This is a genomic window from Aerococcus sp. UMB7834, from assembly GCF_030215145.1.
In the GTDB taxonomy this organism is placed as follows: Bacteria; Bacillota; Bacilli; order Lactobacillales; family Aerococcaceae; genus Aerococcus.
The window spans coordinates 57672-115342 of record NZ_JASOLI010000005.1 but is presented as its reverse complement, the minus strand read 5'-3'; the positions used below and the strand labels follow the sequence as shown (position 1 = coordinate 115342).

The window sequence follows — 57671 nt, the reverse complement described above, 5'->3', positions numbered from 1 at the left end:
GCTGGCATTGAGCACTCAGACTGAGTCATCGGCTCATCCTAAAAGTCGAGTTCACCAGCTTATCAGGTCCCCTTCCAGCAAACAGGGACTCTCTAGGCAGACGAGGACTGGCTACTACTACTTCGTCATCGTTTCTTTATGAAATCATCCTTATAATAACACAGTCTAAGAGATAGTCAAGCTGATTTTAATCTTTTTTTAATTTTACTAGCCTTCGCCACCGGTTACACCGAGTGCTTCCCCAGTAATGGCAGCTGCCGCATCGGAAGCCAGGAAGTAGACAGCAGAAGCAATTTCATCGGCTTCCAAGAGACGTCCTAACCACTGGCCACCGATAATATGGGTCTTGAGCGCTTCGTCTTTACTCGTGCCATCTTCCTCAGCTAACTTAGCTAATTGGTTGTCGATCAACTTGGTATGGGTAGGGCCAGGCAAGACACAGTTAGCGGTAATCCCATCCTGGGCATATTCCTTGGCCACCACATTGCTGAAGCCGATTTGGGCTGATTTAGCCGCGCAATAGGCTGACTTATACTTGTCGGGACGGCGGCCATGGCCAGATGAAATCGTAATAATCCGGCCCTTGGACTGGGCCTTCATGGAAGGCAGGGCATACTTGGTGCAGAGGAAGGTCCCTCCCATAATAACATTGAAGACCTGTTGGAACTTCTCATAAGGGAAATCTTCAACGGAAGAAATGTATTGCATGCCCGCATTGTTCACGAGCACATCAATGGCTCCACGCTCGTCGACAATCTCTTCCATAACAGCTTTGACCCGGTCTTCATTCGATACATCTACCCCATAGCCCTGGGCCTGGCCGAGTTCTTGGGCAGCTGCTTGGGCGGCTTCTTGGTTGAGATCCAGGATAGCCACCCAGTCTCCAGCCTTAACAAAGTGCTCAGCAATGGCATAGCCAATCCCCTGGGCTGCTCCTGTTACAACAACTGTACGTTCACTCATCTAAATAGCCTCCTTTAAGCTTGACTGTTATCTTCTGCCCGTTTCCAAACTAACTGGTCTTCAGGCTTCAAGCCATTATAAATCTTCAATTTTCCATCCTTAATTTTGGCCACGCGAGGTTGGGACTGACCGAGCCAGGTTGGGTTCATGGAGACATCCATATGGTGGGTCAATTTCCCCTTGTCTTCATCGATTTCATAGCGCCCGGAATAGGCCAGATAGCCCTCAGCAGCTTGGGCCATTTCGTCCGGAGTCCCCTTGTGGAGATCCCCTGACTCATAGGCTGGCCGTCCTTGGGCCATGATTTGGGCGGACATATAGCCATCCGGTGTATAGAGGATGAAGCCCTTAGCATCCTCACCTAAAGGATAGACCACTTGACCGGACGCATCAGTCGTTTGATAGGATATCAATTTCCAAGCCCCAATCACTTGGTCACGCATCGATTCTGTCATGAAAATTCCCCCTTGTTTTTTTCAATATCACTTTCATTATAGCACGCTTTATTCAAGAGGGGCGGGTTTTATTATTTTATAAATGCAATTACCCTAGTCCATAAAGTTTTTCCGCATTGGCATAGGCGATAGCTTTGAGGTCCTCTTGAGCCAATCCAAAATTAGCCAGATAGTCCCAAGCATTGTCTCGGATCACATAAGGATAGTCTACCGACCAGACAATCCGTTCCGCGCCAAAGTAATCCAAGCAGAGCTTAAAGGGGCCGTCATAGAACATCCCACTGGGCGTATAGTAGAAATTGTGCTTGAGATAATAGGCAATATTGTGGTCTAAGTGGGTCAGGTCCACGGGCAAATTCTCATCCAAGCGCTCGAGGAAGTAAGGCAGGCCCTCCCCCCAGTGGCCGGCCACCAATTGGAGTTTCGGATAGCGGTCGAAAATCCCCGACAAAATCAGACGGAGCATATGGACCCCCGCTTCATAGTGCCAGCCCATGCCATGACCAGACAAGACATTCATCACCTGGTTCGACCAAGCCCCCTTATAGTAAGCCCTAAGCACATCCTGCTTGATCTCACCCGGATGGATCTGGAGGGGCACGCCCAGTTCTTCCGCCTTGGCAAAGATAGGATCATAGCGCTTGGCATCGAGAAATTCTTCCTGGAAAGTTCCCTGGAGCAAGGCACCCTTGAAGCCCAGCTCCTTAACCGTGCGCTCCAATTCCGCTGCTGCCGCTTGAGGTCGGTCCACCGGTAAGCAAGCCAGCCCATAGAAGCGATCGGGGTGCTTCTGACAGGCCTCAAACAAGTCATCATTGGCTTGCCGGGCCAGGTCGACAGCCGCCTCTCCTCTTAGATCCATGGGGCTGTTATTGCCATAGCTCAGAATTTGAACCGAAACCCCGGCCTGGTCCATATAAGCTAGACGTTTTTGGTCTAAGTCGACAATCGGTCCCCCAGTCTCAATCATCTGATTCAGATATTCAGAAACAAAGGAAGCCTTGGCCTCCTGCTCAGGCGATAAGTCGGCCTGGTTCAAACCCTGGTACTGGTCGTTGATAGCTTTTGACATATAGTGTTCTTCTACCGTAATTAATTTCATTTCTCCCACCCTTTCTACTTACTATTATAGGTAAAATAGCCTCAAAGGCGAAAGAGAAAGCTAAGTCTGCTATAATTAAAAGAAAAAAGAAGGTGCCTTATGACTCAAATTCTTAAAGACTGGCTCAACTATCTCAGTGCCCACGGGATCGGCTACTGGATTGCCGGCCTGCTCAGTTTTCTCCTACTCCTTGCCCTCTACTTCCTCTGCCGTAAGCTTCTCCAGCGCTTCAACCGAGACCATTCCCTCTCCCTCCTGCTCCAGTCCATCCTCAACTGGCTGGCATCTTTTGTTTTTATTATTTTCTTTATTTCCTATTTTTCTCACTCTCGCTGGTTCTTCAACCCCCTCTTCAAGCTTGGACAAACGGATGTCTCTGCATTCCTCCTCTTCTCAGTTGGCTTTGCTATTCTTTTAGCCATCCGCTTCGTCAATGGGGTCAAACGCTTCCTCTTGCCTTCCATCTTCCGCCGCTATGACATTGATCCGGGAGCCCAAGCGACCATCACCACCCTCTTCACCTATATTGTCCTGATAGCAGTGGTCCTAGTCACCCTCAAGCAGCTCAACTTCGACCTGACTAGCCTGAGCGTCTTCGCTGGCGTGATCGGGGTGGGCGTTGGCTTCGGCATCCGCAATATTATGAACAACTTCATCTCCGGTTTGATCATCCTCTTCAGCCGGCCCATCCGCGTCGGCGACCTGGTCGAAGTGGACGAAACCGTCGCAACGGTTGAAGAAATCCGCATCCGCGAGACTATTGTCCGGACCCGCCGCAATGAGCGGATGCTGATCCCTAACAGCTACTTTCTCGAGAACTCCTTCGTTAACCGGTCCTATGGCGATCCAGAAATCCGTGTCACCGTGTCTGTCGGCATCGATTATGATTCAGACCTCCAACTGGCCCGCCAACTCCTCCTCCAGGCCCTGAAGAACGTCCAAGCCCAGTATCCAGAAATCCTCGATGAACCCAAGGCCTGGGTCTTCCTCACCGAATTCGCGGACTCTTCCATTAACTTTGAGCTCTGGTTCTGGCTCAGCCAGCAAAACAACGAGCGCGAACAAATCATCACCACCGAAATCCACTATGAAATCTTCAAACTCTTTGAAGCAGGAGGCATCGAATTCCCCTACCCCCGCCAAGACGTCCGCATCCTCAACCCTATGGATAACAAAGCAGGCAAAGAGCATACATCCGATGACAGCCAGTAAAAATGACATAGAAATAGCCTTGCCTCTCACTTCATAAGAAGGAGGGACAAGGCTATTTTTATATCAAGAGCAAACTATTCAACTGGCCTCTTGCGGAAAATCTTTTCAATCAGCTGGTAGATTAAGAGCAAGCACAAGGCCCCGAAAGTATCCAGGAAGACATCTTCCACCAGACCTGACCGGTTAACCGTAATCGTTTGGCGGAGCTCATCAAAGGAAGCAAAACCAAAAGTCAGAGCCAGGCTGAGCAAGAAAGTCAGGCCCCGCCCCTGGCAATAGGGGCGGAGGGCCAGATAGAGGAGGACCCCCAAACTGCCGAAGAGCACAAAGTGTACCCCCTTGCGGATAAAAAATTCCACAAATCCTGCATAGGATAAAGCATCGACGCTAATTTTTTCTCCCGCATAAGTAAAGCGAATCGGCGCTAAGAGCCCAGCAAAAGGTTCACCCGCTAGCAGGCGGCGCAGGATAGGTTGGAGGCTCTGGGCTTCGTAAGGCATAGACGAAGAAAACCAGGTCCCTATAAAAACTAAAACAATCAAAGCTAGCGCTATCCAAGACAAACGCTTATCAGACATCACATCCCCTCCTCTCCTAAAGTTCCCTAAGTATAGCACAAGGGCCCTAGATAAAGTAAAACTTTTACTCAAAAAAAGCCGAACTCGGATGAACGAGCTCGGCTGCTTTTGTAACTAAAGGAAGTTAATAAAGCCATAAATCATAAAGATATTCACAAAATCAATGAAGAGTGCGCCGACGATAGAAACAGCCAGGAAGGCCAAGGGACTCGGTCCGTATTCCTTAGTAAGCTGCTGCATGCAGGCCATGGCGTTGGAGGAAGACCCCATCCCAAAACCAATAAAACCGGCTGTCATCACTGCTGCGTCGTAGTTGTTCCCCATCAGTTTATAGACCACATAGCGAGCAAAAGCGATGGTGATAATGGCTTCTAGGGCAATGATAATCAGCATTGGAATAGCCATATCAAGAATGGTCCAGAGCTCCAGGCCCACCATGGTCAGGGACAGGAAGATATTGAGGGAAATATCAGAGGTAAAGCCCAGCGCCTCATCATCTAGGATTGGCTTATCCCGAGCATCTGAGATATTCCGCACGGTAGCAGCCACAATCATGGGGCCGATATAGAGGGGGAAGCTGATTCCGCCTACCAAATAACCGACGAAGAAATTCAAGATCTTGGTCAGGAAGATCCCCAAAAAGATAACGACCAGGGTGCCATAAAGCATGACTGCAATCCGTTCCCCCGTCATCTTCTGCCGCTGGCTATGTGACTTGTAGCGGTCACCCGTATTGGCTGAAGCATCCGGATCCTTAGCTGAAAGATTGTGCTTCTTGATAGCCGTGGAAGCTACCGGCCCACCCGAAACCGAACCGAGGACAATGCCCAGGGTAGCGGCAATCACACCGACCGAAGTTGCCGTATCAAAGCCCAGAGCCTCAATGGAAGGCGAAACCGCTGCAGCTGTTCCTGGACCACCGACTAAGGCTGGCGATCCCAGTAAGAGGGCGAGAGGACCTGGAATGCCGAAAGCCTTACCCAGACCTAAAGCCAGAAAATTCTGGACAAAGATGGCTAAAATCGAAACAAAGAGGAATTTACTGACAATCCCCTTAGCGCGAACCAGGGCCTGCAAACTCGCCTCAAAGCCGATGGTGGTAAAGTAGATCACCATAAAGAGCATGGCATATTCCGTATCGATCTTAATTACCATCAAATTAGCCAGCCTCAAAATCGTATTTACAATGGCGAAAATCAATCCCCCTACAATGGCTGGAGGCAAGGAGTATTCTTCTAGCTTGGGGAATTTATTGATAATCCATTTCCCAAATAAGAGGGTTAAAACAGCAAAACCCATGGACTGGATGCTATCAAATTCAATAGTTAGCATAAGCGCACCTCGCATTAATCAGTTTTATTTACTTACTATTTTATCATAATCTAAAAGAATTATGTTATAAAATATATCGTAAACAAAATAATTTTTTACTGATAAGGCGAATTGACGCATAATATTGAAATGAATTGCTTATTTTTGCTATAGAAGTGGCTGAACCATAACATAATACGTTAGATTATTTTACGTTTCGCAATAAAAAGAAAAGAGGCTAGCCCTCATAAGCAGTCTCTTTTCTCAACTTTGAACTAGCCCAAGCTAAATACGCTTGGCCTCACCCTATGCACTTTGCTCCAGAGGTCCCTTTCTAAACGCATCCTCTCTCACCCTTTAGGACTGACTGGCTTCTTTGCCGGCGATCCGTCCGAAGGTGAAGATATCGGCTAGGGAGTTGCCGCCTAAGCGGTTGCCTGCGTGGATACCGCCTGCTACTTCACCTGCCGCATAGAGACCTGGGATAGCTTGGCCATCTGCATCGAGGACTTGGGCTTGGGTATCAATCCGCAGGCCGCCCATGGTATGGTGGATGGCCGGCTTGCGCGGCGTTGCATAGAAGGGGGCTTCCTCTACTTTGAGATCAAAAGCTCCCTTGTTGAAATCAGGGTCTTCTCCAGCTTCCACATAAGAGTTATATTTTTTCACTGTCTCTTCCAATTGCTCAGGATCCATATCAATCTGCCGAGCTAAATCTGCGACCGTTTCAGCCTTGTAGAGAGTCCCTTCAGCGACTTGCTGGTCAATCTTCTCCTGGCTGGTGTTATAGGCCGTGGCCTTGATGGGTTCATCCGCAATCAGGTAGAAGAGGCCGCCATTAGCGATCGCTGCGGCCGAAATTTCGTCCCGCGTGCCGAATTCATTGACGAAGCGTTTGCCTTCCTGGTTAACCATGAGGAAGTTAGCTGGCGGAACTTGGAGACCTGTGAAAAGGGCCCCTGTCTCTGGGTCACAAGTTGGGAGCATTTGGATCATCCCCATGTCCACTAGGTCAGCGCCGACTGCTTGACCAAGGCGGATGCCGTCACCCGTAATGGCAGGTGAGTTGGAGGTCTTGACGTCATCATCAATCCGTTCCCAGTAAGTATTATACTCTTGGAGCATAGGGGTATTGGCCCCAAAGCCACCCGTAGCTAAAACGACAGCCTGGGCTTCAATCCGCATGGGCGCGCCTTGGTAGGTCCCCTTTGCGCCGACGACTTGGCCTTGGTCGTCTTGGATCAGCTCAGTCACATCAGCCTCCGTATAAATGCTGCCTCCCTGGTCTTCAATAAAGGTCTCCAAAGTATGGACATAGGCATAGCCTTCATCGGAACGTGGCTTGTGGCCGCGCCGCCACATAGCCCCCACTGGCATGTCAACATGGTCGCGGTCGAAGTCGACACCAAGTTCAGTTAACCAGTTCACACTGTCCAAAACATTGTCTGTCAAGGTCTTAACCAAGTCATAGTTACCGTAAACTCGGTTGCCAGATAAGTCTGCACGTTTGCCACCCAAATAGGTTTGGATGCGGTGAAGGAGGACGGAGTCAAAGAGATAGGCCTCGCCCTCTTCACTGCTTTCGAGGTAAGTTTGAATTTGTTGGCGGAATTCGCGGAAGTCTTCTAAGTATTCGTCATCAATCTCTGATTCTGGCGTGGCTGCGATCTCTTCTAGCGTGTGCCCTTCACCTGGCAAAGCAGCAAACTGATTTTGCCAATCTGGATCAGCTGCATTCATAGGGCCACCTGTCCGCACAGTATTGCCCCCGATGGCTGGGAACTTATCCAAGACCACAACTTGCTTGCCCGCTTGGAGGGATGAGGCCGCTGCGGCTAGCCCGGCACCACCGCCCCCGATAACGAGGACATCAGTGCTTTCTTCCAGGGCTTCAGCTGCCTGGCGGTGGACCTTGGGCCGGGCTCTCAGAATATCAGGATTGGCCCCCGCCTGGCGTACAGCCTCCGCTACCCCGTCAATAATCCCCTGGCTAGAGACTGTCGCTCCAGAGACCGCATCCACATTCAAGGTCTGGCCTTCGATAATGTCAGCCGGCACCTTGACGAACACCGGATTGGCAATCCCCTTACTCTCCGAACTGGAATCAACTTCGATCCGTTCAATCCGATCTTCCGAGAGCTCAACCTCCATAGGCAAGGCGCTGTTATGTCCAGCTGCTTCCACCTGGTAGGTCCCCGGCTGGTAACGCAATTCTTGATCAGTCATTTTGCTTCCCCTCTTTCGTGATTATTCTCACAATAAGAGTAACACATTCCAGGCAATTATTCAGTGTCCAAGCCTCCTAAAACAAAAAAGTAGCCGCACTGGTTCCCGGCTACTTCTCTTTGAATTAAAAAATTGATGATTAAGCTTTATCAGATGGCCCTTCCACGGCGCGGATAACATTGACCATTTCGATAGCTGCTTGAGCACACTCAGAACCCTTGTTGCCTGCCTTAGACCCGGCCCGCTCGATGGCTTGTTCGATGGTATCGGTCGTGATAACACCGAAGAGGACAGGGAGGCCCGTCGCCATGGAGACCTGGGAGATGCCCTTGGAGACCTCAGCACAGACATAGTCATAGTGGGAAGTCGCCCCGCGGATCACAGCACCCAGGCAAATAATGGCGTCATAGCGGCCCGTCTCAGCCATTTTCTTAGCCAGCAAGGGAATTTCAAAAGCGCCGGGTACCCAGGCCACATCGATGGCCTCTTCCGCCACCCCTTCGCGCTTGAGGCTGTCCACCGCACCTCCTAAGAGTTTCGAAGTGATGAAATCATTGAAGCGGGAAACAACAATTCCTACTTTCATGTCTTCTGTGTATAAGTTGCCTTCAAATCTTGTCATTTAATTGTCCTCCTTTAAGTCTAATAAGTGTCCCATCTTAATCTTCTTGGTCAATAGGTAGTTGGCATCATGGGCATTGGCTGGAATTTCCAGAGGCAAGCGCTCACTGACTGGCATGCCATTGGCTTCGAGTTCTTGGACCTTGTCAGGATTGTTGGTCAGCAGGCGAACCGATTGAACGCCCAAGGCCCGAAGCATCTGGGCCCCAAGATAGTATTCCCGGGCATCAGCAGGCTGGCCCAGGGCGAGGTTGGCTTCCAGAGTATCCAGACCTTCCTCTTGCAGGTGGTAGGCCTTGAGTTTGTTGACTAAGCCAATCCCCCGGCCTTCCTGGCGCATATAGAGAAGAACGCCCCGCCCCGTCTGACTAATCTGAGCCAGAGCCTGGTCGAGCTGGGCCCCGCAGTCACAGCGCTCGGACCCGAAGACATCCCCAGTCAGGCATTCCGAATGCAGGCGGCAGATGACGTCTTCAGCCTGGTCCAAGTCGCCCATGGTCAGGGCCAAGTGCTCTTGGCCGGTCAGGCGGTCAACGAAGCAGACCAGGCGGAAGTCTCCATAGCGGGTCGGCAGGGCCACATCCGCCTCCCGGTCCAAGAGCTGGTCATAGCGCTTGCGGTAGGCCTGGAGATCCTTAATCGTTAGGAAGCTGAGCTCATGGTCCGCCGCAAAAGCTTTGAGTTCTGGGCCACGCATCATCTGGCCATTGTCCGCCATGATTTCACAGCAGAGCCCACAAGCCTCTAAGCCAGCCAGGCGCATCAGGTCAACCGTCGCTTCCGTATGGCCATTGCGTTCCAGGACCCCACCCGCTTTGGCCACCAAGGGAAACATATGACCCGGCCGGCGGAAGTCCTCGGGGCGGGCATCCTCAGCTACAACCTTACGAGCCGTCAAGCCCCGCTCTTCGGCTGAAATCCCCGTTGTCGTAGCCACATGGTCGATAGAAACCGTGAAGGCTGTCTGGTGGTTGTCGGTATTGTGGGCCACCATGGGCTGAAAGTCGAGTTTTTGGGCGATATCCTCGCTCATCGGCATGCAGATCAAGCCCTTTGCCTGGCTAGCCATGAGGTTGACATTGTCTGTGGTCGCAAATTTGGCGGCACAGATCAGGTCCCCCTCGTTTTCTCGGTCTTCATCATCCATTACCAACACTAGCTTGCCTGCTTGCAGGTCAGCTAGCGCTTTTTCCACACGTTCTTTAAACATCCTTATCCTCCTCCTAGAATCCTTGTTCACGCAAGTAGGCCTCGGTCAGGTCAGAAGATTCTGCCTTGGCCATAAAACGTTTCACATATTTGCCAATCATATCAGTCTCAATATTGACCCAGTCGCCGACCTTCTTCTGTGGCAGGTTGGTCTGGTCCAGGGTGTGGGGAATGACCGACACCCGGAAGCCCCCTTGGTCGACTTGGACCAGGGTCAGGCTGATCCCATCAATGGCCACACTGCCCTGGTTGACCATATCGTCCAAGAGGGCTTTGCCTGCCCTAAAATCATAGACCACCGCATTGCCCTGGGGACGGATGGCTTGAACCTGGGCCTTACCATCAATATGGCCCGAAACAAAGTGGCCACCAAAACGGTCCGAAGCTGCCATGGCCTGTTCCAGGTTGACGCTAGACCCGCGCTCGAGCTGGGCCAGGGCGGTCATCTGCCAGGTCTGGGGCATCACGTCAACCGTGAAAGAAGAGCGGTCGAAATCGGTCACGGTCAGGCAGATGCCATTGACCGCCACACTATCCCCTACTTGAATTTCCTCCAAAACCTTGGCGGCCCCAATTTGGACCACGCAGGCCCGGGAAGACTTCTTGATGGCCTTGATCTTCCCCACTTCTTCAATTAATCCGGTAAACATCCACTCACCACCTTACTTTCTATCAAATAATCTTTACCGACTTGGGACCAGGCAAAAGGTTCCAGCTGGATGGCCTGGTCCGGTTTTGCAACGCCCTGGCCAGCGACCGGCGACATGGCCTGGCCACCGAATAGCTTAGGAGCGATATAAGAATGGACTTCATCCACTAAGCCCAGCGCCAAGGCTGACCAGGTCAGTGTGCCCCCTGCTTCTAAGAGGACGCTATCCAGGTCCATCTTCCCGAGCTGGGTCATCAATTCGGCCAGGTCTAAGTGACCCTGGCGACGCCCCAATTCGATGATGCCACAGCCCGCTTCCCGGTAAGTGGCTTGTCGGTCGGCATCCCGGCAGGTCGTTGCCAGGTAGGTAGGTACTTGGTCAGCGGTCTGGACGACTTGACTGTCTAAGGGCGTTCTGAGCTCTGAATCGCAGATAATCCGGACCGGGTCCTCGCCCCCATCCAGCCGGCAAGTCAGGAGGGAATCATCAGCCTGGATGGTATTGACCCCCACCATAATCGCTGAGAGCGCATGGCGGGTCTGGTGGACACGTTGGCGGGCTTCTGGACCCGTCACCCAGCGCGAAGCCCCCGTCCGTGTGGCAATCTTGCCGTCCAGGGTCATGGCGTACTTGGCCACCACATAGGGCTTATGACTGACGATAAATTTCTCAAAAACCCGGTTTAAGTGCTGGCATTCTTTTTCTAGGACGCCAACTTTAACTTCCAGGCCCGCTTCCTTGAGGGCTTGGACCCCCTTACCTGCTACCTTGTCATGGGGGTCTAGGGCTCCGACAACTACCCGCTGGATCCCACTTTCAATCACAGCTTCCGTACAAGGCGGGGTCTTCCCATAGTAGCAACAAGGTTCCAAATTCACATAAAACGTTGCCCCCTCTGGATCTTCTGTGCAGGCAGCCAAGGCTTCCCTCTCCGCATGGGGCTTGCCGTAAGCTGTGTGGTAGCCCTGACCTAAGACCCGGCCCTCCTTAACGACCACGGCCCCCACTAAGGGATTCGGATTCACCCAGCCCCGCCCCTTTTTAGCCAGGTCTAGAGCTTGCTGCATCCATTCTTCATCTCGCATCGAAACACCTCCAAAAAAATAATGCCTTGAATAGAGCTATCCAAGACATTACAAAGAAAAGATTTAATTTGGCTAATAAAAAAATACTCTGAAACGATCATCGTCATTCCAGAGCATTCAAAAGCGCTAATTTCTTCTTTCGATCTTCTTTCATCCAGACTATACTGTCGGCTTTGGAATCTCACCAAATCAACCTTGCGGCTCGTGGGCTTTACCACCGGTAGGGACTTGCACCCTGCCCTGAAGATAGATATTCAACTGCCTATATTATAGCCAGCCCCCCTAACAAAGTCAAGCAATATGCTGAAAAGGTTTACATCAAGCTTGACAGGTAGAATCGAATTTTCTTGAAACAAGCGAATGCTTCGCTCTTATTCTGACTTGCTCCAGTCATCCAAGTCTAAGCGCTCTTGCTCACACCCTGTCTAGTCGGGTTCGAGGATGCAGAAAGGGCTCCTCTTCACAAAGATCCGCCGAAGACTTGCAGTCTTCTCTGGCTCTTTGCTCCAGAGGTCCCTTTCTCCCGCATTCTCTCACGCCCTCTATAGTCGGGTTCGCAAGAGCAGCTTTGGAGTGCTTTCGCAAGTTGGAAACGTGCAAGTATAGCTTGCCCTTATTCCAACTTACTCCAAGCATCCAAAGCCTAAGCGCTCTTGCTCACACCCTATTTTCAAAGCGTCTTCGAATTTGCTCTTGTTGGTCGAGGATATCCCAGCTTTCGTCGGACAGGTGGTTGATGGTCTGCCAGTCGCGGAGGTCGGAAGCCTGGCCTTGATCAGGAAGGATGGGGCGCTGGTAGAGGCTTTGGGCTAGGCTAGCTTGGACCGTGTCTGAGAGCAGGTAGTCGACAAATTCCTGGGCCAAGTCCAGATGCTTAGTCCCCTTGGCGATCCCGACTCCGGCTGGCAGGTAGAGGGTCCCTTCCTCGGGGTAGATCAAGTCTAAGTCAGCCCCATCGGCAATCAGTTGTTGGGCTACGGCCTCTGTTGATAAGCCAACCGCGATTTGGCCTTGGACCAGGTCCTGGTTGACCTCCGAGGATTCCTTATAGATCTGGGCTTCCTGGCTAGAGTAGAGCCGGTGCACATAGGCCCAGGCCGCATCCGACTGATAGCCCCCTTTAGCCAAAAGAATCGTCACAAGCTGGGAGAAGCCGCTTGACGAAAGGCGGGGGTCTGCTAGACCAAGCTTTCCTTTAAGGGCAGGATCAACCAGGTCTTCATAGGAATGGATAGTCAGTCCCTGGGTTAACTGGCGGTTGGCTAGAATTACCGTCCCTTCCATGGCATAGGGGGTATAGGTCTGGTCCTGGGACCGGTAGATGCTAGGCAGGGCCTCAGCTCCCTTGGCCGCATAGGGAATAAAATAATCCCGGTTGGCTTCGTACCAGAGCGTCGACCCACCGAAGACTAGGTCCGGCTTGGGCTCTCCCTCTCCTGACTTGAGCCGGTCAAACAGCTTGCCCGTCGAATCTTGGACCAGGTCAACCCGGACCCCATAGGCTTGTTCGAAGGCTGGGACCAGGGTCGCCAGGACGCCCTCCGAATTAGGTGTGTAAATCACAAGATCAGCAGGCTCTGCTTCTAGTTTTTCTGGCCGCCAAAAGAGAGACAGAAGCAAGATAAGCGCCAGGCCTATAGCCAATCCGAGCCCAATCTTAGTCTTACTTTTCATCCCTTATCCCCTTCCTAAAGGCAGTGGGAGTCATACCCACATACTTCTTAAAGACCTGGTCAAAATAATTATAGTCGGAGAAGCCCAGGTCAGTAGCCAGGTCTGCAATCCGAATGTCCGAATGGGCCTCTAAGACCTGGACGGCTTGAGCAATGCGGTAGCGCTGGATATAGTCGCTCAGACTAACGGTCAGGCTGACCTTGATCTTGCGGTAGAGGTAGGATTCGCTGTAACCCAGAGCCTTGGCCATCCGTGCCATGGTCAATTTCTCCTTGAAATGGGCGTGAACATAAGCGAGGACCTCCTGGACGAGAGCATCACGGTCTGCGACGAGTCCAACCAGGAGTTCATCTGCCAGGCCTTCCCCTCCAGCTTCGGGTTGCAGCCGGTCTAGCGCCGCTTGGACAGAAGCTAAGAGTTCCCCTTCGTCGATTGGCTTAGTCACAAAGTCTACCACCCCATAACGGATGGCTTCCTTAGCATTGGCGAAGTCATTGTAGCCTGAGATAATAATTTTCTCAAAAGACAGGTCAGCGACCGCGTCAAACATCTCGAAGGCTCCCATGACAGGCATGGTGATGTCGGTCAGCACTAAGTCGGGCCGGCTATCGCGGATCAGGGCTGCCCCCTCCTTACCATTGGAGGCCTCTCCGACCACCACGCCTCCTAACTGGGCATAGTCCACCCCATAGACCAGCCACTTACGAATCCATTCTTCATCTTCAACAATCACAATCCGGTACATGATCCGGCCTCCTTATCCAATAGATTAGACACGTCCCTTGGTCCAAGTCTTTAACTTCCAGCTGGGCCTCAGGGTAGAGATAGCGCAGGCGCTTGATCGAATTCATCAAGCCATGCTGGCCACGGTTGTTGGCCAAGTCTGCCGCTAAGTGCTCACGCGCTTCCTGGCTAAAGCCCGGCCCATTATCTGCCAGACAAAAGAAGAGACGCTCATCCTGGCAGCCCACGGTCAGCTCAATCCGCAAGTCCGGCCGCTGGTCCCGCCCATACTTGATAGCATTCTCGATAGCCGAAAGCAGGAAGAGTCGGGGAACCTGGACCTGGCCCAAACCCTCTGGACAGTTAATCTCATAAGAGAACTGGGGAAAGCGGACCTGGGTCACTTGGAGATAGTGGTCGATCACCTGCAAATCCTCAGCCAGGTCTGCATCCGCCATCTTGCCGCCCATGGAATAGCGGAGAATCGTTGTCAGCGACCGGATCAGCTGGCTGCAGACTTGAGGGTCGAACTGGCTGGTAATCCGGATGGTCTCCAGGGTATTGTAGAGGAAGTGGGGGTTGAATTGGGCCTCCAGCATTTTGCGCTCATAATTCAGCTTGTCTCGCTCCAAGTCAATCTGTTCATTATTAAGCTGGCGGATCCGCCCCAGCATCTGGTTCATGGCCTGGGCTAAGTAAGCAAACTCCGCCTCATAGTCCTCCTGGAGGCGGTCTTGGTCGCCCTGGGAAATCAACTGGGTCTCGCCCACCAAGCGGTCAATGGCCCGGCTATTGTGCTTGGCCAGGTAAGCTGCGAAGTGGTTGGTCAAGCCCACCATCAATAGGATCAAAAGCAAGAGTCCCGCCAGAGAAACAGCCAAGAGGGAAAGAATGGGCAGGAAGAGAATCTGAGTCTGGACCTGGAAACCATTGGGCAGGTTCGCTTGGCTCCTGAGATAGAGCTGGTTGTTGGCCAAGGCAAAGCGCCCGCTGTTGTTCGGGGCTATCTCCAAGCCAGCCTGGTCAGTCGCCAGGACCCGGCCATAGGGATTGCGGAGGACATAAGAGGCCGCGTAAGGGTGCTTAGTTTGGACCAGGTCTGTTCCCTTGATCAGGTAAACGGCAATCTTATGAGGTTGGCGGCGGTAGACCATCAAGTAAGGCTGGCTCGCCACATCGAAGTAGGTCAGCCGGCCTGACCCCTCCTTAGATTGGACCAGGAGATCGCGGTAGGTCCTAGCTAGGGGCTGGTCGGCTGTATTCGTGTAGACCTCTCGCCCGTCCCCATCGAGCAAGAAGAACTGGCCCTCCAAGTCTTTTTCCGCCTGAGTCCGGTAGAAGCGGTAGGCCAAGTCGCGGTCTTCCCCCTCCGCCCCTAACATCTCTTGGAGAATCTGGTCCGCTCCGGCTAAGTCTTCCACAAAAGCCGCTTCGATCCTCGCCGTATCCCGCCGCAGCTGGGTCGTCTGTTCAATATAAGCATAGGCCATAAAGACGAGAACAAGAATTGTCGACACCAGGACCACCAAGAGCGTCCCAATCCGCACCATATCTCGCTCCAAAGATTCCCGAAATGTCTTAGCCATCAGCCCACCTCCTTGCTTATCTAGTATAGACCATTTAAAAGAAAAAACACGAAATAAATTTCATTGGTTTCAGGGAAACGGCATCTTCTTCGGTGCTAATGCCGGTAGCGCTTGTGATTTGGTATTACCTCTCACCTCAATGACGGTGGAGGAAAAAAGTCCTCTTTGATTTCTTTACTCAGCCCCAAAGAACAAAAATTAAAGCAGACGGATGCCCACCAACGCTATTTGATAACAATATAAAAACAGAAATCCCATCTTTTCAGACAGAATTCCTGTTCTAATTCACTTAGTCTTTGACCTTATAATCCGATTCATCGAAGCCGAGCAGGAACTGGGCCACGATGGTAACAACAGTCACAATCAAAATAGTGATGATGGCTTCCACCAAGTAGGACTGGTCCTTAGACACCCACATGGGCAGGCTCAAGAGGGCTGGTGTAACATAGATAAAGGCCTTCATCTTCATCAAGCTAGCGAAGATCCCACCAGCGCAGGCACCGATCATGGAAGCGTACATGGGTTTTTTCAAAGGAAGGTTGACCCCGTACATAACAGGACCAGTTGTCCCGCCTAGTAAGGCTGTCAGTCCTGTTGAAAAGGCCAGGGACTTCAATTCCTTGTTCTTAGCCCGCAGACCGACAGCGAGTCCAGCAGCAGCTTGGGACATGTTGGCGCAGAGGGCAACTACCCGGATAATGGGGTCGTAGCCTTGTTCCGCCACCAGGGTGATAGAGATGGGGCTGAGCGACTTGTGGACCCCGATGGAAACCAACCAAGGATAAGCAGCGGCCAGGAGGGGAATGGCGATGAAGCCAATGTTGTCATAGAGCCAGACCGAACCGTCCGCAATCACATGAGACACCCAGTCGCCGACCGGACCGAAGACAAGGAAGGTCAGCGGTGCCGTTACCAGCATAGTCATCAGCGGGACGCCGAAGACCTTGATCATGTCAGGGATGTACTTGCGGAAGAAGCGTTCAATGTAAGACATCATCCAGACCGTCAGAAGGGCCGAAACCAGGGTCGTGTCATACTCAATTAAAGGAATATGGAAACCTAGGAAGTTGACATCTGTCCCTGCTTCAATCATCTTGACCCAGGTAGGGTGGACGGTCATCAAGCCCATGAAGGCCCCTAGATAGCGGTTAGCCCCGAAGACCTTGGCAGCCGAGAAGCCCACATAGCCAGGCAGGAAGTAGTAGGACGTATCGAAGATAAACTTGAGGAAGATGTACAAGCTATCGTCCTCAGCCAGGACCCCGGTTAAATTGAGGACCAGGACAATGACCTTGCCCAGGCCAGCCCCGGCCATGATAGGAACCACTGGGGAAAGGGATGCCGTGATCGCCTTAATAGCCTTGTTGAAGACGGATTCTTTCTTCTCTTCCTTAGCTTCTGCTTCTTCCCCTCCATCCATCATTTCCAGGACCTTCTCGTAGATCTCCTGGCGGTTGTTCTGGATGTGGAGGGTCAGCTGGTAGCCGTCCAGGTCCAGGGATTGGATGCCATCCAGGCTGGCCAATTGGTCCAATTTCACTAAGGAGAGGTCCTTGAGTTCTAGCTCAATGCCCTCATCCACTAATTCGATGTATTTAATGTTGTCCGAGCCGGCTAGTGCAGCCAAAATGGCCCGGGATTCCTGTTCAAACACAAGAAAAACCTCCTCATAACTTCTATAGTTGAATTATAGAAGGAATGAAAAGGCTTAAATAGGGAAGAAGTGGGCTAGAATGTGGAAAATTCTATACTTTTTGGGTGCTAACACTCAAATATATATGAATCGCTCTCTGAGCATGCGTTTCGCTTTTGAATTTGGTCCTTATAGAGCCATGGCACCGGCTCGAGTCTTGGTCTCTCGCCTAGCAAGTCTCAAACGGTCCGTACGGCTAGCGCCTACGGTCCGTAATTCGCTTTGCTTGCTTTTCATGGCTAAGGACCAACTTCAACGCTTCACTCCTACTCAGAAACAGAATGGATTTTTAATCTATCTAATGTTAACAAAAGAAGGAAGCAAAAAATTAGCGCAGTAATCTATTTAAAGAAATTATCCTATGTCTAATAGAAAATATCTCCTTTTATTGAATTAATTTCTCTATATAATACCTATTGTCGACTAAACTGAAATTTATTGATTCAAATTTTCAATATATTCTCTTGCTAAAGAGGTACACTCCGCTAGCTCTTCATTTGTTAAATTATGAGTAACATAATCTAGATTTGAATATAAATTTATTTCTATTATTTCTTGATCATTATCTATAAAGATCTTTTTCAAATTAGGTACTGCTTTTGTTATAGATACTATATTTGTCTGTAATAATTTTCTAAAGTTTTCAAATTCATAATTTTCGAAGTCCAAGACTTCTATATAAAGCATTAAATTTTCAAATTGCTTAAATTCAGGAACATTCATTTTTTCTAACTTTTTATCAAGAATTATTTTTGGAGCATTTAAATCCCCCCAAAAGGCTGTGGTTATATTTTTCTCCCTTAAACACTCATGAATTTTTATTGCAGCTTCATTGGGACCAGGCGATGTGCCTAGTTCAGCAAGTATTTTGGAAACTTCTCGCTTTACTCCACCTGCATTTTCTTGAAAAGTTTGTTTTATTCCACTAGTTACTTCTATTCCTAAGCTTTTCTCAGAGTTTTGTAAATCAGGTCTATCCGATAATTTTAGTCCTCCAAAACGCTCATTATCAATAGTTTTCAAACGATACATTGCTGTCGCTTCTTTAAATTGAGTTTCTTTCATATTTTTTGACATACTATGTAGCCCTCTCATAACACGATTATTTCATAGACTCCATTTCAAAAAAGCTACGATTTTAACACCTTTCCAACGCCCTTCGCTCATAAGGATGGTAGCGGCGGATGGTTTCGTCGTCGATTTCATGATTGGCTCCAGGCTCATAAACTTGCTGCCAGGGGCTGTTAGGGATGTGCGTAAGGTTAATCAGGTCACTTCCTGTCTTACCTTCTACTAGAGCTAGGACCTCATCTGTCAATTGCATAATTTCAGGTCGGACTCCAGAAGAAAGCAAGTGAAAGATTTCTTGGCTAGATAAGTGAGATTCAATGATTTGCTTAGACTTCTTTCCTTTATAAGCCTGATAAACATCTTCGAATACAGGACCATATTTATAGGCTAATGGAGATTCGGAGAACAAGTGTATGTCGTTCATCAAAGCCGCTGCATAAATTAAGTATAAAACTTTTTGGATTTGTAATTTATCTAAGGGGCGTTTAGCTAGAACATACTTTGAAAAATCTAAAGGACTGAGTTGATTTTGCTTTTGGTCTTCTTCGATAGCACGTTTAAAGGCTTCAACCGATTCAAACCAATGTACTCCTTTAAAGAAGCTATCTTGGTCTTCAATCGACTGGCTGGTCGCATCTTTAGAATAGATGCGGTGACTAGCGAGCTGATACTTAGCATTTAACTCGAAGATTGTCTCCGGCAAATCTTCTGGAAAAAGCGTTTCTTCCGAACTCAATTTAAAAGCTAGTCGCTCCTTAGAAGCAAGCTTTTGATAAAGAAATATCAAATGTTTCATATTAAGACACCTCCTAATGAATATAGTCTTGTTTGTGTTGTGAATGGGAGAGATAGTTTCGCTCCTTATCGTCCTCGAACCATATCTGTAATTCCCAGGGTAAGCCATAGTTATTGGGCTTGATATAAATGTGGATAGCACGATAATTTCCATCTTTTCTTACATAGTATCTAGAAATTATTTTCTTCTCTTTCAAATCTTCGCACAGTAATTTAAAAGATGAACTGCTAATCAAATCTAGCGATGTAAATATACGAATACCGAACAGATCATTTAGACACTTATTAATTGGAATCCTACCTTGGTGATTGCTTCTGTAATATCTATCAATCTTATCTTGTATAGAAGCCATAGTCTTAATACGCATCGATAGACATAAAGATGAATAATTCTCATTAAATCTTATCATGGCACTTGAAAAATTAAGTTCACTTAAAGTGTTGTAGTATATTCCGATATACTCAAAAAAACTTATCGATTCATTATCTCTTTCAACTATATGATTAATTTGCTTACTTTTAAAATTAATACGGAGGTCTTCAGCATATTTCAACCAGTCATTATAAAATAAATCTTGAAGCCCCTTAAATTCATAGATTAAATTTTCAATTTGTTGGATTAGAGTTATCATTTGATCTGACATTAATGTTCCGCCTAATTTGTTATCTAACCATAGAATATTGAAAAAAAGACAGAATATCAAGATAAACAACCTTATCTTAATAAATTAATTTATTTAACCTTTCTCAAAAAAAGCCCTCCCCTAAGCCTTCGAAGAGACTTCGGAAAGAGCCTTCATTCATAAAATATCTAATAGGCTGGTACTGGATCTGTTGCACTCCAGTCTGGCCAATCTGCTGAGTAATCGTAATCATCTACAGGACCGCCACTAGGCATAGAATTACTTCCTTCATTGGCAATATATGAGTCATTGACCGGAGCAGGCCCCTGTTGACTAGGCTGTTGCGCTTCACTAGATGATTCTTCCTCAGGGTAATAATTAAGGTCAGGCCCTGGCTTACCTTGGGGAGGTGCTGCAAGATCATTGAAAGGGTCTCGGCCATCAGAATATGGCGAATAGCGCAAACTATCGATGTCGATATAGCTAATGGCTTCATTGATTTCAGCATCCGTATAACCAGAAACACTCAAATAATAGACCAAGTTGCCCTTAGTAATTGCTGCACCTGTCATGATGGCGGTTAAAGCATCCGCTACCGCATTCTCCACCCGCTTAGAAGGCATTTTCCCCTTTTGCTTGGCCTTAGTCCCTGCTGCGGCAGACTCAGTGCTGGACTTGTCCGAAGCAGTCGTCTTCTTGAGCAAGCGGTCCTTCAACAAGTCTGCGGGATTATAGTCCTGGCTGCCCAGGAGCTTGCCTTGAGCCGTCTTGGCGAACAGGGTCACTGGGGCCTTCATATCCGCAATTTCGAAAGCAATGGCGCTCTTAGCAGATTCATTCTGCTTCAACTTCTTGTTTTGGGTCTTCTTATAGCGCGAGTCTGGGACTTTGGCGATGGCCAGGTCGTTCTCATAGTTGTCATCCAGTTGGTCCTGGTGCTGGGTTGGGACAAAACACCGGATCCAAGCATCAAAAGCTGACAGCTCTTCCTCTGACTGGTTGGTCGCATCGTACCAGAAAGCAAGCACAGGCCTCTCCCCCTCCTCATTGCCCTTGGCCCCAGCAGGCAGGACGCGGACCTCTTCAATCTCGATGTCAATATCCACCGTGTCCAGGTATCGACCGTCAAAAGTCTCAGGGATATTCTCATAGAGCTTAGCTTTGTCTGAGCGATAAGCACCCGGCAAGGCAGACGATGTCGACTCCTTAGCACAACCACACAAAGCCAGCCCTGCCACAAGCAGAAAAGCTAAACAGTATAATTTCCTCATCAGTCACTTCCTCCACAATCCATAATGATAAAATTATAACAAATTGGGGGATGGGGGTGTATCAAAGATCTTAATGGGGGTGAGATTTTTTGGTTAGGTTTTGAATAACATTATTAGATGAGCTATGTATTGGCATTAAGCTTTTATTTATTGTGATATACTCTAATTAATTATCACTATCTAAACTTGTAATGTATTAGGAGGTAGGTCCATTGAAAAATTTTATTACCGCCCTTGCCCTAATCTTGTGGGGCGTCTTCATCGCAAAATCCCCTAACGATCGCTTTACTGTTTTATACGCCATCATTACTGTGGGAATTTGCTTGGTGTATGCTTATTTGAGAGGGAAAAAGGATACTAAGCTATAAATGGATTAAACTTACTTTTTTGAGAAAACAAATCTTTTACATAAAATAAAGCTATCCATGATATAATGAATTTGAATTCCAATCATAGGAGGTTTAGGTCATTCTTAAAACAGAAGAACTCATTGATAAACTAAAGAGTAAAGGGGTTACTTTTAAGTATTGTAGTGAGGGCGACGCAATCAAATTCCTAAATGAGCATAATTATTACGTCAAACTCACTGCATACAAAACCAATTTCCCTAAACATAACAATAAATATGTAGGTCTTGATTTTAAAGCTTTGAAAGATTTATCAACTATAGATATGTATCTTAAACGCTGGATATTAAGTGCTAGCCTTAGCGTAGAACATGCTTTAAAAGTAAGGGTCTTAAAAGATATCCAAGAAAGAGGTGTTGATGAATACGAAATTGTAAGCGATTATCGACATTCTTCTGAAAAACTTTTTAAAGAAATAGAAAACCGGCGAAAAACTGTCTACGTCCGGAAGCTATTAAAGAAATTTGAACATCCAAATTATCCAGTCTGGGTTTTCTTAGAGGTAATATCTTTTGGAGCATTTGTTAATTTTTACCGCTATTATTGTCAAAAATATTCTTGTGGTGAATTTGAATATGAATTATTGTATAAAGTAAAAAATATTCGTAATGCAGCGGCTCATAACAACTGTGTAATACATGACTTAGTTAATAAAAGGGGCTACTTCCATGAAAATCTAGCTGACCGTTTAGAAAATTTATTAGACGATATAAAAAGAAAAACCATTCAAAATAGATTAAAAAATAATTCCGTCCAAGATTTCATTGCGTTACTTATAGCTGTTGACGTAGTTATAAAAAGTAATGATCTAAAACGACACTTACTTGAAGAAATTAAGGAACTTTTCGATGGACGAATGGTTAGAGACGCCTATTTATATAAATCGAGCCCTAGTTTATGTCAAATGTATGATTTTTGTAAGATCATCATTGACAAACTACAAATTTAACACTATACTTACTTTACGACTTGAAAACGAAAGTTTTGCGGGCGATGCATTTATGCGTCGCCCGATTTTTTTATTTAACATATTACCCACCTATTACGAAGAGCTAAATACAGGCCAAATTATGAGCATATTAAAAAAAGTGTAGCTGTATTAAAGACAGCTATAGAAATTAGAATTTTAACTAGATTAAAGTATTATTGAAATTTCTCATTATCAAAAACATCTTTCCACCCTAGAAAGCGATCAATTTCATAAGAATAGTACTTCTCAAAATTTTCCTCATAAAACTTTTTAAGTTTCCAAGCTGCTTCTTTCTTTTCAGCTATATATCTATTTTTCTTATCTAAATCAACCTGATGTGACGCTCTTAATAATTGGTCTAATTGATAAAGGTAACTTTCTGTAAATTCTACAGAACGAATCATCTCACCCTGAGCATTGGTAGAATAATAAACAAGTTCTTTTTTCTTTAAATAATCAAGTCTTTTTAAACATACACTTATAATATTAGTTAACTCTACTACAGTACCTATTTCTAAAGCCTTCATTTGCTCTATTTTATTTTCAATAGAAATTAAATATTCTTTTTGTAACATTAATTTAAACTTGTTCAATTTACGCTTCTTACAATAAGATTCTATTACTTTATTTATAATTGATAGTAAATAACCTACAATTACTCCTATCAATGATCCAATTATTTCCACTAAATTATCCACTCTTTCTATAGACTATTTTCTCTAGTATCCTACACAATCATTTTCACAACTTTATATGTATTTTATAGCCTAAATACTTTTCAATCTTCTTTTTTCGGTTTAAAAGTTGCTGCATCATTAAATTATTAGTATTTGGGGAATTAGCATCAAATATTCGTTGAGCTCGTTTTGTATAATTTATAAAGTTACCATAAGTTTTGTAATTAAGGCCCATATCAGTATATAAGTTATAAATCACTTTACGATAAGGCAGCTTCTTTAAATTTTTATCATACTTAACCCATTTAGCATATCCAATAGTCCTTTTTGCTTTTCTATAAAATTTTTGAACGCTTTTATTTCTCATCCTTACATTTTTGCCATCAAAAATAAATCCAAGATAGTCTAAATGACCCTTGGTATTCATAGAATTAGGGTCTAACTTTAGCAAATCATTATTTATGAAATAATATTTTTGGGATTTATCACTATTAATTTTAATTTTGTTTATTTTAGCTTCTTGTTCAATTATCTTAATAACTCTTTCTTGGTCATAATCTGATCTTAACTTAGGTAAAACTAATATAAAATCATCTGAGTATCTTCGATATATCCCATTATATTTAGCAGCAATTTCTTGCATGGACTGGTCAAAATCTATTGCATAAATATTTGCTAAAACAGGACTAATTGAAGTTCCTTGAGGAATACCAAACGACTGCTTATTATAAGAACATTTATTAAACTTTTGATAGGTTCTAAATTCTTTAAGAGAGTAAAAGTATCTTTTTTCTTGTCCGTTAAAAGCTTCTTGTTGCGTATTCTGATAATTATCTAAAGCTTCACGATTATAATATCCAAATTTAGTTAAAGATTTGAAAATATTGTACCAATCGTCAGAAAGATATGAGGTATCTAAGGTCGTTTTAAGTCGAGTTTTCAATAATTCATGATCTAATGTATCAAAGTACTTTTCAAAATCACCTACATAAATCCATGCTTCAGATTCTTGCTTTATAAAATTAATAACTTCTGCAGCAAAATTTATATTGGACTTCCCTGACTTATTATTCCTATAGGCTGTTGCTACTCGATCTAAATTATTTTGTTTTAAATAATCAGTGTACTTACAATTCAATAGCTGACTATAATATTTATAAATATAAGAATCAAAATGCCCAGCATACATAATCTGACGTTCTTTAATTTTAATTGGCCGGCCTTCTAATTCTTTATTTGGAATTCCAGTCCATTTCTCATCCGAAAGAACATATGATATAAAAGGTAAAAAGCTATGTTTTGCCACTTTAGTAGGAGACATTACATAGCTTTTAGCCTTTTGAATTTTTATTGGACGATCGATATGTTTATATGGTTTCATTTTATAGTTATCAATTGAAATATATTTTTGACAATTCACACACATAACCTCACTGTAAGAGCTTAGGAATCTTTAGCTGGGCAACTAATTCCAGACTCCTAAGCGCAAAACTTGTATCTATAAAATAGATAGCCCACTTCTAAACTATGCTATCATAGCATTAGGCTAGGACGTCTTCATAATCGAAAGGAGAAGTCGAACTTGTGTTCTACAATTCTACTGGTGATTACATTTGTAATCATTCGCTATGTCGACCCTATGAATCATCTTTCAAGCGTTATTAACCAATTCGCCGATTTAGCGAAGGCTATTTATTTCTTGACAAAATGGTCCAAACTGCCCATTCTAACACCTAACGTGTTAGGCAAATATATGTTATCATACTTTCTTATAAATAACAATTGCCTATGAACGTGTTGAATCTACTGAAATTATATCAGATTTATAAAATCTAATTTAAAGTATTCAATCTGAAAAATAAGCTAATTAATCAGCTGATTAATTAGCTTATTTTATCATATAGTGTTATAATAAAGTTGTGGAATATAAGAAAGTCTACATTTACGGCACAATACCCCTAGAAGCTGCAACTTCTAGGGGTATTTTTTCGCTTAGCGTGGAATAAGCGTGTGGGTTAAAATGGGCTAATCGGTTATTGTTTCTTGTTTAACCACCAAGAAAATAGTTCAATTACTATACCAACAAAAATTGGCACAATAACCAACATAAGAAAGTCATTTTGCATTTACAGCACCTCCCTCCAGGGAGTTAGCCCGAAACAATTATAGCACATTTACAATAAGTCAAATAAATTTTTATATAAATCAATTCTTATAGAATATTTCTACATATTTATCATACATTTCTAGTAATTCGGTTGTTTTGGCATACAAGTCATCATCAAGAATAGGACCAATGCAACCAAGATTAGAACTGTGATCTAATAACATTAAACACATTCCTTCTACGTATTTTTTTACATATAACTCTTTATAAATACTATTTTCATCAGTTATTTTTAGGTTTATTTTGTCATCATTTATAAACATTGGAAAGATTAAATTGACATTTAAAGCATGACTCCATTTTGATAATTCGCTATGTATTTCAGAATAGGTAGAGTTTTTTGTATAATTGTGATTTTGAAGATTTATCGAAAGAGGAATAGTATCGCTGTTTCTTAAATCTGTTTCAAGTTCATCTAGCTTTTTGATAATTTTACTTTGCATGAATCTATTATCTCTTACAGTTCTAAATTCAATATTTTTATTCTGTAAATAATCTTTTCTAAAATCTTCATCTAAAACTACTAACCTAAATAACCTAAAAATTTCCATAGTGGTCCTAAATGAATTAAAAGAAGGTATACTCAGTTCATAAGAATTTAAAATAAAGAAGGAATAGATATATTGAAAAAATAATTTATTTAATATAATAAAACAACTTATGTCGTTATTATCGAAGAATTGACTGTATATTTTTTCTTCAGTTAATAAGGAATTGAATCTCTTATATAAATATCCTGCAAATTCATAAACAAGTTTATAAAACTCATTCAAAAACTCTGATTCATTAAGATCTTTAAAATTTGATGTGTCTATCCTACTCATCTATATCTCCTCTTAAAATATTAAGTTCCGCATTTATCCATTCAAATTAATGTCCAAAATTAAGTCCTTCGTCCAATTTTTTAGTGAGCACTATATCAAGAAACAGCTACTTCTAGGGGGAATTTTCGTGTTATGTGGGAAGCCTCTCACTCGTCCCATATCTGCAAGGTATCGAGCAGGGGTTGGACTTGGCTTGGTGTGTAGGGTTCGACGGGGAGGATAAAGCCGTTGTCTAAGGCTTCTTGCGCGCGGGCTGAGTCGGATTCTGGGGTCCCGTGCCAATGATACGGCAAACGATAGACGGTGACTGTGCCGTCGTAGTTGCTAGTGTATTGAAAGATTGAAGAGCCTGCCGTAGTCTTGCCCATAGCGATATTCCAGGCATCTGTGGGCCAAACTGGAGAAAGCTCAGGAGCGTAAGAATCTACGATGGTGACTGCGGGTATGAAGCTGGCATCGATATGGTCGCCATCATTGCCATAAGGGAAGAGGTCGGTGTTGTTCATCACGCTCAGATAGACTCGGACCATTTCAACTTCTTTGTTGGTATAGCCTGCATATTCCTTGGATTCTTGGTACTCCTCGGCTTGGTAGCGAGCTCTGTTATCCTGCGCAACTGGTACTTGCTCGCGCTTAGCTGGTGCCTGGGTCTCAGAGCTTGTGGCTTGGCTTGAGCTTTCACTTGACGAAGCGCTAGACGATTGAGCTTTGGCGGCTGATGAAACTGCTTGTTTAGGTGCAGATTCAGAAACACTTGACGCCTCTTCCTGGTCAGTGGTCGATCCAGCGCAGGCGGACAGGGCTAGGCTAGCGAGTAAAAGTAGACTTATTTTGCCTTTCATAAAATCATTTCTTTCTATAAAAATATTTACCAATAAATATGCATAAGCTTCAGTATTTAGAATTTAAAAAGTTTAAAACCATATAATCGATTACTCCATAGAATGAACTAATATCTATTCAATCAAAAACTACTTTTAACTTCATTCATTAAGAAGACTCTGAAGATGACTTACCTGGTCTTCTGGTGAAGGGAACATAGATCCATATATTTTATCAATTTTTTTAAAATCATCCACTAAAGATTTAGGGTTAAATTTTATATTGCTTTCCTTAAGATACTGAATCTTTTCTTCTTCCACATAAGGATTGTAGCTTAATATATAAAGAATTAAAATTTCAGACCATTTACTAAATGGTACTGGGAAAACATTCAAAGTAGAATCATTTTCATATTGACGACTTATTTCCCAATATTTCAAACGAGACAGAATAAATTCTTCGAACTTAGTAACCAACTCATGTAATCTATTAGGATCATTCGATACTTTTATAAAAAAATCGTGAGTATTGACAGCATTTAGTGTAGTTAAATTTAAATTTGATCGTGAACCTGAGCCATCAAAATAATTTTCTGATAGTATGAAAACACAAATAGTAAAATCAAGAAGATACACATCATTATTATACTTAGGAGAGTAAATGACATTCCCAGAAAAAACATCACTTATGATTTTCTTATAAAGCTCAACATCACTTTGAAAAACTTCGATAATTAAATTAAAAGTTGGAAAAACATCAATAACATCCATTTTAAGTAAACTATCTTCAAATATTTTATGAAAATAATATTCAGCCTCTCTTCCCTTTGATTTATATAAACTTGAATAAATTAACTCTTTAAAATGGGTAAGTCGCCAATATTGATCACCATACTCTTGCCCACCAAGTTTACTATTTTCTTTAATCGAGTTATATAATTTATTATAATCAAACTCACTATCCATATATTGGCGAAAAGTGACTTTATTCAGGTTTTCACCTATATCTTTATATAGGTGTTCATATAAGCTGCAGTATATTTCATTTTCATTAGATATAGCATAAACTTCTTCCAAGAATGCTAACTGCTCAAAGCATATATCTTCATCTAAAAGTTTAAAATTCTTCTTTAGCATCTCTTTTAAATAATCAGATAACATTTCGTAGTCAGTGTCATTATCACTGTGTTTCATTATTCTTTTCAAAAGTTCCAGAGATTTTCTTTTTTCAAGAGTATTATATGTTTTGTTTGCTTCAATATTTACATTGACAATTTGCCTGATGGAATTTTCCTTCTTATTTTTCGAAGTTGTTGTTGCATATTCATCTAATATATATTGCTCAATTGCCTTTTGAGTCTTTTCTTTATGAGTTAGGTAATCAAAAGTCGTATAGAAGTAGCGAGTAATGAGAATAATCGAAAGCAGAAATATTACAAATAATGTATTAATAAAATTTAAAATAAGACATAATAGAGATACACAAATTAATAATAGCTGAAATCCGAATAAATTCTTAAAATCAAGGAACTCTACAACAAAAGTTAGAATGGACCGACCTAAGTATTTATCATGACTCATGCCAGCAATTCCCATGGCTATAGGCACACAAATAAGTATTACAGTTAAGGAAGCGTCGAAAATCGAATTAACAATTTCAGAAGATACCAACCAAACTGGGTTCATTTTTCCAATTTTAATCAGTGCATCTAACATAACAGAGATTCCAATCATAAAAACAGATATTCCATAAATTCTTCTTATGCTATACTTCATCAATTTCTCCTAATTATTGAGTTTTATGCTTTTCATAGGTATCAAGTACAAAAGAGACAATCGCAAACGTTGATGAGGCAACCAGCGCAGCATATCGAGGCGGTAATGATTTATATCCTCTTCCTTTGCCATGACCATCACCTCGCGCATTCCTTAGCCCATTAATCCCTTTGACTATCTGATTTAATCCTGTTAGTACCTGTTTGACATTTTGATTATCTTGAGCATATAAATTATCTTTAACATCTATATCTAATTGTTTAAAAACCTTTTTTTGTAATTGGCCAATATCTGCTGAATTTGAATATTCTATACCTTCATCATCAAGTATATGTTTAAAGCAAGCTTCCAATAATTCTTTTGACTTTCCTATTGCAAAAGTTGGTTGCCTATCAACTTCGCTTTCAATAACTGCAATTATCTCGTCTGAATACCCTTTATCAAAATACTCCCTGATTTTTTCATAACTATTTTCTAAGTATAATTTTGAAGCATTATCAATTTTACTTTTATACTTATCTAAAACTGTTCCTACTTTCTTAGCTAAGTGATCCATTTCGTCAGTTCTACATCTATTACTCTTAGAAAGTCCATTATAGTAGTCTAGTAAATCACTTAATAAAGTCACCACTAAAGAAATATCTTCTTCATCATTAATAAACCGGACTAAAGATTTTCCTTTAGAAAGTTGATACTTTTTCTGAATATTTATATTTACAGACTTTGTCGTAAACCATTGGAACCTTTCATTTGAAAAATCAAAAACATAGCCCGACGTATCAAAAAAATTTTCGAACAGCACAGTATCTTGAATGTCAAAGTTGGCCATAAATATCTCCTCCATTCGATCATATGAACTATAATAGTAATTCTAACATGGTCTATTAGCAGATATGGATTTTTCATAGCACTACAGTGCTATATAGTATCAAAACTGAATTTGCATAGCATTCCAGTTCCCCCACAAATTCACCCTTATTATACCACCACAAAGAACAAGGCATCCCCCTAGAAAGTACGACTTCTAGGGGGATGCTCATTGACATATCCTTTATCTTATCCTTTTCTCCTCTTCTTGCCACCCCGCAAACTCAGACACAAGCCGATTGCTAAACTGGAAAGTCCCAGTCTTAATGCAGGCTGGACTGACTGTGCGCCTGTCTTGGGGAGCTGGGTGGAGATGTTTGGGCTGTGAACAGACGGATCTGAGCTAGCCTGTACTAGTGACTGGCTAGAAGCTGTCACTTGGGCAGTCTTATTCTTTGCTTGGTCCTTCGCTGAGTTGGACTCCTCTGAATCAACTACTCGGCTTCCTTGACCTTCCAAGTGATCCACTAGATCTACATCTAAAGCTGCAAGCGCTTCACTTGCAGACACCTCAACAATGCCTGGTCTTCTCTGACCAGAGTCTTTAGACACTGCTAGTACACTTACTAGATTAGGACCAACTTCACCTTGCCCAGGTTGATCTACTGGTCCTTCAACAGGAGCTTCCGTTCTTACAAGACCACCCGCCACTTGATCAGCGCCAGCTTCTTCCTCAGTTTGACCTTTGCGAGGGAGACTCGGTCTGTCCTCCGCTACAAGCCCCTCTTGCTCACCAACTTGGCTTGGTCTAAGATCTGGAGCCTTATGAGCTGTTTTCGTGTTCGTAGGCGCCTTTTCTTCAGGCTCTCTTGGCGCCGGTACCTTCACCGCAGGAGTCTCTTCTCCTGAAATAACCACACCACCCTTGCCAGTACCAACGCCAATAATCAGGTCTTGGCCAGGGAAGTCCTGGCGGGAAATCTCCTGGGTCTTGAGGATATTATTCTGGTGGTCCTTATAGATCCGGTTGGTGACCTCGGTATAGCGATTCACGCCGTCCTGGATAATCACATGCTCGCCCAGAGCCAGGTCGTCGCGCGGCTGAATCACCGTCTTGAAATTGTGCTCATTAATGCGGAGTACCTGGTCCTCGGTTTCTGGGACCAAGCGGATATGGTAGCCTGGGAGGGCTTCGAAATAACCTGGGATGACTTCGTATAGGCGTCCTCTAATAATATCGCCTGGAGGAGCAACTTCTCCTGGAGCCTTTGAATCTGGACGGTCTGTAGGTGCTGGCTGTTTAATATTTCGCTCTTTAGTTCCAACTTCAATAATCCTATCAATAGCGGGAATTTCCCAATCTTTCAGGAGTTCTCTGTTTAATAAATGACCATCGACAGATGATGTATCACGGATCAAACGATAGCGTAAGGAAGGATGTCCCTCCACTTTCACCCGTTCTTCTCCCTCAAACATATCTGGATTCCTCACATAATTTGTATTAACATACTCACTATCCCAGACAGTAATTTTATCTTCAACAATCGGTGAAGGCAGAACTTCCACCTTCATCGACTTCATAGTTCCATCAATATTAACACTTAAAACTGCTGTTCCTGGTTTAAGAGCAGTTATTGATCCATCCTCATTGAATTGGATAACGTCAGGATTGAGAGAGACATTATTCCCTTTAAAAGCATGCACTTGTCTATGATTTGCTCTTCTTGATCTAGTTTCAATATTTATTCGATGAAATGTTCTATCAAAAACGGGCTCTAAATCTTTAATATCATAGCTACTATTTTTTATAAAATTCTGATTATAGAGGATCTTAAAAATGCCGTTATGATTAATTGAAACATCTTTTGGGCGATACTCCTTAGAAGCAATAATGCTTACTAAATCAATATTATCTTTTTTCCATGTATGACTATAATCAGCCGCTAGAGTAAATGATTGGTTTCGAGGATCTAACACAAGGTTCAAAAATTTGGTGTAAGCTGAGTCCTCTTCCCCTTTATTTACATTATGCTTTGATAAACTATGCAATCCAAACTGTTTCATGAAGACATCTTTTAAACGATAAGATTCATAATAATACCCATCAAGAGGAGCAATTACGACTTTTCCAGAATATTGTTCATTAGCATTTGTAGTTTTAGATAGTTGATCAAGTACTTCTGATGGCCGAAACACTCCATTTGCTTCAGCCAGATTCAACAAAGCTAAATTCTCTAAATCACTATTCCAAGAAACACGATTAACATATTCTTCCTTGGTGCTAATACCTTCAGTTTTTAATCGATCACGAAGCCGCTCACCATTAATCCAAAGGCCTTCAACACGTTCACCAGTTTTAGGATTGATTTGTTCACCGATTAATTCACTGTTTGCTTCCATGTCCCAAACGATTGACCGAAATTCTTTAATAGCTGCTAATCCATCTGCTTTAGCTTTGTCTTGATCGAGATTTACAAATGATTGCAGAATAACAGGTGCATCTAAACTTATATTCAAATCCAAAGTTGGGATATGTTCACCTTTAGGAATAACAGCTTTGCCCGTATAAGTCTGCTTATAAATAACTTCTTCGTTTTCATCCTTGGGAGCCATTTTAATACTCTCATTAGTATTAGAAATCTCAACCTCAACCGGCGTTTCAACTAATTTCTCATACTCTTCAATAACCTTCCGATCCTGCTCTTTACGATAGGCTTGGTGGCGGTCATCGGCAGCATTTGAACTTGCATCCTCGCTAGGAGCTGCTTCTGTACGAGTTGGCGCTGATTCAGGGCGAGTTGGTACTACATCTACTGGACCAGCCAACTCTGGTGTTGGACTGCTTTCAGCTAGCTTATCAGTCGTAGCGTATTCTGCAGTGGGCTGCTCTTCGGCCTGGACCTGCTCGCCCTGGGCAAGAAATGCGCTGAGAATCAAGGAAGTCGTGGCTAGGGGTAGGAATGATTTTTTCATCGGTATTCTCGCTTTCGTTTATTTTACTTTAAAAAGTCAGTTTGAGACAGTAGATTAAAAGGCAACTGAAAATGTGTCAATAGATATGTAAATCTGCTAATAATCTATACTTTCAGTTGCCTTGATTTAAATTTATTTATCTATATTTATTTTTAAATTATTTACTCAAATTCAATTTTTTCCTCTGCTGCATGATAAATATCAATCCTATTATGGACATTTATTGAGTTAACTATCCATCCTCTGTATTGGCATTGCTGTATGAAACTCTGAATTCTATTAATTTCATCAAGCGCTCTCAGTGTAACTACCACTCCAAATTTTAAACCTTGTCCATCTTTTGTATTTAATCTTTCTTTAGTCTTAATACTAATTCCCCATAGCCCTTTTCCATTCTTCTTTTTTGGTCTTCTAGGATTACCCTTATTTGTCTTTATTTTTTCATTTATATGTTTAACATTATCCCATTTTCTGTAAAGTTTTCTTGCCTGTTCTTCATAAAGTGTGACTATTTCCCCATTTGATTGATTATTATTATTTATACAATCTATTCCAATAGTACCAGTTCTTTTATTTTCTTTTAATCTTCCAAAATAAATATCCATTTCAGTATTAGTATAATCAACACCTTGATTTCTAGAACAATTTGGAAAATAACATAAAGTTGCTTTTGCTATATAAGGAACCTTATCTTCTATAAAAGGCACTGGAATTTCATAAGAATATGTATCATATTGTTCGGATGTTCCAGTTATCATAAATTTTATTTCATCATTGGATGATTTTATAATTTTATCAATTTTAATTGGTACTATTCCATACCCCATTAGTTGAGGATCATGATTTTTATTTTCCCATCCTGTTGTTGAATCAATTATTAAAGCTTTGGCAAGCTCTCTATTTAGTCCTAAGATATCAATTAAATAAGACATTTTTCTTGCAATCCAAGGTGCAGCAAATGATGTGCCTGATACACTTGCTTCTCCATAAGGAGAACAAGTTTTCATTGGATGCTTACAATCTCCTCCATAGTAACAAATATCTGGTTTATTATAAAAAGATAAAACTCCTCCTCTTCTTGAATAATTTGCTGGTTTTCCTTCATAATCAACTGCATTCACAACTATAGAATTAATTGAATCGGCAGGAGCTCCAATTTTACAAACATTAGTATGAATCGGTTTATTAGTACCAGCAACTATGAATACTACATCATTTTCGAATTGAATTTTATCTAATATAGCAGCTTCTGGAGAAATAAAATTCTGATTTATTTCCAGAGCAGAACCTAATGAAAGGTTCCAAACTTTTATATCTTTATTAGTTTTTACAATCTCTTTTATTGCTCTTAAAATGGAGAAAGAACTAAATCTCCCAGTTTTAGCAACACCAAAATGTCTTACCTTAAACCTCCCACACCCATCGTCTAATTCAGGGTTTATTTGAGGTCCATCGACAATAATTGATGTCACTTGTGTACCATGATCATAATCTTCACGAGTCAATTCAATTTCATCATCAATTTTATTTTCAAACTTTACCCATTTAGAAAAATAAACATTTTCATCAAACATCGTATCAATTACACCAATTGTAGGTTCATTTTTTGGATCAGGTATTGTCACTTGTATTTCATCTGTACAAAAAACATTACCTTTGACTATCTTAGACATATCGGTAACTGCCATTGAAATAAGGTAAGGTGCCTTTGACTTCAATAATTTATATTGATCTGGAGTTAACAAAAAGGTATTATCATCCATTTTTCTAGTATTTAAAATATCAATACCTAATTGGTTCATAATTTTTGACGAATCAGTTCCTGTATCATATATAGTAATGATTGCATCATCAACAATGTTAGTTGGATCTCTATCAACATCAAATTTCTCTAAATAATATGCATCTACTATAATATTTACGAACCTCGATTTCGATAAATATTGTCTGCTAAACAAATTTTCATATTTTTTGTTATTTATTTTTTCAATATCATTATGTGAAATATTCCCCCCGAAGTTTTTCTCGCATATTTCAATAGCTTTAGATATATTTACAATAGAATCTTTAATTATATTATAGTCTACACAATAAGTAATAATATGTTTTTCCTTAGTGTCTTTAGTGAACTTTGCACCTACAATTGCATCATTATTTTTTTTCAAATTACTATATAGGATTCCTTTTATCCTATTACTTTTTGCTATAACATCAATATAATATGCACTTACTAAAGGTTTGATATCCAATTTTTCATCGTTCCAAAATTTTTCTAAACTTTCTAAATTATTTTTTAATTTTTTCAGGTGAGAAGTACTAACTGTTTTATTTTTTGGAATATTTGACGCTCCAGGTGTATTATTTGATTTTTGTTGTTCCAATTTACCTTTTAATTGCAGAATATTATTCATTTAGTCTACTCCTTTAATGCTCTAGAAACTTGACTTTTTGAAACCCCTGTTAATATTTCAATTTCTCTGAGTGTAAATCCAGTAGATTTAAGAGTTTTAAAATTTAAAGTTTTATTATCAGAAATAGAAATATATAATCTTTTCAAGTAATCATATTCATCGTAGGGATTACTGAATGCTATTGAGGTCTTTATAAGATTTTTCAAGTCACCTGGATACGGAATATCTTCCATTAGTGATATAATTTTTTTGAATAACCTTATATTTCTTCTAAGGTGTTTAAATTTATCTATATAAGAATTTAAAATAATAACAGAAATTTCTAGTAGATCCTCACGAGAATATCTATTAAAGTTGATTACTGAATCAAAGCGCCTTGTTAAGGCCTTATCAAAGTATTTATATAAATTTGTAGTAGCAATTAAAAGAATATTCTCATTCAATTCATCCAACCCTTTTAATACTGCTGTAGTAGCTCTTCCCATTTCTCGTATATCTTTAGAATTCGTTCTATCTAAAGCTAGAGCATCTATCTCATCAAATAGAATAACAACTTTTTCTGGTGCAGCTAAATTATTAATTTCAGTAAATAACTGCGCAATATTTTTTGCTGTCTGTCCTAATTTACTATCTATTATGTAGGAAAAATCTACAATAAATAATTCTCTTTCCAGTATTCTAGATATATGCTTAACTGATTCAGTTTTTCCTGTCCCGGGAGATCCTTCAAATAAAAATTTATTCACACCCATATTATGCCCTGCAGCATTGATAATTCCCATTAGGTCTAACTTAATTGATTCAGGGAGAGGTAAAGGGGTCCCATTAACTTCAACTTTTTTAACAAACGTTAACCTGTCATCATTCATTTGAGGAACAAATGTATTTGCATTCGAAAGTAGTGCCATAATATACTCCGATAATTGGTAATCTCCATTTTTTTCAAATTCATCCGCTATTTGATAAGCCTCTGTTCTAAATCCAGAGTCATTATTATCCGAATAATATTTAATTAAATTTATAATATTTGCTTTTTTCATATTTCTTAATCCTCCTCATCCAATTTATTTCTAACATTAGTATATATGTTATGGGACAAACTTTCAATATTTGGGACAAAAAAGTTTTGTTACAAAATATTCCTAATTCCTGATTTTAAATAAATCCACCTACAAACGCTGTTATCTAGGGGTTTATAGATGGTTTATTTGTAAACATTAAATAACAACACATCTATAAAATCTAAGGCCTTCTAACTATACTACTAGTAGTTAGGAGGTTTTTTATTTTATGGTTATTAACTTGGAAGAGATTCATCATATTTATATTGCCTACGGCAAAACTGACTTACGAAAAGGGATTGATTCGCTTGCAATTATTGTTCAAGAAGAATTTGAGATGGATCCTTTCAGTCAGTCATTATTTCTCTTTTGCGGTACTCGTAACGATCGCTTTAAAGCTCTTTATTGGGATGGTAGTGGATTTTGGCTATTCTATAAACGTTTTGAAGAAGGAAAGATGAAATGGCCTAGAGATCATAAAGAATTAAAGAAGATTTCGATCCAGCAGTGGGAGTGGCTACTCAGTGGATTTCCAATCGAACAGCCTATACAGAAAATACGAAAGAAAAATTTTTATTAGTCTATGTTTCTTCCAAAAAAATTGGTAAAATAGAAAAATCAGTGAGGAGGGATGACTATGGTTTCAAAAAAAAGAACAACAATTGTTAGAAGAAAATAGACAATTAAAGCTGTTACTTGATCAACAAAAGCTCACCATTGAAGCCCAACGGTCATCGCTTACTCAAAAAGAAAATCAATTAGCAATCAAACTCAAGTATTGAAAGATAAAGATATCGAAATCGCTCATCATAAGGAAATGATTCGTTTCCTAAATAAAAAGCTATACGGACGATCCAAAGAAAGTTTAGTTGACAAGAATCAACTAAGCCTTTTTGAGATAGATATAACTGAATTAATTGATGAAGATCTTGAAGAAGTAGAGGAAGAAGTCTCTTATCGACGTAAGAAGCGACCAAAAGGTCGAAAAAAAGCTGTCTTAGAAAATTTTCCTGAATATGAACTCCATTATACTTTAGAGGGCGAACATCGTGCGTGTCCCTGCTGAAATCATACGATGACTGAAGTTGTCCAAAAGATAATTCGCCAACAGCTTAAGTATATTCCTGCTGAGCTACGTTGTGAAAATGTGATTCAACATAGTTATAAGTGTGACGACTGCTCTAAAAAATCTGGAAAAGATTTAATCATTAGTGCTGATGTTCCTAAGTCAGTCATTAATGGAAGCTACGCCACACCAAGTCTCATTTCTAACACTCTTCATATGAAATATGAATTAAAAATTCCTGCTTATCGTCAAGAAAAGGAATGGGAAAAGAGGGGACTACCTTTATCTCGCCAAACCATAATCAATTGGCAGGAAAAGGCTTCTGAATACTATTTAGAACCTCTGTATCAGCTACTTTCGAAAGAACTTAAGAATCAGCCTATCATCCATATGGATGAAACTAGCTATAAGGTGATTGAACATGTGAAAGAGAAAACCTATTATTGGCTGGCCTGTTCATCTCGTGAGAGCGACCATCAAATCTATTTATACCATCATTCTCCTGGAAGAGGTGTAAGTAATCCTCCAGAAGAATTTGAAGATTATAATGGATTTATACATTGTGATATGTGGCATGTCTATCCTCATATAGATGGTGCAGAGATAGTGGGTTGTTGGGCACATTTAAGGCGATATTTCCATGATGCTTTGCCTCCTAAAGGTTATAAAAAACAGTCTATCAGTGCCTGGGCTGTTAAACAATGTGACCGATTCTTTACATTAGAACAAAAATGGAAAGATTTATCACCAGCAGACCGCCTAGAACAACGTCAGAAAATTTTAAAAGAAAAAATCGATAAATTTTTTGACCGACTTCATGAGGAAGCCCCTAATGCAGGAGGAAAATTAGATAAGGCTATTAGATATGCCTTAAAATACGAAAAATATTTCAGGATATTTTTAGAAAATGGCTCACTTGAAATGAGCAATAACCGTGCAGAGCGCGGTATTAAAACACTGGTTATAGGGAGAAAAAATTGGTTGTTTTCTGCCTCTTTTAAAGGTGCCCATCATTCTGGGATTATCCTATCTCTGATGGAGACAGCTAAGGCCAATGGCCTTGATGCAGAGAAATACCTGACATTTTTACTTAGCGCTATGCCAAATGAAAAAACCTTAAGTAAAGAGATACTGAAAGAATACTTACCTTGGCATCCAGCCATCCAGGAAATCTGTAAGAGAAAATCAAAACGCGAATTACTTTATCAAATATAAAATCATGGCAAGTTCTGTCCAGACAATAATGTCGAAGCTGAACTAGCCATGATTTTTTTGATTTATTGTTTAGCGTGTTACTATTTGACGCTTACCTTCCAAGTTAATAATCATAAAATAAAAGACCATCTAATCTACTAGTAGTATAGTTAAAAGGCCCTAGATTTTGTAGCCGCGTTGTTATTTGACGCTTACTTTACTATCACATTCTTTATAGATGTACTTTTATTTTTAGCCTAATCTTAACTCCCAAAATTTTGAAAAAGATTTAACCGTTTCATATATAATTATAGGAATAGCAATTCCTAATACAGTGAACATTATACCATCTATTTTTATTTCAAATAATATTTCGAAGATAAAGTTAACTGGCCAGTGTAAATACATGATAAACATTGAAATTTTTCCTAAGTAAGTAAAAATAATATCTAGATAATTTATTCTTTTAAAATATTGACTAACGATAAAGATGGATAAAGTAAAAACTAGTGGTATAGCAATATCTAAGAAAAAATGATTATAAATTTTATTTTTCATATCTAGTTCATAATTAAGTAGTCCTACTTTTTGTAAAATAATGAATATGAAGGTTAATAATATAATGAGCAGCTGATACTTATGCTTACTTATAACTAGACCAAAGTTGTCTTTAAAAAAACTCCCTATACCAAAGTAAACTACGGCTATTGGAACAACATCTAAATTCCATGGAATTGCTAGTTCTCTAAGGAAAAAAATATTGGAATAGATTTCTGCTAACAAATATGAAATCAATAGAGAAATAAGTAATATTTTCTTTGAAAGTTTGATCTGTGCAATGGCGTAAATTATTTGAGTAGAAAATAGAACTGTAACAAACCAAAAGACTGAAAAAGGAGCTCCTAATAGTCTTCCTCCATAAATTATTTTTGCTAAAGTCTTAAGTAGCCATAAAAAGTCTTTAGTCAGTAAGAATATAATTATTGCAATAATACTTCCAAAAATAAAATAAGGTATCAAGAGTTTATTAAATCTTTTATTAATTAATGAAAACCAATCACTTATATTATTTTGTTTCTTATATAGCATGCCACTTATTATAAAAAACAATGGCATATGAAACCAATAAATAAACTTATCAATGGGTAAATGTGAATGCCCGATTACCACTAAAAAAATACCAATTCCTTTAGCAACATCAATTTCTTTAATTCTATCCACCATATAACTCCTATTAATATAAAACATAAATATACACAAAATCAATGATTATTTTCAATTATATCAGCAATTTGTTTACATGCTGTTCCATCACCATATGGATTAGTAGCATGACTCATTTTTAGATATGCACTTCTATCTTCTAGAAGTAATTGAAAGTTTTCATAAATAGATTGTTCACCAGTTCCAACTAATTTTAGTGTCCCTGCTTCCACACCTTCCGGGCGCTCGGTTGTGTCACGCATAACAAGAACTGGTTTCCCAAGACTTGGCGCTTCTTCTTGAATACCACCACTATCTGTCAAAATAATATGAGCTGCATTCATAAAGTTGTGGAAGTCTAGAACCTCTAAAGGATCAATCAAATGTATCTGATTCGAGTCCCCTAAATACTTATCAGCAATTTCACGAACTTTTGGATTCATATGTATTGGGTAGATTACTTTCACATCTTTATGTTCATCGACAACTCTTCGAATTGCTTTAAACATATGCTTCATTGGTTCACCCAAATTCTCTCGTCTATGGGCAGTGAGAAGGATTAACCGGCTATCTCCTACCCAATCTAATTCAGAATGCTCATAATCTTTTCTAACAGTTGTTTTGAGTGCATCGATTACAGTATTACCTGTAACGAATATCTTAGAATCGGAACGTCCTTCAGAAAGAAGATTTTGACGTGCTTGCTCAGTTGGAGCAAAATCTAATGAAGAAATAATACTAACCGCTTGTCGATTGAACTCTTCAGGAAAAGGTGAATAAATATTATGAGTACGTAACCCTGCTTCAACATGACCTACAGGTATTTGCAAATAATAACAAGCTAGAGAGGTTACAAAAGTTGTCGACGTATCACCATGGACTAATACAAGATCTGGTTTAGCCTCTTCAAGTACTGATTTAATTCTATCTAATATATTAATGGTCACATCAAATAAAGTTTGTTCTTGCTTCATGATAGACAAATCAAAATCTGGAATTACATTAAAAACTTCTAACACTTGATCAAGCATTTCTCTATGTTGGCCGGTTACACATACTTTTGTTTCAAAATTATTTCGCCCCTTTAGCTCATTTACAAGTGGGCATATCTTTATTGCTTCTGGCCGTGTTCCGAATACTAGCATAACTCTTTTCATTAAAAATACTCCTTTACTTAGATTTGAAATGAATTAAATTAATTGAATTTTCTTTAATTATTTTAATAATAGTAGAGAATGATTCTCTATACACAAACAAAGCAATCAAAATTAATAAAATATATAATTCAATCATGATCGTTGCTGACTCAAAAAACGTATTATAAAATAGATAAAATAAAAATAAAGGAAGTATTATAAAGAATTTTTTTATATTAAATCTGACTTTAAAATACATCTTTGAAATATATGTTCTTAGTAAGAAAAATATAATGTAAGAAATTCCAGTAGCTATTGCAGCTCCTTTACTTCCTAATGAAGGAACTAATATGAAATTCAAAGCTAAGTTAAAAATACAAGAAATACTCGTAATAACAATATGCCATTGTGTTTTTTTATAAAAGTTAATCCCATAAACTGTAGTTTCGGAAATTGTAAACATTATTGGGGATAGTAATAGAAATGGGAAAATATATTTAGCATTTTCATAGTCGCCTCCAAGAATAATGGCAATAACATCTTTGAATAAAATTAATGTAGCACCTAGAACTATCATTATAAGCGATACAGCTTCATTACTTTTTATAAAAAAAAGTTCTTCTTTATTATTCTTTTCAAATTTCTGTATGGCTTGGGGTACCCATAATGTTGTAAATGTTGTTTGGACAATCGTTATTAATGCAACAATGTTGGATGCAGCAGAGTAATATCCTATTTCATTTAAATTGGATTGGAATTGTAAGACTATTTTATCTCCAGCAGTAAACAACCAATGTGCTAACGACGAAAAGATAAAAGGATAACTATATAATAACAATTCTTTACCAGAAATAATATTTGATACAGGTATCTTTCCAAATCGCCACACATTGGGTAGTAAGTGTAATGCAGCAAGTACAACTGCTAATAAAGAGAAAAACATAGCTAAAAGTATAGAATTAACAGCTGACATATTAAAGTACGATAGGAATAAAATAATAGTTATAACATTAATTATCCTCTTTACTATCAATGTAATTGAATATGCAGTTGAATTCTGTTCCAATCTTAAACTCAAACGAGTATACGTTTCAACTACTGCAATCACTACATTTAAGCCAACTAATAAAGAGGTCAATAATGATAGTTCACTTATAAAATATATTCCTATTATTACAGCACTGGAGATTAAGAGGGAAACTATTAGTGAAATTTTTAATACACGTCTAGATAAATAGGCTCTAAAGATATAACTATCTTCAGTGTAGTAAAATCTAACATAAGCTTGATCTAAACCTAGTAAACAAACCGTTACTAAGATATTGATATAAGTTTGAAGCAGAGATGCTTGCCCATATTCAGCTGGTAGTACCATACGAGTTATTATTGGTATTGTTATGGCTCCAATAATCATATTTAAACATATACCAATAAACATAACAATCATATCTTTAAATTGTTTATTCATAAATTAATTCCTGTCTATCTTGTTTTTCGCTTGTTAATAAAATGATGTGAATTAAAAATAGAAAAGTTATTGGAACTAATCTGCTTGTGAAAATTTCTAAATTTTCAAAACAAGAGACAAATACCCATGCTGTAAAAAAATTTGCAAAATATATTTTATTTTTGCTTCTGTATATCTTTAAAAAAAGGATAATAATAAATATTAACAGGAAAATAAAAAATATTACTCCATTAACCTCTAAACTTTGTAAAAAAGTATTATGCAAATCAGTAAATTTTATTCTTGATGTTCCTTTACCAAAAAATGTCCAAGTATCTAAACCGTGTTGCCATATTGAAATTCTATTAGATGTGATATCTTTATTTACCCATTTGTTGAAAAATATATTGTAAAAAAATTCAGTTATATACTTAAAACTAAAAATAAATAATAAGAATGACATTATTGATATAATAATATTTTTTATGGTTATTCTAACCTGAAAATGTGATATTAACGTTAGTATAGATACTATTAAAAATGCAAACATACTAGTTCTTGATTTAGTTAAGGATATTAATATAACTGATAAAATAATTAAAACAATAAATGCAGCTAAGTTTCTATCTTTCCTAATAAATCTATTTAACAACATTAAGCAAGTAAACATATATACTACACCCTGTGAATTAAAGTTGGAAATGGAAAATAAAATCATAGCTGTTATACTTGCAGTGAGTGTAGTTATTTCAAGTAGAGGATATATATAATCAAATAATCCACTTACTGATTTTCTCAAAAAAACTATAGATATACCAACTAATGTAGTATTGATAAATACGTATTGATCAGTTCTCATTAAAGATAAAATTAATGACAATAGTATAAGGAATAATAAATATTTGAATAACAGTGATTTTGTAACTGTAATTTTATTCCTATAAAATAACCATAACCCAATAGAGGCAATTACAATTGGAATCATAATCAATTGATTATGATTAATGTATAAATCATTAGAGTTAAATGAAAATAGAATTCCAGAGAAAAAAGCAATATATAAGATTAAAAAAGTTAATATCTTTTTGATATTTATATTTAATTTCATCACATCTCCACCTTAACTATTTATCTTCTATATACTTAATTTCCTCTAAAATTGTATTTTCTAATGAACACTGTCTATCCATTCTTAAAGAAGCATTTTTAGACATTTTTGAGAAAATCTCTGGATTATTATAGAGCGTCTCATAAGCTTCTACAAAAGAACTTATATCTTCATTATTGCATAATAACCCCTCAGTTTTATTCTGTACAAATTCTGGAATTGCAGTATTATTCGATGTCAATGGAATTAGCCCACTACTCATCGCTTCACACATAGAGACCCCCTGAGCATCTTGTCTCGTCGGACATAAGAATATACCATATTGATTATGAAGCTTTGCTACCTCATCTTGCGTTAAAAAATTATTCTTAATTTTAATATTAGAATAGCCTTTAATTTTATTGGTTAAACTATTAAAAAATTTTCCAGTTCCGTATATAGCAAATTCTAATTCGCCAAAATACTCTTTTTTACTAAGCTTCTGAATAAATTTTATACTCAAATCATTTGCATATTTTTTATTAGCAAAGCTTCTTATTAATAAAATTTTTTTTCGCAACTCTGGATTTTTCTCGTGATATGAAAAAGTATCTTCATCTATAAAATTTGGAATTATTATATAGTTTTTTATTTCATAGTTTATATCAGCGCAAGTAACATTTCGCATCCATTCAGATACAAATATAAATTTTGCATTCTTATTATTTTTAGCAAAGTTTTTGAAATTTCTCAATTGTTTAGTGTTTTCATATATATACAAGGGTAACCTAGGATTCAAATTGAATAACCTACGTTTCCAGCTCAAAGCTTCAAAACCATGTACCCAGATATAACACTCCTGATCACCAACTATATCGGCTTTATCTTGATCTAAGAAATGAATTAAAATAGCATCATATTTATTATTAACTAACTTTTGCCTTAAATTATCCTTATTATCCCTATTGACTAATATCCCTTCATATTCATAACGCTCTGTGCTTTTACTTATACAAAAAACTTCAATATTAATTCCAAGTTTTTTATATGCTTTAGCTCTGCTATGTACAAACCCCATTACGTTGGGATAATTCATGCTAGGATAATCTGAAGATAGAATTGCATATCTCTTCTCTTTCATTAATTTTTTTCCTTTCAGTTATAATTTAAAACCATAGCTTTTTTTGGTAATAAGCCTTTTTAATAAATAGTAGGCATACTTACTAAAGTCATAAACAGTGATAGAGGAATTTCTATAAATATTTCGTGTTTCTGTCCATTTCTTGCAACGTAAAGCACAATTAATTTGTCCTAAATCTAGTATCTTATTAACCAACAATGCCTCTTCTCGATCCAAATTATTAATGATATGTTTCATCTTTGTTCTATAATAATTATCAATATCTATTAATTCATCATAAGAATATTGTCTTTCACGAATCTCATTATGGATTAAAAAAGTAGAAGTATCTATATACTTTATCTTACCTTCTTTTAAAATTCTAACCATAAATTCTAAGTCTTGATTTCTAGTAAAGCTTTCATCAAATCCCTTAATTCTTGCTACGGCAGAGCGTCTAACCATAAAATTTGATCCCGATCCTACGTAAAGATTCTTTGTTAAAGCTTGTAAAAATACATCTCCTTCAACTCTTTCTGCCGATTGTTGGAATTTTCCATGTTGATCTATTTTATCATAAGCTGTGTAACACATTGCCCACTCATCTGAAAGCCTATCTAATGTCTCCGCTTGCAAACGGATTTTATCTTCATAATACTCATCATCATCATCTAAAAAAGTAATATACTTTCCATTTGAGTTTCTTATCCCGGTATTCCTTGCAGCACTTCCATTTTTATTATCAGAATGTTGTATTAACTTAAATTTCGAATCATTAAAAAATTGTCTTAAATTATTAAGTGTTTCTTCTTTATCTTTGCTATCTTTATGGTTATCGTCAACAACTATTACTTCAAAATTGTCATAATCTTGATTAAGAGCGCTATTTACTGCGCGGCTAATTCTGTCAGGGCGCTTATACGTTGGTATAATGATAGATACTTTTGTATGTTCGTCTACTTTCAAATAAACTACCCCTTTAATTCATTCTCATAAATTTTATTAATTTTGTTTTTTACATTTTCTACATTGAATTTCTTAATTGCTTTTTTATTATAATCACTCATTTGAATACGCAAACTACTATTATTAACTAATATATTAATAGCTTCTTTGAAGGCTTCGATATCATCAGATTTACATAAGAGTCCACCTTTTCCTTCACTCATTAAATCAACATTTCCTCTAATCTCTGAAACAATACAAGGCAAACCAGATGCCATTGCTTCCATCAATGAGCGTGGCAATCCCTCTTGTTTAGTTGTAAATAAGAATGCGTCAGATATTTTCATCAGTTCATTTAAATCCGTCTGGAAGCCTAAAAACTTAACTTGATTGTCGATTTGTAACTTTTTAGTGACTTCTTTTAATTCTGTTTCTTGCTCTCCCGTCCCACAAATTAAATATTTTATATTTTTATTGTTTGTCTTAGCAATTGCTTCAAAAGCAACCTTATAATTTTTTCTTTCAACTAAATCACCTGCTGAAATTAGCACAAAATCTGAATCATTTAAGCCTAAGGATGCTCTTTTTTCGTTCTTATTTACTTCTGTATTGGCAAAGTATTCTGTATCAATCCCGACTCCCGGTACATAATAAACTTTTCCATTATTTCTTAGTTTGAACTTTTGTGCTGCTTCATAATCTTCTTGATTCATCGTAATAATAACATCTGTCCAACGAGCCATTAATTTTTCAGCCCATTTTAAAACAGTATTATTGAATAGTGGCGCTCCCTTATAAAAATGGAAGCCATGGGCTGTATAAATAATCTTATTCACACCATTAAATTTTCCAGCGAAGCGGCCTATTATCCCTCCTATTGGAGTATTACAATGTATAACTTCAATATTTTCTTTTTTTATTAAAGTATTTAAATTTTTAAAAGCTATCCAATTTTCTTTAAAATCAGTTAAACTACGATAAGTATGAGAATCATATAGATGTACTGGTAGTTCCGCTTTCAGTTCCTCAGGATTATTTCGATTTATACCAACCCATACATCGTAGCCTAATGATAGAGCGGACTCTAAACAAGGCTTACTTACATTTGGAAACTTAACTAGAGACCTATCGTTTAATTGTTCCTGATTAGGTTTCGTACTATTTCCGATAAAAACGTAACTTGACAAATTAATTCTCCTCATCAATTGAGATTTTTATTTTTTTAATGGCTAATTCAGCAAATCTAGCCGCTTCATTTGCGGTTGCTGCCTGTGTAATCACATAGCCTACTCGATCATTACTGCTCTTCACCTTTGAAACTTTATCACCAATATTTTTATCCATGTGAACTTGAATAACAGCTTCACAAGCCAAAGCTTCATCTAGTCCTTGAATATCAATAATTTTCCCTAAATCGCTTTTAATAAATCTTATTGCTGAAGCTTTTTCCCACTTAATCTCTAAATCAGGTTCTTCCGATAAAGCTATTTTTATACAAGCTTCAACCATATCCACTCCTGTAGATAATGGGGTTAAATCACTAGTAATAAAATCTCCACCTAATCTAGCTCCGATTTCAACAATTTTTGGCCCGCCTTTAGTAACTTTTACCTCAGTATGCGTAGGGCCATTTGAAATGCCGACTGCATTAATCGCTTGATTAGTTATATTTTTTATTTGATTTATATATTCTTTAGGTAGTTGAGAAGGTTGAGTATGTCCAATTTCTATAAAATATGGGGCATCAGTTGTCATTTTATCTGTAATTTGAATAATATGATTCTCCCCATCAACACTAATAGTCTCAACGCTAACTTCTGGTCCTTCCATATATTCTTCTACGAGAAGATATCCACTCTTGGAGTAACGGATTGAGTAATTAAAAATTTCTTCTAATTTATGATAGTTAAAACTCTCTATTAAATGAATCCCTCGACTTCCTGAACTATCAGCGGGTTTTGAAATTGCTTTAAACCCTAAACCGTCTAATTCTTTTATAGCTGACACAAATTCATCTACTGAATCCACTTTAAAATATTTTGGTATTGGAACGTTTTTATTGAGAAGTGCTTGTCTCATAAAGAGTTTATTAGTTGATTTTAGAGCTGAATCTACTGTGATTCCCTTTAGATTTAGCTCTTCATTTACTGCTGCGATAGATTGCATAGGCATATCTGTTGCCATTGTCATAATACCGTCTATTTTATACTCTTTTGCCGCCTTTATGATATTAGGTGTATCGATAGTACTAATAATCTCATGCATTACATTAGGTATCTTAAATCCAGGAGCATCAGGATTATAGTCTAATACAATCACTTCATGGCCTAAAGCTAGTGCTTTTTTTATAGCAGGTATTTGTAAATAACTTCCACCTAAAATCATTAATCTACTCATTTTATATATCCCTTACCATTTTTAATTGATTATTATCATCTTCTTTAGCTACTTTGAAATCTAACTTTTCATATAGTTGAATAGCTTTAACATTAGTTATATCTACATGTAAAACAATCTTTTTAAAATTATTCTTCTTAACTAGCTCAATTGCTTTATTAACTAGTTTTTTTGCAATCCCTATACCCCGATATTCTTTTAGAACATAAACATTACAAATATAAGCCTCCTGAGTTTTATTATTATTACAGTACACATTAAGTAATGCAATAATTTCATTATTATCTAATACTGCTAACAAATTACCGTTTTCAATAAATTTAATAATCCCGTTTTTTAATTCTTTGTCGGATAATTGTCTTCCAATTTTTTTATTAAAATTCCAAACTAGGTGATAGGCATTGTCAAAGCTATTAATCTTCACTACTTCAAAATAATCTAATGGAACATCAGTTATACTAATACGATGATCGGATTTGTAGATGAAATATCCTTGATTATTAATTTCAACATTTCCTCTAGCATTTTTAAAATGTTTTGTATTTATATTACTTTCAACACACCAATTTTCATTTTTAGAAATTTGAAAAAGCTTATTTAAATGCTTATTTTCCATTGTGTAGTAATAAATTCCAGTATATGCAATAGTGTTAATATCTTTAGGTTGGAAGATTCCTAAGCTACATTTAATTGCTTCTTTATAATAATCAAAATCTGTACTCATTACAGTGAGTTTATCTGCTATATGGTCTCCTCCCCCACGAGCTCCCACTTCAATGAAGTAAATATCATCATTAATTATTTTAAGTTCTAAATGTGCCATCCCGCATGTAATACCAACAGCTTGTATAATTTCTTTTGCAGCAACATTTATTTTTTCTCTGAATTTTTTGGTTAAGTTTGCGGGTTGATGATGAGCTATCTCTGTAAAATATGGTGGACCGGAAGTAACTTTATCAGTAATTTGAACGACATAAGTATCTTGTCCATCACTTATGCATTCAATTGAATACTCATTTCCCCCATCTAAATAGCCTTCAATTAGTATCTCTCCAGTAAGAGATGCTTCTTTTGCCTCTAACAATGCTTGTTGCAATTCTTCTTCACAACTAACTAAAGATATACCTTGTTTACCGCAAGAATCCACAGCTTTAACCATAATCGGAAAGTCTTTTATATCCTTATCATCATAAAGATAATATTTAGGTTGTTTGACTTGAGTAACTTTATTTACACACTCTCTCATTAAATATTTATTATTACATATAAAATAGGGTGTGCATTTGTTACCGGGTAAATCTAATTCATTTGCTAATTCAGCAGCAGATTTCGTTGTTATTTCACTTGAAGCTATTACTCCATTGACATGTAATCTTTTGCATTCACTTTTCATAGTATTGACGTCAAATATCGAAACAGGAATAAATATGTCAGCTAGACTTTTTGCTATCGAATCTTTCCCACCAAATGCAATAGTTTCTATATTCATTTCTTTAGCTTTTTTCAAAATTGGTTCCGCAGCTTGACCAGCACCAACCACAGCTAACACATGTTTCATACGACACTTCCTAACTATGATAAATATTTTCTCTTAATAGAACAGTTTTAATTGTTTTTAAAACTATCTTTGCATCCAAAATAAAATTAAGATTATTTGCATAATATGAATCAATTTCCTCTTGCCTCTTTTGATTAATAGAATTTCTATAATAAGCTTGAGCATATCCGGTTAGTCCCGGTCTAACCATTAATCTATCCTTAGCAAAACCTTGAGGTGTGAAACCTTTCACTGGAAGGAATGGTCTCGGTCCTACCAAACTCATATCTCCTACTAAAACGTTCAACAACTGCGCAGTTTCATCTGAACTCGTTTTACGAAGAATAGCCCCCACTTTAGTTAATCTCGGATCATCTACAGCATTAAAAGTCGAACCATCTTTATTTCTTATATCTGGAGCATTAACTTTCATTGAGCGAAACTTATACATCTTAAATATTTTTCCATTTTTTCCAAGTCTCTCTGCATTGTAAAAGATCGGTCCCCCATCGTCGATTTTTATGAGTAGAAAGACAATTAAAAATATAATTATCCAAAATGGAAGAGCGAACAATGCAATAATAAAGTCCAAAGTTCTTTTCATGTATTTTCTATAAAACATTCTTTGCCCTCAATATATTAATAATATTATTGATAATATACGCTACTTCTTCATCTGTTAATAAAGTATGTAAAGGTAAACTAATTTCATTTTCATACATCTTATATGCATTTGGATAATCTTTAATACTAAAGCCTAAATTCTTATAAGCTGTCATCATTGGAAGAGGCTTATAATGAACATTGCTAGCGATTCCTACTTGTGCTAACTCTTCGATAATTTGGTTTCTTGTTTCTGTATCAATTCCATTAATTCTTAATAAGTACAAGTGACCACTAGATTGCCTTTCATCAGAACTATGTTGTAAGTAACTTGTTGGCAACTTATCGAAAGCTTCATTATATTTCTTAATGATTTCTTGGCGGCGAGCCAAAAGTTTTGGATACCGTTTAAACTGTGCTAAACCGATTGCAGCGTGCACATCTGTCATATTTGCCTTGAAATTAGGAGCAACAATATCATACTCCCAAGCGCCCAATTTAGTTTTAGCTAGAGCATCTTTACTCTGTCCATGAAGAGTGAGTAACATAAATTGTTTATAAATGTCTTCATTATCTATATTTGGTATATCTTTCCAAGTAATTGCTCCTCCTTCTGCTGTCGTAAAATTCTTTACAGCGTGGAACGAAAAGCTTGTAAAATCAGCTACCTCACCAGACATTTTCCCCTTGTATGTTGCTCCAAGAGAATGTGCAGCATCTGCCATAACTATAACACGGTCAAATTTTTCTTGAAGAGTTCCTTGACTAGGTTGGTACAAGGATTTTTTATTCTCTACAATTTCAAATATGCGATCATAATCACACATCATTCCTCCGATATCCACCGGAATAATAACTTTAGTGTTCTCAGTTATAGCTTCTGATAACTGATCATAATCCATCTCAAAGGAATCTTTAGCTGTATCAACCAAGACAATCTTAGCACCTACGTGATCAATAACGCTCGCACTGGAAGTATAGGTATAAGCAGATGTAATTACTTCATCGCCAGGTCCAACTCCTAACAAACGCAAAGTCATTTCCATACATGCAGTTGCAGAATTCATTGCAGCTGCTTTATTTGTATGACAAAATTCAGCTATCTTTTTTTCTAATTGCTTAGTTTTTGGTCCTGTAGTAATCCAGCCAGACTTCAGTGCTTCTACAACATTTTCTATCTCCAATTCTGTAATATCCGGTGGTGAAAAAGGTATTTGCATTATCATTACCCCCTATATTGTTTGAAAGGGGCATAAAGCCCCTTAACTCTCATATTCAATTACACATCCCGGTGCACAAAGCTGGTCAACTTCTCATTGAGGTCGCCCTGGTCAGTGACCAGGTCCAGGCTTTCAACGAAGGCTTTGATTTCTTCGAGACTCTTATTATGGACGCGGCCGACGAAGATGTTTTCGTCGATTTGCCGGTCGGTGGTTTCGTCGTTGAGGAGGAGTTCTTCGTAGAGTTTCTCCCCTGGCCGCATGCCGGTATATTTGATTTCAATTTCGTCTTCTGAGTGACCGGACAGGGCGATCATCTTCTTGGCCAGGTCCTTGATGTAGACTTCTTCGCCCATATTGAGGATGAAGAGCTCGCCCCCTTCTGCCAGGGCGCCGGCCTGGATGACCAGTCGGCTGGCTTCGGGGATGGTCATGAAGTAACGGCGCATGTCCGGATGGGTTACGGTGACAGGGCCTCCCGCCGCGATCTGCTTCTTGAAGAGCGGGATGACCGAGCCCCTACTCCCCAGGACATTGCCAAAGCGGACAGCGGAGAAGGTGGTCTGGCTGTCCTTATTGAGGCCCGTAACAATCATTTCTGCAATCCGCTTGGTGGCCCCCATGACATTAGGTGGGTTGTTGGCCTTGTCGGTGGAGATCATGACGAATTTCTTGACCCCCGCCTTTTCCGCGGCCTTGGCTACATTGTAGGTCCCATAGATGTTGTTCTTGACCGCTTCGGTCGGATTCCATTCCATGAGGGGCACGTGCTTGTGGGCCGCTGCATGGTAGACAATATCTGGCTGGTAGCTCTGCATGAGAAAGTCCAGGTGGTCTTTGTCCTGGATGTCCGCAATGATTGGCGTGAACTTGACATTGGGTAAGTCCAGGTTGCGGAGCTCCTGGTTGATCAGGTAGATGGAATTCTCCCCGTGACCTAAGAGAATCAATTGAGCGGGACCGAAGCGAACGATCTGCCGACAGACTTCGGACCCGATCGATCCCCCTGCCCCGGTCACCATAATGACCTGGTTGGAAATAGAATCGATGACGGGTTCGTCGTCCAGTTCGATTTCCTTCCGTCCAAGGAGGTCGGAGATTTCTATCTCTTTCATGGCCATCTTATATTCGCCGGCCAGGACCCTTTCCACCTCAGGCATCTGGTTGACGGTGATGTCCAGGTCATTGCCTATCCGCACGACCTGTTCTACAACTTCAGCTGGCATGGAGGGAGCGGTGATAGTGATCATATCGATGCGTTTGTTGTCAACGATCTGGGGAATGTCTTCAAGCGTTCCTAGGATGGGCACGCCTTTGATATAGATATTTTGTTTTTGTGGGTCATTGTCGACCGCTCCAATGATAGCATACTTCTCAGGGTGCTTGGAGAAGTTCTCGATGAAGAGGTTGCCGGCCTGGCCTGCCCCTACAATAAGGAGGCGGGTGGCTTCGTCTTCCGCCATCTTGACGCCATTCTTCCGGTCGATATAGAGCCGCCAGATGACTCGAGTCAAGATCATCCCCACTGTCGCGAAGAGCAGGAGGAGGAAGAGGTAGCGGTGGCTGATCACGGTAAAGAGGATGGTCCCCACGATGAAGGCCCCCGCCCCAGCGATCAAGTTAGCGACGACAACTTCCTGGGCATCTCGCAAGCCGAAGAAATGGACCAGGGCGGAGAAGTTGTGGAAGTAGAGGCCCGCTAGGACATAGATCAGATAGTAGATGCCTGTGACGATGGAATAGTGACCAAAGTCGGTAGCGACATAATACTTAATTAAATAAACGATTAAGAGGGCTCCTATGCCCACACAGACCAAGTCGTTGAGCATGAGGATGAGTTTTTTTGTTTTCCGAGACATGTTTCACTTCCTATTCTAATTACATGCACTATCAGGAAGAGTCAATGGCTGCTTAAGTCGGCTTAATCTTCCTCATGGCCATAGCCATAACCGTAGCCATAACCATAACCGGTATGGTCTTTGGACACGCCATTGAAGACCACGCCTAGGATATTGGCTTCGGCTGCGTCGAGCAGGTCCTTGGCCTTGGTAATATTAGGGCGTTCCGCGATTCCTTCCCGGGCCACGAAGACGACCCCGTCGACCTTGCGCGAGAGGATCTGGGAATCGGCCACTGAGAGCAAGGGCGGTGCATCGTAGATGACCAAGTCGAACATGGTCTCTAGGGTCTTCATCAGGTCGTTCATCTTATTAGATTGGAGCAACTCGGATGGGTTGGGTGGCTTGGGGCCAGCGGCTAGGACATAGACATTAGCTTCCGGCACATAGCGGATCATGTCCATGGTCTGGGCTTCGTTCTGGGTCAGAAGATTGGTCAGCCCGTAATTGGTCTTCAGGTTGAAGGTGTTACGGACAGTCGGCTTGCGCATGTCGGCATCCACTAAGAGGACCCGCTTGCCAGTGTCGGCCATGACGGAGGCCAGGTTGGCAGCCACGGTGGACTTGCCTTCGAAGGGCCCGGTTGAGGTCAACATGAGCGAGTTCAGGGTCCCGTCGACCATGGAGAATTCAATGTTGGTCCGCACGGTCCGGAAGGCTTCTGAGATGGGATGGTTGGGCTTGACTGCCGTGATCATGGAAGCGCCCAGACGCTGGTTACGGTTGAGTTGTTCGAGTTTCTTTCCTTTGCGGTTGAACATTAGTCCTCGCCTCCTTTACGGCGACGGAAGGTCCGGCGCGCTTCTGATGTTTTTTGGTTAGAGAGGGACTTGAGCCGGGAGTCGGCCAATTCCTTGTCTGAGATCTCCGGAATCATACCGAGTACGGGCAGGCCGATTTGGTCGAAGAAGGCTTCATCCTTGACGGTCCGGTCTGTGGCGTAACGGATGAGCTGCCAGATGACCCCGATGGCTCCCCCGATGATAGCCCCAATCAAGAGGTTGAGGATGGGTTTAGGTGATACCGGTCCTTGGGCAGGTTCCGCAACAGTGAGGATCGATACGTTGTTAACATTCATGATCCGTTTGACTTCTTCGGAGAAGTGCTTGGCAATGGAGTTAGCCAGGGTCGCCGACACTTTGGGTGAGGTGGACTGGACGGTTACCGAGAATACCAAGGAATTGTTGTCATTTTGGACGCTGATCATGTCATTTAGCTCCTGGACACTAACATCAGCTCCCGTCTCTTCGATTACCTTCTCTAAGACGACAGGCTTCTTGATAATGCTCTGATAGGTATTCAAGAGCGTTAAGTTCGCCTGGAGGGTGGATTGGTCCACCTGTTCACTGTTTGAGTTGGTGTCGTTGACTACCAAGTCGGTCGTTGATTGATACTTAGGGGTCATCACGACAAAGGTCAGTACAGCTGCAATAGCCAAGCCTACCACGGTGGTGACGATGATCCGTCCTAAGCCCTGCCGTAGAATATGAAAGAGTTCTACTAGCGAGATTTCTTCAGTCGTTTCCATATTGCCTCCTCATCGGTGCCGACTTTCTGGCACCAGCTTCTATTCACAAAAAAAGGTCGTCTAAAGTTAGCTCTCTTTTAGCCGACACTTTTTTTACACTATCTATAATCTTAAAGGAAATTATAAGATATTTCACTCTTTTTTCACACTTTTTTTATTACAAATCTGTGACAGTATACATTTGCTTAACAATTGACGTCTATGAATATATTTGTGATCGAGATTATGATTTTGAAATTGTGCAGGTGAGCATCCGTTCCGTCTTGAAAGTGATCGTTAAAGAGCCATGGAACCGGTTCGGGCCACGTTCCCTCACCTAGCGAGCTTCAAACGGCTAGTACGGCCCAAAATAATGGGCCTACTATCCGTAATTCACATCGCTTTCTATTTCATGGCTAACGATCACTTTCAAGCTCCACTCCTGCTCATCAAGGAATTGGTTAAAGAGTTTTTATATGTTATTTTAGCTTCAGGAAATGCAGACAATATGATTCTATAAAATATTTTATTTTTTCTGCATGGTACTGTATCTAAAAGCATGACCGAATAACTTAAGACTAAGTATTTTTTAAACATAAAAATCCCCTTAGTACAGATTTTTCTGTCTAGCTAAGGGGATTTTAATTGCTAATTATTTTTATCCTGACTGTAGTTAATTTAGCAATAGTCATGATGGCCATATATTTTTGAGCAGTAGCGGAGTTTGAGTTTGGTCGTTAGCCGCGAACAAGCAAGCGATGTGGATTAGGGATAGTCGGCGTAAGCCGTTACTAGCCCTTTGAGTCTCGCTAGGTGAGAGACCTTGGCTCGAACCGATGCCGCAGCTTTTCAACGACCAAACTCAAAGCGGAGCGGATGCTCTAGCAGCATATGGCTAAATCTCTATTTCCAATAGTCGAGCTGGCTGTCGTCGAGGCCGATATTCTTGGCGTAGAAGACGGGTTTTCGGCCGGCTTTGCGCTGTTTGCTGTAGTCGGAGAGTGCGACCAGGGCTGTTTTGGATAGGATCAGGATGGATGGTAAGTTGATCAGGGCCATGAGCGCCATCATGACATCCGCCATTAACCAAACCAGGTCCGCTTCTTGGATGGCGCCTAGGAAGATGATTCCAGCTGCGGCCAAGCGGAAGGCGACCATGAAGGAGGCCCGGGGCATTTTGCCGAAGATATAGGCCAGGTTGTTATCCACATAGTAGAGGTTACCGATCAAGGTGGTGAAGCCAAAGAGCATGAGTGAAATGGTGATAAAGAGATTGCCGTAGCCGCCCAGGAAGGTTGAGAGAGCGGCTTGGACATAGGGGGCTCCTGATAATTCAGCTGCTGGTTGGACCCCTGAGCTCAAGCACATAAAGGCGGTTGCCGAGCAGATGACCAGGGTGTCGATGAAGACGGACATCATTTGGACCAGACCTTGCTTGACTGGGTGGGAGACATGGGCAGCAGCTGCGGCGTTAGGCGCTGACCCGATCCCGGCTTCGTTGGAGAAGAGGCCACGCTTGATCCCATACATCATGCTGGAGCCTGCGATTCCGGAGAAGATGGCCTTGAAGTTGAAGGCATCCTGGAAGATGAGCTTGAAGACGGTGGGCATGTAATTGAGGTTGAGGATGATCATGAGGACTGCCACCGCCACATAGATCATCCCCATGAAGGGTACGAGGAAGCTGGTGAACTGGATGATCCGCTTGCCCCCGCCGAGGACGCAGTAGGCGGTCACAAGAGCCAGACCTGCTCCCACTAGAATTGGTGTCCACTGTGGGCTGTAGAAGTCATAGATCTGGAAAGAGTCGCGGAGGTTGAAGGCAGCCAACATGTTGAAGCCCACTGCATAGGTCAGAATCAGGAAGATGGAGAAGATAATCCCCAGGGTCCGGCTGTGGAGGGCCGATTCGATATAGTAGGACGGGCCACCATAACTCTCCCCAGAGAAGGTATCCCGGCGCTTATAGATCTGGGCCAGGGTCGACTCGATGAAGGCTGAAGCGCCTCCAATCAGAGCCACGATCCACATCCAGAAGACGGCACCGTAGCCGCCCAGGCAGATGGCCGTTGCCACCCCGACGATGTTCCCCGTTCCTACCCGGGAAGCGGTTGAAATCATCAGGGCCTGGAAGGAGGACACCGATCCCTCTTCTTCCGGCGCTTCCAGCACCACCTGGATAGCCTCCTTCAAGTTGCTCAATTGGATAAATTTCGTTCGGAATGTGAAATAAAGGCCAATTCCAAGTAACAAGACAATCAAGACTGGATAGTATAGGAAGTCGCTGATTGGACTTAGGAAGCCTGTGATCATTTCTGACATCCAAATCTCCTCCTCTTTAAATAGTTTTCTTTTACTTTAGAATAAGGGAAGATATGATTGCCGTCAATTTCAGATAATGATTTTATGATTGGTTATGCTTATGATAGGACAGGAGATGTAAGTTTTTATAACGTGATTCTTGGGCGATTTGTTGTGATTTTGGGAATTTAGCTGGCGTTAGATTTTATAACGCTGTTGGCCAATTTTTGAGTGATTTTATAAGATAGGACAATTATTGTACCTCTGCGAGATAGATTTTATGACATCTTTTTTCTTTTGATGAATTTTAGACTTTTCCGTTTATATATCATTAGGAGGGATATCATATGCAGAAGAACCATGAATTATTATCTTTGGAAATTTTAGAGGGCCGCCAGTGTTTGGATGACGATCAGATAGAGCGTTTGCAGGCCCTACGCCATGGCTATTGGGGCGAATGGGAATTTCACCGGATTTTGAAGAAGTATTTGACGGGCGACTTTGTTTTGCTGACAGACTGTTACTTTGGCGCGACCAACGCCACTCAAGTCGACGCCGTCCTGGTCTGCCCCAGCGGCTGTTACCTCTTTGACGTCAAGAATTACCGGTCGCCGGTCCGCTATGAGGCGGGGACTTTTTACCACAATGACAAGCTCTGGCGCCACAATATTTTTATCCAGCTGGAGCGGATGGTCGACCGCTTCAACCAGGAGCTGGCTGGCTTTGGCCGCCCTTCAGGCAAGCAGGGCTATCTCGTCTTCATTAACGAGAACCACCAAGTGACGGTGGATGACTCTTTCGACCACGGTGTCTTATGTCGCAACGATATCTTGACCTTCTTGAAGGACGTCTCTCGGGAACCAGGGCGCTACCGGACGGACCAGCTCCTACGCGCCGTCCAAGACAAGCTCCTGCCAAACCCCTACGAGCAGTGCCAGCTCACAACTGACCACTGGGCGCGGATGCAAGGTGGGATTTATTGTTGGCGGTGTTGGGGCGCGCTTGGGGATATCTACCATCGTAAGAAGATCACTTGTCAGGCATGCGGCTTTGTCGAAGATTCAGAAATCCTAGTCTATCGTCATTTATGTGAACTTGCAGTGCTTCTTTATGACCAACCGCTGAGTTTCTCAATGGCAGAATATTTTCTAGGCAATAATTGTGCTGAGCGGAGATTAAATCGAGTCCTAGCAAAATATTTTATTCGGATCAAACGTAATACCTATCAAAATCCTTTTAAAAATGATCCGAACTTGTATGATAAAATT

The 57671-nt window shown here is 40.4% G+C and carries 50 protein-coding genes, 1 pseudogene and 1 riboswitch (1 of these 52 only partly in view); of the genes and pseudogenes, 7 read left to right on the top strand and 44 right to left on the bottom strand.

Annotated features, from left to right (window positions below; translation table 11 throughout):
- Positions 1-207 precede the first annotated feature (207 nt).
- The 3 genes from QP339_RS05380 to QP339_RS05370 form a co-directional block, all read right to left on the bottom strand.
- Positions 208-963, bottom strand: coding sequence for an SDR family NAD(P)-dependent oxidoreductase (locus QP339_RS05380; protein WP_284910710.1), 756 nt, complete (start codon positions 961-963; stop codon positions 208-210).
- 14 nt (positions 964-977) lie between these two features.
- Positions 978-1418 carry a lipocalin-like domain-containing protein gene (locus tag QP339_RS05375; RefSeq protein WP_284910709.1) on the bottom strand — a complete coding sequence of 147 codons (441 nt, stop codon included), beginning with the start codon at positions 1416-1418 and terminating at the stop codon, positions 978-980.
- A gap of 88 nt (positions 1419-1506) precedes the next feature.
- Entirely contained in the window at positions 1507-2520 is a 1014-nt protein-coding gene (locus QP339_RS05370) for an amidohydrolase family protein (protein ID WP_284910708.1), read from the bottom strand.
- Between the two features lie 99 nt (positions 2521-2619).
- Here QP339_RS05370 and QP339_RS05365 point away from each other — a divergent pair, with 99 nt between their 5' ends.
- The gene (locus QP339_RS05365; protein WP_284910707.1) at positions 2620-3732 is read left to right on the top strand and encodes a mechanosensitive ion channel family protein; all 1113 of its coding nucleotides are present in this window, start codon (positions 2620-2622) and stop codon (positions 3730-3732) included.
- 74 nt (positions 3733-3806) lie between these two features.
- Here QP339_RS05365 and QP339_RS05360 read toward each other — a convergent pair whose 3' ends face one another.
- From QP339_RS05360 to QP339_RS05290, 15 genes and pseudogenes are all read right to left on the bottom strand, one after another.
- Positions 3807-4310: a VanZ family protein gene (locus QP339_RS05360; protein WP_284910706.1), complete on the bottom strand. Its 504-nt coding sequence runs from the start codon at positions 4308-4310 to the stop codon at positions 3807-3809.
- A 114-nt stretch (positions 4311-4424) separates the two neighbouring features.
- Positions 4425-5642: a sodium/glutamate symporter gene (locus QP339_RS05355; RefSeq protein WP_070616694.1), complete on the bottom strand. Its 1218-nt coding sequence runs from the start codon at positions 5640-5642 to the stop codon at positions 4425-4427.
- 336 nt (positions 5643-5978) lie between these two features.
- Positions 5979-7847: a flavocytochrome c gene (locus QP339_RS05350; protein ID WP_284910705.1), complete on the bottom strand. Its 1869-nt coding sequence runs from the start codon at positions 7845-7847 to the stop codon at positions 5979-5981.
- 139 nt (positions 7848-7986) lie between these two features.
- Positions 7987-8469: a 6,7-dimethyl-8-ribityllumazine synthase gene (ribH, locus tag QP339_RS05345; protein WP_284910704.1), complete on the bottom strand. Its 483-nt coding sequence runs from the start codon at positions 8467-8469 to the stop codon at positions 7987-7989.
- Positions 8470-9678: a bifunctional 3,4-dihydroxy-2-butanone-4-phosphate synthase/GTP cyclohydrolase II gene (locus QP339_RS05340; RefSeq protein ID WP_284910703.1), complete on the bottom strand. Its 1209-nt coding sequence runs from the start codon at positions 9676-9678 to the stop codon at positions 8470-8472.
- Positions 9679-9691: 13 nt separating this feature from the next.
- Positions 9692-10327, bottom strand: coding sequence for a riboflavin synthase (gene ribE, locus QP339_RS05335; RefSeq protein WP_284910702.1), 636 nt, complete (start codon positions 10325-10327; stop codon positions 9692-9694).
- Positions 10312-11412 carry a bifunctional diaminohydroxyphosphoribosylaminopyrimidine deaminase/5-amino-6-(5-phosphoribosylamino)uracil reductase RibD gene (ribD, locus tag QP339_RS05330; protein ID WP_284910701.1) on the bottom strand — a complete coding sequence of 367 codons (1101 nt, stop codon included), beginning with the start codon at positions 11410-11412 and terminating at the stop codon, positions 10312-10314. Before ribD ends, ribE begins: the two co-directional genes overlap by 16 nt.
- Positions 11413-11550: 138 nt before the next feature.
- Positions 11551-11664, bottom strand: a riboswitch (FMN riboswitch).
- A gap of 405 nt (positions 11665-12069) precedes the next feature.
- Positions 12070-13086, bottom strand: a complete 1017-nt coding sequence (locus tag QP339_RS05325; protein WP_284910700.1) for an extracellular solute-binding protein — start codon at positions 13084-13086, stop codon at positions 12070-12072.
- On the bottom strand, positions 13076-13831 hold the full coding sequence (locus QP339_RS05320; RefSeq protein WP_284910699.1) for a response regulator transcription factor: 756 nt from the start codon (positions 13829-13831) through the stop codon (positions 13076-13078). The genes QP339_RS05325 and QP339_RS05320 overlap by 11 nt, the downstream gene beginning before the upstream one ends.
- Positions 13809-15395 carry a sensor histidine kinase gene (locus QP339_RS05315; protein WP_284910698.1) on the bottom strand — a complete coding sequence of 529 codons (1587 nt, stop codon included), beginning with the start codon at positions 15393-15395 and terminating at the stop codon, positions 13809-13811. The genes QP339_RS05320 and QP339_RS05315 overlap by 23 nt, the downstream gene beginning before the upstream one ends.
- Positions 15396-15708: 313 nt before the next feature.
- Positions 15709-16815 (bottom strand): annotated as a pseudogene (locus QP339_RS05310) (PTS sugar transporter subunit IIC); the annotation flags it as partial.
- A gap of 708 nt (positions 16816-17523) precedes the next feature.
- Entirely contained in the window at positions 17524-18165 is a 642-nt protein-coding gene (locus tag QP339_RS05305; protein ID WP_284910696.1) for a hypothetical protein, read from the bottom strand.
- A gap of 61 nt (positions 18166-18226) precedes the next feature.
- Positions 18227-18955 carry a Panacea domain-containing protein gene (locus tag QP339_RS05300; protein ID WP_284910695.1) on the bottom strand — a complete coding sequence of 243 codons (729 nt, stop codon included), beginning with the start codon at positions 18953-18955 and terminating at the stop codon, positions 18227-18229.
- A 13-nt stretch (positions 18956-18968) separates the two neighbouring features.
- Positions 18969-19598: a RelA/SpoT-related domain-containing protein gene (locus tag QP339_RS05295; RefSeq protein WP_284910694.1), complete on the bottom strand. Its 630-nt coding sequence runs from the start codon at positions 19596-19598 to the stop codon at positions 18969-18971.
- A gap of 167 nt (positions 19599-19765) precedes the next feature.
- The gene (locus tag QP339_RS05290) at positions 19766-20848 is read right to left on the bottom strand and encodes a DUF5067 domain-containing protein (protein WP_284910693.1); all 1083 of its coding nucleotides are present in this window, start codon (positions 20846-20848) and stop codon (positions 19766-19768) included.
- Between the two features lie 212 nt (positions 20849-21060).
- Between QP339_RS05290 and QP339_RS05285 the strand changes: the two genes are divergently transcribed.
- Entirely contained in the window at positions 21061-21216 is a 156-nt protein-coding gene (locus QP339_RS05285; RefSeq protein WP_284910692.1) for a hypothetical protein, read from the top strand.
- Positions 21217-21316: 100 nt separating this feature from the next.
- Complete coding sequence (locus tag QP339_RS05280) at positions 21317-22204, top strand: Abi family protein (RefSeq protein ID WP_350225027.1); 888 nt, start codon at positions 21317-21319, stop codon at positions 22202-22204.
- A 194-nt stretch (positions 22205-22398) separates the two neighbouring features.
- Here QP339_RS05280 and QP339_RS05275 read toward each other — a convergent pair whose 3' ends face one another.
- From QP339_RS05275 to QP339_RS05230, 10 genes are all read right to left on the bottom strand, one after another.
- On the bottom strand, positions 22399-22911 hold the full coding sequence (locus QP339_RS05275) for a hypothetical protein (protein ID WP_284910691.1): 513 nt from the start codon (positions 22909-22911) through the stop codon (positions 22399-22401).
- A 55-nt stretch (positions 22912-22966) separates the two neighbouring features.
- Positions 22967-24322, bottom strand: a complete 1356-nt coding sequence (locus tag QP339_RS05270; RefSeq protein WP_284910690.1) for a reverse transcriptase domain-containing protein — start codon at positions 24320-24322, stop codon at positions 22967-22969.
- Positions 24323-24935: 613 nt separating this feature from the next.
- Complete coding sequence (locus QP339_RS05265) at positions 24936-25010, bottom strand: type I toxin-antitoxin system Fst family toxin (RefSeq protein ID WP_371440388.1); 75 nt, start codon at positions 25008-25010, stop codon at positions 24936-24938.
- 97 nt (positions 25011-25107) lie between these two features.
- Positions 25108-25893, bottom strand: coding sequence for a hypothetical protein (locus QP339_RS05260; RefSeq protein WP_284910689.1), 786 nt, complete (start codon positions 25891-25893; stop codon positions 25108-25110).
- Positions 25894-26039: 146 nt separating this feature from the next.
- Positions 26040-26735, bottom strand: coding sequence for a YdeJ family lipoprotein (locus QP339_RS05255; RefSeq protein WP_284910688.1), 696 nt, complete (start codon positions 26733-26735; stop codon positions 26040-26042).
- A 141-nt stretch (positions 26736-26876) separates the two neighbouring features.
- Entirely contained in the window at positions 26877-28490 is a 1614-nt protein-coding gene (locus tag QP339_RS05250; protein WP_284910687.1) for an MFS transporter, read from the bottom strand.
- A gap of 13 nt (positions 28491-28503) precedes the next feature.
- Positions 28504-29319: an abortive infection family protein gene (locus tag QP339_RS05245; protein ID WP_284910686.1), complete on the bottom strand. Its 816-nt coding sequence runs from the start codon at positions 29317-29319 to the stop codon at positions 28504-28506.
- 227 nt (positions 29320-29546) lie between these two features.
- Positions 29547-32270 carry a G5 domain-containing protein gene (locus QP339_RS05240; RefSeq protein WP_284910685.1) on the bottom strand — a complete coding sequence of 908 codons (2724 nt, stop codon included), beginning with the start codon at positions 32268-32270 and terminating at the stop codon, positions 29547-29549.
- 161 nt (positions 32271-32431) lie between these two features.
- Positions 32432-34681: a S8 family peptidase gene (locus QP339_RS05235; protein WP_284910684.1), complete on the bottom strand. Its 2250-nt coding sequence runs from the start codon at positions 34679-34681 to the stop codon at positions 32432-32434.
- Positions 34682-34686: 5 nt separating this feature from the next.
- A complete protein-coding gene (locus QP339_RS05230; protein ID WP_284910683.1) occupies positions 34687-35721 on the bottom strand; it encodes an ATP-binding protein in 1035 nt (344 codons plus the stop codon).
- Between the two features lie 250 nt (positions 35722-35971).
- On the opposite strand from QP339_RS05230, the gene tnpB reads away from it, so the two are divergent.
- The 3 genes from tnpB (at position 35972) to tnpC (ending at position 38023) form a co-directional block, all read left to right on the top strand.
- Positions 35972-36322 carry an IS66 family insertion sequence element accessory protein TnpB gene (gene tnpB / locus QP339_RS05225; protein ID WP_284910682.1) on the top strand — a complete coding sequence of 117 codons (351 nt, stop codon included), beginning with the start codon at positions 35972-35974 and terminating at the stop codon, positions 36320-36322.
- A gap of 198 nt (positions 36323-36520) precedes the next feature.
- Positions 36521-36808, top strand: a complete 288-nt coding sequence (locus QP339_RS05220) for an IS66 family transposase (RefSeq protein ID WP_284910681.1) — start codon at positions 36521-36523, stop codon at positions 36806-36808.
- 9 nt (positions 36809-36817) lie between these two features.
- Complete coding sequence (gene tnpC, locus QP339_RS05215; RefSeq protein WP_284910680.1) at positions 36818-38023, top strand: IS66 family transposase; 1206 nt, start codon at positions 36818-36820, stop codon at positions 38021-38023.
- Positions 38024-38254: 231 nt separating this feature from the next.
- On the opposite strand, the gene QP339_RS05210 is transcribed toward tnpC, so the two are convergent.
- The 16 genes from QP339_RS05210 to QP339_RS05140 all read right to left on the bottom strand — a co-directional run bounded on the left by QP339_RS05210 (position 38255) and on the right by QP339_RS05140 (position 56424).
- On the bottom strand, positions 38255-39223 hold the full coding sequence (locus tag QP339_RS05210) for an acyltransferase family protein (protein WP_284910679.1): 969 nt from the start codon (positions 39221-39223) through the stop codon (positions 38255-38257).
- Positions 39224-39264: 41 nt separating this feature from the next.
- Positions 39265-40362, bottom strand: coding sequence for a non-hydrolyzing UDP-N-acetylglucosamine 2-epimerase (gene wecB / locus QP339_RS05205; RefSeq protein ID WP_284910678.1), 1098 nt, complete (start codon positions 40360-40362; stop codon positions 39265-39267).
- 13 nt (positions 40363-40375) lie between these two features.
- Complete coding sequence (locus tag QP339_RS05200; protein ID WP_284910677.1) at positions 40376-41809, bottom strand: lipopolysaccharide biosynthesis protein; 1434 nt, start codon at positions 41807-41809, stop codon at positions 40376-40378.
- A complete protein-coding gene (locus QP339_RS05195; RefSeq protein WP_284910676.1) occupies positions 41802-42896 on the bottom strand; it encodes an O-antigen ligase family protein in 1095 nt (364 codons plus the stop codon). The genes QP339_RS05200 and QP339_RS05195 overlap by 8 nt, the downstream gene beginning before the upstream one ends.
- 16 nt (positions 42897-42912) lie before the next feature.
- A complete protein-coding gene (locus tag QP339_RS05190) occupies positions 42913-44016 on the bottom strand; it encodes a glycosyltransferase family 4 protein (RefSeq protein WP_284910675.1) in 1104 nt (367 codons plus the stop codon).
- An 18-nt stretch (positions 44017-44034) separates the two neighbouring features.
- The gene (locus QP339_RS05185) at positions 44035-44961 is read right to left on the bottom strand and encodes a glycosyltransferase family 2 protein (RefSeq protein WP_284910674.1); all 927 of its coding nucleotides are present in this window, start codon (positions 44959-44961) and stop codon (positions 44035-44037) included.
- Positions 44962-44966: 5 nt separating this feature from the next.
- Positions 44967-46127, bottom strand: a complete 1161-nt coding sequence (locus QP339_RS05180; RefSeq protein WP_284910673.1) for a glycosyltransferase family 4 protein — start codon at positions 46125-46127, stop codon at positions 44967-44969.
- Between the two features lies 1 nt (position 46128).
- A complete protein-coding gene (locus QP339_RS05175; protein ID WP_284910672.1) occupies positions 46129-47337 on the bottom strand; it encodes an ATP-grasp domain-containing protein in 1209 nt (402 codons plus the stop codon).
- Between the two features lies 1 nt (position 47338).
- Positions 47339-48730, bottom strand: a complete 1392-nt coding sequence (locus tag QP339_RS05170) for a GNAT family N-acetyltransferase (RefSeq protein ID WP_350225026.1) — start codon at positions 48728-48730, stop codon at positions 47339-47341.
- A gap of 100 nt (positions 48731-48830) precedes the next feature.
- Complete coding sequence (locus QP339_RS09645) at positions 48831-48902, bottom strand: 4Fe-4S binding protein (RefSeq protein WP_350225025.1); 72 nt, start codon at positions 48900-48902, stop codon at positions 48831-48833.
- Between the two features lie 3 nt (positions 48903-48905).
- Positions 48906-49496, bottom strand: a complete 591-nt coding sequence (locus QP339_RS05165; RefSeq protein ID WP_284910670.1) for a sugar transferase — start codon at positions 49494-49496, stop codon at positions 48906-48908.
- On the bottom strand, positions 49486-50697 hold the full coding sequence (locus QP339_RS05160) for a DegT/DnrJ/EryC1/StrS family aminotransferase (RefSeq protein ID WP_284910669.1): 1212 nt from the start codon (positions 50695-50697) through the stop codon (positions 49486-49488). Before QP339_RS05160 ends, QP339_RS05165 begins: the two co-directional genes overlap by 11 nt.
- A 59-nt stretch (positions 50698-50756) precedes the next feature.
- Positions 50757-52556, bottom strand: a complete 1800-nt coding sequence (locus tag QP339_RS05155; protein ID WP_284910668.1) for a nucleoside-diphosphate sugar epimerase/dehydratase — start codon at positions 52554-52556, stop codon at positions 50757-50759.
- Positions 52557-52618: 62 nt separating this feature from the next.
- The gene (locus tag QP339_RS05150) at positions 52619-53356 is read right to left on the bottom strand and encodes a CpsD/CapB family tyrosine-protein kinase (protein WP_284910667.1); all 738 of its coding nucleotides are present in this window, start codon (positions 53354-53356) and stop codon (positions 52619-52621) included.
- On the bottom strand, positions 53356-54123 hold the full coding sequence (locus QP339_RS05145) for a YveK family protein (protein ID WP_284910666.1): 768 nt from the start codon (positions 54121-54123) through the stop codon (positions 53356-53358). Before QP339_RS05145 ends, QP339_RS05150 begins: the two co-directional genes overlap by 1 nt.
- Positions 54124-55005: 882 nt before the next feature.
- On the bottom strand, positions 55006-56424 hold the full coding sequence (locus tag QP339_RS05140; RefSeq protein WP_284910665.1) for an alanine/glycine:cation symporter family protein: 1419 nt from the start codon (positions 56422-56424) through the stop codon (positions 55006-55008).
- 326 nt (positions 56425-56750) lie between these two features.
- Here QP339_RS05140 and QP339_RS05135 point away from each other — a divergent pair, with 326 nt between their 5' ends.
- Positions 56751-57671, top strand: partial view of a nuclease-related domain-containing protein gene (locus QP339_RS05135; protein ID WP_284910664.1) — the 5' portion only. The gene runs 60 nt beyond the window's last position; 921 of the gene's 981 nt are visible here — the first part of the coding sequence; its start codon is at positions 56751-56753; its stop codon lies beyond the right edge, outside the window.

Bases quoted from the DNA above. Each gene is read 5' to 3' on its own strand.
- QP339_RS05380 (WP_284910710.1), bottom strand. From the start codon at position 963: ATGAGTGAACGTACAGTTGTTGTAACAGGAGCAGCCCAGGGGATTGGC.
- QP339_RS05375 (WP_284910709.1), bottom strand. From the start codon at position 1,418: ATGACAGAATCGATGCGTGACCAAGTGATTGGGGCTTGGAAATTGATA.
- QP339_RS05370 (WP_284910708.1), bottom strand. From the start codon at position 2,520: ATGAAATTAATTACGGTAGAAGAACACTATATGTCAAAAGCTATCAAC.
- QP339_RS05365 (WP_284910707.1), top strand. From the start codon at position 2,620: ATGACTCAAATTCTTAAAGACTGGCTCAACTATCTCAGTGCCCACGGG.
- QP339_RS05360 (WP_284910706.1), bottom strand. From the start codon at position 4,310: ATGTCTGATAAGCGTTTGTCTTGGATAGCGCTAGCTTTGATTGTTTTA.
- QP339_RS05355 (WP_070616694.1), bottom strand. From the start codon at position 5,642: ATGCTAACTATTGAATTTGATAGCATCCAGTCCATGGGTTTTGCTGTT.
- QP339_RS05350 (WP_284910705.1), bottom strand. From the start codon at position 7,847: ATGACTGATCAAGAATTGCGTTACCAGCCGGGGACCTACCAGGTGGAA.
- ribH (WP_284910704.1), bottom strand. From the start codon at position 8,469: ATGACAAGATTTGAAGGCAACTTATACACAGAAGACATGAAAGTAGGA.
- QP339_RS05340 (WP_284910703.1), bottom strand. From the start codon at position 9,678: ATGTTTAAAGAACGTGTGGAAAAAGCGCTAGCTGACCTGCAAGCAGGC.
- ribE (WP_284910702.1), bottom strand. From the start codon at position 10,327: ATGTTTACCGGATTAATTGAAGAAGTGGGGAAGATCAAGGCCATCAAG.
- ribD (WP_284910701.1), bottom strand. From the start codon at position 11,412: ATGCGAGATGAAGAATGGATGCAGCAAGCTCTAGACCTGGCTAAAAAG.
- QP339_RS05325 (WP_284910700.1), bottom strand. From the start codon at position 13,086: ATGAAAAGTAAGACTAAGATTGGGCTCGGATTGGCTATAGGCCTGGCG.
- QP339_RS05320 (WP_284910699.1), bottom strand. From the start codon at position 13,831: ATGTACCGGATTGTGATTGTTGAAGATGAAGAATGGATTCGTAAGTGG.
- QP339_RS05315 (WP_284910698.1), bottom strand. From the start codon at position 15,395: ATGGCTAAGACATTTCGGGAATCTTTGGAGCGAGATATGGTGCGGATT.
- QP339_RS05305 (WP_284910696.1), bottom strand. From the start codon at position 18,165: ATGTCAAAAAATATGAAAGAAACTCAATTTAAAGAAGCGACAGCAATG.
- QP339_RS05300 (WP_284910695.1), bottom strand. From the start codon at position 18,955: ATGAAACATTTGATATTTCTTTATCAAAAGCTTGCTTCTAAGGAGCGA.
- QP339_RS05295 (WP_284910694.1), bottom strand. From the start codon at position 19,598: ATGTCAGATCAAATGATAACTCTAATCCAACAAATTGAAAATTTAATC.
- QP339_RS05290 (WP_284910693.1), bottom strand. From the start codon at position 20,848: ATGAGGAAATTATACTGTTTAGCTTTTCTGCTTGTGGCAGGGCTGGCT.
- QP339_RS05260 (WP_284910689.1), bottom strand. From the start codon at position 25,893: ATGAGTAGGATAGACACATCAAATTTTAAAGATCTTAATGAATCAGAG.
- QP339_RS05255 (WP_284910688.1), bottom strand. From the start codon at position 26,735: ATGAAAGGCAAAATAAGTCTACTTTTACTCGCTAGCCTAGCCCTGTCC.
- QP339_RS05250 (WP_284910687.1), bottom strand. From the start codon at position 28,490: ATGAAGTATAGCATAAGAAGAATTTATGGAATATCTGTTTTTATGATT.
- QP339_RS05245 (WP_284910686.1), bottom strand. From the start codon at position 29,319: ATGGCCAACTTTGACATTCAAGATACTGTGCTGTTCGAAAATTTTTTT.
- QP339_RS05240 (WP_284910685.1), bottom strand. From the start codon at position 32,270: ATGAAAAAATCATTCCTACCCCTAGCCACGACTTCCTTGATTCTCAGC.
- QP339_RS05235 (WP_284910684.1), bottom strand. From the start codon at position 34,681: ATGAATAATATTCTGCAATTAAAAGGTAAATTGGAACAACAAAAATCA.
- QP339_RS05230 (WP_284910683.1), bottom strand. From the start codon at position 35,721: ATGAAAAAAGCAAATATTATAAATTTAATTAAATATTATTCGGATAAT.
- tnpB (WP_284910682.1), top strand. From the start codon at position 35,972: ATGGTTATTAACTTGGAAGAGATTCATCATATTTATATTGCCTACGGC.
- tnpC (WP_284910680.1), top strand. From the start codon at position 36,818: ATGACTGAAGTTGTCCAAAAGATAATTCGCCAACAGCTTAAGTATATT.
- wecB (WP_284910678.1), bottom strand. From the start codon at position 40,362: ATGAAAAGAGTTATGCTAGTATTCGGAACACGGCCAGAAGCAATAAAG.
- QP339_RS05200 (WP_284910677.1), bottom strand. From the start codon at position 41,809: ATGAATAAACAATTTAAAGATATGATTGTTATGTTTATTGGTATATGT.
- QP339_RS05195 (WP_284910676.1), bottom strand. From the start codon at position 42,896: ATGAAATTAAATATAAATATCAAAAAGATATTAACTTTTTTAATCTTA.
- QP339_RS05190 (WP_284910675.1), bottom strand. From the start codon at position 44,016: ATGAAAGAGAAGAGATATGCAATTCTATCTTCAGATTATCCTAGCATG.
- QP339_RS05175 (WP_284910672.1), bottom strand. From the start codon at position 47,337: ATGAGTAGATTAATGATTTTAGGTGGAAGTTATTTACAAATACCTGCT.
- QP339_RS05170 (WP_350225026.1), bottom strand. From the start codon at position 48,730: ATGAAAAGTGAATGCAAAAGATTACATGTCAATGGAGTAATAGCTTCA.
- QP339_RS05165 (WP_284910670.1), bottom strand. From the start codon at position 49,496: ATGTTTTATAGAAAATACATGAAAAGAACTTTGGACTTTATTATTGCA.
- QP339_RS05160 (WP_284910669.1), bottom strand. From the start codon at position 50,697: ATGCAAATACCTTTTTCACCACCGGATATTACAGAATTGGAGATAGAA.
- QP339_RS05155 (WP_284910668.1), bottom strand. From the start codon at position 52,556: ATGTCTCGGAAAACAAAAAAACTCATCCTCATGCTCAACGACTTGGTC.
- QP339_RS05150 (WP_284910667.1), bottom strand. From the start codon at position 53,356: ATGTTCAACCGCAAAGGAAAGAAACTCGAACAACTCAACCGTAACCAG.
- QP339_RS05145 (WP_284910666.1), bottom strand. From the start codon at position 54,123: ATGGAAACGACTGAAGAAATCTCGCTAGTAGAACTCTTTCATATTCTA.
- QP339_RS05140 (WP_284910665.1), bottom strand. From the start codon at position 56,424: ATGTCAGAAATGATCACAGGCTTCCTAAGTCCAATCAGCGACTTCCTA.